The sequence below is a fragment of the Vibrio minamisatsumaniensis genome (assembly GCF_050337445.1).
Classification (GTDB): domain Bacteria; phylum Pseudomonadota; class Gammaproteobacteria; order Enterobacterales; family Vibrionaceae; genus Vibrio; species Vibrio artabrorum.
Map to the genome: position 1 here is coordinate 57672 of NZ_JAKJSY010000011.1, position 56984 is coordinate 114655.

The 56984-nt window shown below is 44.3% G+C and carries 56 protein-coding genes (2 of these 56 cut by a window edge); 22 read left to right on the forward strand and 34 right to left on the reverse strand.

The features are described from left to right. From dnaE to L4B77_RS02515, 6 genes are all read left to right on the forward strand, one after another. Positions 1–2769 carry the 3' portion of a DNA polymerase III subunit alpha gene (gene dnaE, locus L4B77_RS02490; RefSeq protein ID WP_429748286.1) on the forward strand. It extends 711 nt beyond the left edge of the window, so 2769 of the gene's 3480 nt are visible here — the last part of the coding sequence; the start codon falls outside the window, past its left edge; it ends in the stop codon at positions 2767–2769. Between the two features lie 45 nt (positions 2770–2814). After that, complete coding sequence (gene accA, locus L4B77_RS02495) at positions 2815–3774, forward strand: acetyl-CoA carboxylase carboxyl transferase subunit alpha (RefSeq protein ID WP_261837872.1); 960 nt, start codon at positions 2815–2817, stop codon at positions 3772–3774. Positions 3775–3899: 125 nt separating this feature from the next. Then, on the forward strand, positions 3900–5240 hold the full coding sequence (gene tilS, locus L4B77_RS02500; RefSeq protein ID WP_429748287.1) for a tRNA lysidine(34) synthetase TilS: 1341 nt from the start codon (positions 3900–3902) through the stop codon (positions 5238–5240). Between the two features lie 58 nt (positions 5241–5298). Continuing rightward, entirely contained in the window at positions 5299–5610 is a 312-nt protein-coding gene (locus tag L4B77_RS02505) for a c-type cytochrome (protein ID WP_429748288.1), read from the forward strand. A 130-nt stretch (positions 5611–5740) separates the two neighbouring features. Beyond that, positions 5741–6079 (forward strand): nitrogen regulatory protein P-II, encoded by a 339-nt coding sequence (gene glnB / locus L4B77_RS02510; protein ID WP_261837869.1) that lies wholly within the window; start codon positions 5741–5743, stop codon positions 6077–6079. Between the two features lie 59 nt (positions 6080–6138). Continuing rightward, positions 6139–6981 (forward strand): endonuclease/exonuclease/phosphatase family protein, encoded by an 843-nt coding sequence (locus L4B77_RS02515; RefSeq protein WP_429748289.1) that lies wholly within the window; start codon positions 6139–6141, stop codon positions 6979–6981. A gap of 81 nt (positions 6982–7062) precedes the next feature. Here the strand turns inward: L4B77_RS02515 and L4B77_RS02520 are convergent, their stop codons facing one another. The 3 genes from L4B77_RS02520 to gloB form a co-directional block, all read right to left on the reverse strand. Beyond that, the gene (locus L4B77_RS02520; protein WP_372040230.1) at positions 7063–7749 is read right to left on the reverse strand and encodes a YIP1 family protein; all 687 of its coding nucleotides are present in this window, start codon (positions 7747–7749) and stop codon (positions 7063–7065) included. Continuing rightward, positions 7746–9314 carry a LysM peptidoglycan-binding domain-containing protein gene (locus L4B77_RS02525; RefSeq protein WP_429748290.1) on the reverse strand — a complete coding sequence of 523 codons (1569 nt, stop codon included), beginning with the start codon at positions 9312–9314 and terminating at the stop codon, positions 7746–7748. The genes L4B77_RS02520 and L4B77_RS02525 overlap by 4 nt, the downstream gene beginning before the upstream one ends. Before the next feature lie 70 nt (positions 9315–9384). Continuing rightward, entirely contained in the window at positions 9385–10143 is a 759-nt protein-coding gene (gene gloB, locus L4B77_RS02530) for a hydroxyacylglutathione hydrolase (RefSeq protein WP_261837865.1), read from the reverse strand. Between the two features lie 54 nt (positions 10144–10197). Between gloB and L4B77_RS02535 the strand changes: the two genes are divergently transcribed. Then, a complete protein-coding gene (locus tag L4B77_RS02535) occupies positions 10198–10980 on the forward strand; it encodes a class I SAM-dependent methyltransferase (RefSeq protein WP_429748291.1) in 783 nt (260 codons plus the stop codon). A gap of 59 nt (positions 10981–11039) precedes the next feature. Here L4B77_RS02535 and rnhA read toward each other — a convergent pair whose 3' ends face one another. Continuing rightward, positions 11040–11504, reverse strand: a complete 465-nt coding sequence (gene rnhA, locus L4B77_RS02540; protein WP_261837863.1) for a ribonuclease HI — start codon at positions 11502–11504, stop codon at positions 11040–11042. Positions 11505–11560: 56 nt separating this feature from the next. Between rnhA and dnaQ the strand changes: the two genes are divergently transcribed. Beyond that, the gene (gene dnaQ, locus L4B77_RS02545) at positions 11561–12346 is read left to right on the forward strand and encodes a DNA polymerase III subunit epsilon (protein ID WP_429748292.1); all 786 of its coding nucleotides are present in this window, start codon (positions 11561–11563) and stop codon (positions 12344–12346) included. 9 nt (positions 12347–12355) lie between these two features. Further along, positions 12356–13603 carry a TIGR03503 family protein gene (locus L4B77_RS02550; RefSeq protein WP_261837861.1) on the forward strand — a complete coding sequence of 416 codons (1248 nt, stop codon included), beginning with the start codon at positions 12356–12358 and terminating at the stop codon, positions 13601–13603. Positions 13604–13751: 148 nt separating this feature from the next. Here the strand turns inward: L4B77_RS02550 and fadE are convergent, their stop codons facing one another. Then, positions 13752–16217 (reverse strand): acyl-CoA dehydrogenase FadE, encoded by a 2466-nt coding sequence (gene fadE / locus L4B77_RS02555; protein WP_429748293.1) that lies wholly within the window; start codon positions 16215–16217, stop codon positions 13752–13754. Between the two features lie 326 nt (positions 16218–16543). On the opposite strand from fadE, the gene lpcA reads away from it, so the two are divergent. Further along, positions 16544–17122 carry a D-sedoheptulose 7-phosphate isomerase gene (gene lpcA, locus L4B77_RS02560; protein WP_429748294.1) on the forward strand — a complete coding sequence of 193 codons (579 nt, stop codon included), beginning with the start codon at positions 16544–16546 and terminating at the stop codon, positions 17120–17122. Positions 17123–17182: 60 nt separating this feature from the next. Then, entirely contained in the window at positions 17183–18028 is an 846-nt protein-coding gene (locus tag L4B77_RS02565; protein ID WP_429748295.1) for a class II glutamine amidotransferase, read from the forward strand. Between the two features lie 141 nt (positions 18029–18169). Here the strand turns inward: L4B77_RS02565 and purN are convergent, their stop codons facing one another. Further along, complete coding sequence (gene purN / locus L4B77_RS02570) at positions 18170–18856, reverse strand: phosphoribosylglycinamide formyltransferase (protein WP_429748296.1); 687 nt, start codon at positions 18854–18856, stop codon at positions 18170–18172. A gap of 120 nt (positions 18857–18976) precedes the next feature. Further along, on the reverse strand, positions 18977–20017 hold the full coding sequence (gene purM / locus L4B77_RS02575; RefSeq protein ID WP_261837856.1) for a phosphoribosylformylglycinamidine cyclo-ligase: 1041 nt from the start codon (positions 20015–20017) through the stop codon (positions 18977–18979). Between the two features lie 169 nt (positions 20018–20186). Between purM and upp the strand changes: the two genes are divergently transcribed. Next, on the forward strand, positions 20187–20813 hold the full coding sequence (gene upp / locus L4B77_RS02580; RefSeq protein WP_261837855.1) for a uracil phosphoribosyltransferase: 627 nt from the start codon (positions 20187–20189) through the stop codon (positions 20811–20813). A gap of 139 nt (positions 20814–20952) precedes the next feature. Here upp and L4B77_RS02585 read toward each other — a convergent pair whose 3' ends face one another. Further along, positions 20953–22191, reverse strand: a complete 1239-nt coding sequence (locus tag L4B77_RS02585; RefSeq protein WP_429748297.1) for a uracil-xanthine permease family protein — start codon at positions 22189–22191, stop codon at positions 20953–20955. A gap of 272 nt (positions 22192–22463) precedes the next feature. On the opposite strand from L4B77_RS02585, the gene L4B77_RS02590 reads away from it, so the two are divergent. Next, on the forward strand, positions 22464–23726 hold the full coding sequence (locus L4B77_RS02590) for a DUF8605 domain-containing protein (protein WP_429748298.1): 1263 nt from the start codon (positions 22464–22466) through the stop codon (positions 23724–23726). Between the two features lie 98 nt (positions 23727–23824). On the opposite strand, the gene L4B77_RS02595 is transcribed toward L4B77_RS02590, so the two are convergent. The 4 genes from L4B77_RS02595 to bepA all read right to left on the reverse strand — a co-directional run bounded on the left by L4B77_RS02595 (position 23825) and on the right by bepA (position 26783). Next, positions 23825–24262 (reverse strand): DUF2069 domain-containing protein, encoded by a 438-nt coding sequence (locus L4B77_RS02595; RefSeq protein ID WP_261837852.1) that lies wholly within the window; start codon positions 24260–24262, stop codon positions 23825–23827. Continuing rightward, positions 24259–24852 carry an NAD(P)H:quinone oxidoreductase gene (gene wrbA / locus L4B77_RS02600; protein WP_017066556.1) on the reverse strand — a complete coding sequence of 198 codons (594 nt, stop codon included), beginning with the start codon at positions 24850–24852 and terminating at the stop codon, positions 24259–24261. Before wrbA ends, L4B77_RS02595 begins: the two co-directional genes overlap by 4 nt. A gap of 6 nt (positions 24853–24858) precedes the next feature. Next, positions 24859–25209: an arsenate reductase (glutaredoxin) gene (gene arsC / locus L4B77_RS02605; RefSeq protein WP_429748299.1), complete on the reverse strand. Its 351-nt coding sequence runs from the start codon at positions 25207–25209 to the stop codon at positions 24859–24861. A 119-nt stretch (positions 25210–25328) separates the two neighbouring features. Further along, on the reverse strand, positions 25329–26783 hold the full coding sequence (gene bepA, locus L4B77_RS02610) for a beta-barrel assembly-enhancing protease (protein WP_429748300.1): 1455 nt from the start codon (positions 26781–26783) through the stop codon (positions 25329–25331). Between the two features lie 178 nt (positions 26784–26961). Between bepA and L4B77_RS02615 the strand changes: the two genes are divergently transcribed. Next, on the forward strand, positions 26962–27201 hold the full coding sequence (locus L4B77_RS02615; RefSeq protein ID WP_261837848.1) for a sulfurtransferase TusA family protein: 240 nt from the start codon (positions 26962–26964) through the stop codon (positions 27199–27201). After that, positions 27194–28264, forward strand: coding sequence for an AI-2E family transporter (locus tag L4B77_RS02620; RefSeq protein ID WP_261837847.1), 1071 nt, complete (start codon positions 27194–27196; stop codon positions 28262–28264). Before L4B77_RS02615 ends, L4B77_RS02620 begins: the two co-directional genes overlap by 8 nt. Positions 28265–28392: 128 nt before the next feature. Here L4B77_RS02620 and bcp read toward each other — a convergent pair whose 3' ends face one another. Both bcp and L4B77_RS02630 read right to left on the reverse strand, forming a co-directional pair. After that, positions 28393–28863 carry a thioredoxin-dependent thiol peroxidase gene (gene bcp / locus L4B77_RS02625; protein WP_429748301.1) on the reverse strand — a complete coding sequence of 157 codons (471 nt, stop codon included), beginning with the start codon at positions 28861–28863 and terminating at the stop codon, positions 28393–28395. A 12-nt stretch (positions 28864–28875) separates the two neighbouring features. After that, positions 28876–29418, reverse strand: coding sequence for a glycine cleavage system transcriptional repressor (locus L4B77_RS02630; protein WP_429748302.1), 543 nt, complete (start codon positions 29416–29418; stop codon positions 28876–28878). Positions 29419–29790: 372 nt separating this feature from the next. On the opposite strand from L4B77_RS02630, the gene dapA reads away from it, so the two are divergent. Together dapA and bamC are read left to right on the forward strand one after the other, a co-directional pair. Then, positions 29791–30669: a 4-hydroxy-tetrahydrodipicolinate synthase gene (gene dapA, locus L4B77_RS02635; RefSeq protein ID WP_261837844.1), complete on the forward strand. Its 879-nt coding sequence runs from the start codon at positions 29791–29793 to the stop codon at positions 30667–30669. 48 nt (positions 30670–30717) lie between these two features. Continuing rightward, entirely contained in the window at positions 30718–31764 is a 1047-nt protein-coding gene (gene bamC, locus L4B77_RS02640) for an outer membrane protein assembly factor BamC (protein ID WP_261837843.1), read from the forward strand. 137 nt (positions 31765–31901) lie between these two features. On the opposite strand, the gene L4B77_RS02645 is transcribed toward bamC, so the two are convergent. The 4 genes from L4B77_RS02645 to L4B77_RS02660 form a co-directional block, all read right to left on the reverse strand. Further along, entirely contained in the window at positions 31902–32111 is a 210-nt protein-coding gene (locus L4B77_RS02645) for a DUF2897 family protein (protein ID WP_261837842.1), read from the reverse strand. Between the two features lie 8 nt (positions 32112–32119). Next, positions 32120–32794, reverse strand: a complete 675-nt coding sequence (locus tag L4B77_RS02650) for a M15 family metallopeptidase (protein ID WP_429748303.1) — start codon at positions 32792–32794, stop codon at positions 32120–32122. 47 nt (positions 32795–32841) lie between these two features. Continuing rightward, the gene (gene dapE / locus L4B77_RS02655; protein WP_261837840.1) at positions 32842–33978 is read right to left on the reverse strand and encodes a succinyl-diaminopimelate desuccinylase; all 1137 of its coding nucleotides are present in this window, start codon (positions 33976–33978) and stop codon (positions 32842–32844) included. Positions 33979–34075: 97 nt separating this feature from the next. After that, positions 34076–34426: an ArsC family reductase gene (locus tag L4B77_RS02660; RefSeq protein ID WP_429748304.1), complete on the reverse strand. Its 351-nt coding sequence runs from the start codon at positions 34424–34426 to the stop codon at positions 34076–34078. Positions 34427–34456: 30 nt separating this feature from the next. Here L4B77_RS02660 and L4B77_RS02665 point away from each other — a divergent pair, with 30 nt between their 5' ends. Next, positions 34457–36085, forward strand: coding sequence for a recombinase family protein (locus L4B77_RS02665; RefSeq protein WP_429748305.1), 1629 nt, complete (start codon positions 34457–34459; stop codon positions 36083–36085). Positions 36086–36290: 205 nt separating this feature from the next. On the opposite strand, the gene L4B77_RS02670 is transcribed toward L4B77_RS02665, so the two are convergent. The 3 genes from L4B77_RS02670 to L4B77_RS02680 are packed head-to-tail and all read right to left on the reverse strand — an operon-like array spanning position 36291 to position 37750. Next, a complete protein-coding gene (locus L4B77_RS02670; RefSeq protein ID WP_429748306.1) occupies positions 36291–36452 on the reverse strand; it encodes a hypothetical protein in 162 nt (53 codons plus the stop codon). Position 36453: 1 nt separating this feature from the next. Beyond that, the gene (locus L4B77_RS02675) at positions 36454–37125 is read right to left on the reverse strand and encodes a hypothetical protein (RefSeq protein WP_429748307.1); all 672 of its coding nucleotides are present in this window, start codon (positions 37123–37125) and stop codon (positions 36454–36456) included. Continuing rightward, positions 37094–37750, reverse strand: a complete 657-nt coding sequence (locus L4B77_RS02680) for a recombinase family protein (protein ID WP_429748308.1) — start codon at positions 37748–37750, stop codon at positions 37094–37096. The genes L4B77_RS02675 and L4B77_RS02680 overlap by 32 nt, the downstream gene beginning before the upstream one ends. A 321-nt stretch (positions 37751–38071) precedes the next feature. Here L4B77_RS02680 and L4B77_RS02685 point away from each other — a divergent pair, with 321 nt between their 5' ends. Further along, positions 38072–38683, forward strand: coding sequence for a hypothetical protein (locus L4B77_RS02685; protein ID WP_429748309.1), 612 nt, complete (start codon positions 38072–38074; stop codon positions 38681–38683). A 72-nt stretch (positions 38684–38755) separates the two neighbouring features. Here the strand turns inward: L4B77_RS02685 and L4B77_RS02690 are convergent, their stop codons facing one another. From L4B77_RS02690 to L4B77_RS02705, 4 genes are read right to left on the reverse strand one after another with little or no spacing between them, the layout of a single operon-like run. Next, positions 38756–41872: a type I restriction endonuclease subunit R gene (locus L4B77_RS02690; protein ID WP_429748310.1), complete on the reverse strand. Its 3117-nt coding sequence runs from the start codon at positions 41870–41872 to the stop codon at positions 38756–38758. Beyond that, the gene (locus L4B77_RS02695) at positions 41865–43049 is read right to left on the reverse strand and encodes an AAA family ATPase (RefSeq protein ID WP_429748311.1); all 1185 of its coding nucleotides are present in this window, start codon (positions 43047–43049) and stop codon (positions 41865–41867) included. Before L4B77_RS02695 ends, L4B77_RS02690 begins: the two co-directional genes overlap by 8 nt. Before the next feature lie 10 nt (positions 43050–43059). Beyond that, on the reverse strand, positions 43060–44223 hold the full coding sequence (locus tag L4B77_RS02700) for a restriction endonuclease subunit S (RefSeq protein WP_429748312.1): 1164 nt from the start codon (positions 44221–44223) through the stop codon (positions 43060–43062). A gap of 35 nt (positions 44224–44258) precedes the next feature. Next, positions 44259–45827, reverse strand: a complete 1569-nt coding sequence (locus tag L4B77_RS02705) for a type I restriction-modification system subunit M (protein ID WP_429748313.1) — start codon at positions 45825–45827, stop codon at positions 44259–44261. A 246-nt stretch (positions 45828–46073) separates the two neighbouring features. Between L4B77_RS02705 and L4B77_RS02710 the strand changes: the two genes are divergently transcribed. Next, positions 46074–48335, forward strand: a complete 2262-nt coding sequence (locus L4B77_RS02710) for a DUF927 domain-containing protein (protein ID WP_429748314.1) — start codon at positions 46074–46076, stop codon at positions 48333–48335. 44 nt (positions 48336–48379) lie between these two features. Continuing rightward, entirely contained in the window at positions 48380–49006 is a 627-nt protein-coding gene (locus L4B77_RS02715) for a hypothetical protein (protein ID WP_429748315.1), read from the forward strand. A gap of 392 nt (positions 49007–49398) precedes the next feature. Here the strand turns inward: L4B77_RS02715 and L4B77_RS02720 are convergent, their stop codons facing one another. The 7 genes from L4B77_RS02720 to L4B77_RS02750 form a co-directional block, all read right to left on the reverse strand. Beyond that, complete coding sequence (locus tag L4B77_RS02720; RefSeq protein ID WP_429748316.1) at positions 49399–52020, reverse strand: primase/helicase family protein; 2622 nt, start codon at positions 52018–52020, stop codon at positions 49399–49401. Between the two features lie 247 nt (positions 52021–52267). Then, entirely contained in the window at positions 52268–52411 is a 144-nt protein-coding gene (locus L4B77_RS02725) for a hypothetical protein (RefSeq protein WP_429748317.1), read from the reverse strand. 515 nt (positions 52412–52926) lie between these two features. Continuing rightward, positions 52927–53694: a DNA methyltransferase family protein gene (locus L4B77_RS02730; protein ID WP_429748318.1), complete on the reverse strand. Its 768-nt coding sequence runs from the start codon at positions 53692–53694 to the stop codon at positions 52927–52929. A gap of 46 nt (positions 53695–53740) precedes the next feature. Next, on the reverse strand, positions 53741–54166 hold the full coding sequence (locus L4B77_RS02735; RefSeq protein ID WP_429748319.1) for a hypothetical protein: 426 nt from the start codon (positions 54164–54166) through the stop codon (positions 53741–53743). Positions 54167–54262: 96 nt separating this feature from the next. Then, the gene (locus tag L4B77_RS02740) at positions 54263–54601 is read right to left on the reverse strand and encodes a YkvA family protein (RefSeq protein ID WP_429748320.1); all 339 of its coding nucleotides are present in this window, start codon (positions 54599–54601) and stop codon (positions 54263–54265) included. A gap of 78 nt (positions 54602–54679) precedes the next feature. Next, positions 54680–54958 (reverse strand): hypothetical protein, encoded by a 279-nt coding sequence (locus L4B77_RS02745; protein WP_429748321.1) that lies wholly within the window; start codon positions 54956–54958, stop codon positions 54680–54682. Between the two features lie 74 nt (positions 54959–55032). Continuing rightward, positions 55033–55584, reverse strand: a complete 552-nt coding sequence (locus tag L4B77_RS02750) for a recombinase family protein (protein WP_429748322.1) — start codon at positions 55582–55584, stop codon at positions 55033–55035. Positions 55585–56155: 571 nt separating this feature from the next. Here L4B77_RS02750 and L4B77_RS02755 point away from each other — a divergent pair. Continuing rightward, the gene (locus L4B77_RS02755; RefSeq protein ID WP_261837838.1) at positions 56156–56443 is read left to right on the forward strand and encodes a winged helix-turn-helix domain-containing protein; all 288 of its coding nucleotides are present in this window, start codon (positions 56156–56158) and stop codon (positions 56441–56443) included. Positions 56444–56492: 49 nt separating this feature from the next. Here the strand turns inward: L4B77_RS02755 and L4B77_RS02760 are convergent, their stop codons facing one another. Both L4B77_RS02760 and L4B77_RS02765 read right to left on the reverse strand, forming a co-directional pair. Continuing rightward, on the reverse strand, positions 56493–56825 hold the full coding sequence (locus L4B77_RS02760; RefSeq protein WP_372040239.1) for a DUF4156 domain-containing protein: 333 nt from the start codon (positions 56823–56825) through the stop codon (positions 56493–56495). 12 nt (positions 56826–56837) lie between these two features. Beyond that, positions 56838–56984, reverse strand: partial view of a DUF2956 domain-containing protein gene (locus tag L4B77_RS02765; protein WP_429748323.1) — the 3' end only. It continues 198 nt past the right edge of the window; 147 of the gene's 345 nt are visible here — the last part of the coding sequence; its start codon lies beyond the right edge, outside the window; it ends in the stop codon at positions 56838–56840.

Genomic DNA, 56984 nt, shown 5'->3' on the forward strand with positions numbered 1-56984 from the left:
CAGTATCTGCGCAGTGAAGAAGAGATGTGTGAGTTGTTCTCTGATATCCCTGAAGCACTGGAAAACAGTGTTGAGATCGCCAAGCGTTGTAATGTAACCGTTCGTTTGGGTGAATACTTCTTGCCTAACTTCCCAACCGAAGGTCTGGCGATCGAAGACTATTTGATTAAAAAATCAGAAGAAGGGCTTGAGCGCCGTTTGGCGTTTCTATTCCCGGATGAGAAAGTTCACGCTGAACGCCGACCTGAATACGATGAGCGCCTGAAAATCGAGCTAGAAGTTATCAATAACATGGGGTTCCCCGGTTACTTCTTGATCGTCATGGAGTTCATCCAGTGGTCCAAAGATAACGATGTGCCAGTAGGCCCAGGGCGTGGTTCTGGTGCGGGTTCATTAGTGGCATACGCATTGGATATCACCGATCTTGACCCACTTGAATATGATCTACTTTTCGAACGTTTCTTGAACCCAGAACGTGTATCCATGCCCGATTTCGATATCGACTTTTGTATGGATAAACGTGACCAAGTCATTGATCACGTTGCGGAGATGTACGGTCGTGATGCCGTTTCTCAGATCATCACTTTTGGTACCATGGCGGCAAAAGCGGTTATTCGCGACGTAGGGCGTGTGTTAGGTCACCCATTTGGCTTTGTTGATCGTATTTCTAAGCTGGTACCGCCCGATCCGGGTATGACACTAGAAAAAGCGTTCCTTGCCGAGCCTGCATTGCAAGAGCTTTACGATGGCGATGAAGAAGTCCGTGAGCTGATTGATAAATGTCGAATTCTAGAAGGCTGTACTCGCAACGCCGGTAAACATGCGGGTGGCGTTGTTATCTCACCGACCACGATCACCGATTTTGCGCCAATTTATGCTGATGCAGAAGGCAACTTTCCGGTCACGCAATTCGACAAGAATGATGTAGAAACCGCTGGCTTGGTTAAGTTTGACTTCTTGGGGCTGCGTACCCTGACGATCATTGACTGGGCGCTAGGCTTAGTCAACCCGCGTTTGGCAAAAGAGGGCAAACCGCCGGTTCGGATTGAATCGATTCCTCTGGACGATCAAGCGTCGTTTAATTTATTACAAAACTCTGAAACGACCGCAGTATTCCAATTGGAATCACGCGGTATGAAAGACTTGATCAAACGTCTCCAACCCGACTGTTTTGAAGATATTATCGCATTGGTAGCCTTGTTCCGTCCGGGCCCTCTGCAATCAGGCATGGTAGATAACTTTATCGACCGTAAGCACGGAAGAGAGGCGGTATCTTACCCTGATGAAACGTGGCAGCACGAATCGCTTAAAGAGACGCTAGAACCGACGTATGGCATCATCCTGTATCAAGAGCAGGTAATGCAAATCGCTCAGATCCTTGCAGGGTATACGCTTGGCGGAGCGGATATGTTACGTCGTGCGATGGGTAAGAAAAAGCCAGAAGAGATGGCAAAACAGCGCGGCACCTTTAAAGAAGGTGCAGAAGCCAACGGTGTTGATGGCGAACTGTCCATGAAGATCTTTGACTTGGTAGAGAAGTTTGCGGGCTACGGTTTTAACAAATCTCACTCGGCGGCCTACGCACTGGTTTCTTATCAAACGCTGTGGCTAAAAACTCACTACCCTGCGGAGTTTATGGCAGCGGTAATGACCGCAGATATGGATAACACCGAAAAGGTTATTGGCCTTGTTGATGAATGTTTCCGCATGAAGCTTAAATTGCTGCCTCCTGATATTAATTCTGGTTTATACCGCTTTAATGTGGATGAAGATGGCGCGATTGTTTATGGTATCGGAGCCATTAAAGGGGTTGGTGAAGGGCCCATTGAAGCGATCATTGAAGCGCGGAATAAAGGCGGCTACTTTAAAGACTTGTTCGACTTCTGTGCGCGACTTGATCTGAAAAAAGTGAACAAGCGTGTTATCGAAAAGTTGATTCTGTCCGGAGCTTTAGATAGATTAGGCCCTCACCGAGCAGCGATGATGGCCTCATTGAAAGATGCGGTTAAGGCGGCGAGCCAACATCACCATGCTGAATCTTTCGGCCAATCGGATATGTTTGGTGTGTTGACTGATGCTCCGGAAGAGGTTGAACATAAATACACCCAAGTGCCCAAGTGGCCGGAAAAGGTTTGGCTTGAAGGGGAACGTGAAACGCTGGGCTTGTATTTAACGGGTCACCCGATTAATGCTTACATCAATGAATTGGCAAAATACACCAGCTGTCGTTTAAAAGATGCCACACCAACGCGTCGCGATCAGTCATTAACGATTGCAGGCTTGGTCATTGCTGCCAGAGTGATGACGACTAAGCGCGGAACACGAATTGGTTTGATGACCCTCGACGACCGATCGGGTCGTATGGAAGTGATGTTGTTCTCAGATGCACTCGATCGCTATGCCGAATTGCTTGAAAAAGACAAAATAGTGGTCGTTTCTGGACAGGTCAGCTTTGATGATTTCAATGGTGGGCTTAAAATGTCCGCGCGCGAGGTCATGGACTTAGGAAGCGCCCGTGAAAAATATGCTCGTGGGGTATCGATATCCATCGAACAATCCCAAATTAATGGTCAATTTTTTGAACGCTTTAGTCAAATCATAGAACCTTATAGAGCCGGAACGGTCCCAGTCAATGTATACTACCAGCGTGCCGACGCTAGAGCGCGGTTAACATTGGGCACAGAATGGCGCGTAACGCCAAGTGATACATTACTCGATGAATTAAAACAGCTGCTTGGAAATAGCCAAGTAGAACTCGAATTTAACTAAAATTTAGCTACGCAAATGTGGAGCTGAATAAACAAGGATTCATAGATGAGCCTGAACTTTCTAGAATTTGAAAAGCCTATCGCTGAACTTGAAGCAAAAATCGAAGCGCTACGTGACGTTTCTCGTCACGGTGGTGACGCTGCGGTAGATCTAGACAAAGAAATCGAACAACTAGAGAAAAAAAGCTTAGAGCTTAAACAGAAAATCTTTAGTGACCTAGGTGCATGGCAGGTAGCTCAACTTGCTCGTCATCCTCAACGTCCTTACACCAAAGATTACCTGGAGCATGCCTTCACCGAGTTTGAAGAGATGGCGGGCGATCGTGCTTACGCGGATGATAAAGCTATTGTGGGTGGTATGGCTCGTCTAAATGGCCGCCCTGTTATGGTTATTGGTCATCAGAAAGGTCGCGAGACGAAAGAGAAAGTGCTCCGTAACTTTGGGATGCCAAAGCCTGAAGGTTACCGTAAGGCGTTACGCTTAATGGAAACTGCTGAGCGTTTCAACATGCCAATCATTACTTTCATCGATACGGCGGGTGCATACCCAGGTGTGGGTGCTGAAGAACGTGGTCAATCTGAAGCGATTGCTAAAAACTTAAAAGTGATGGCTGGCCTTTCAGTTCCTGTGATCTGTAACGTTGTTGGTGAAGGTGGTTCTGGTGGTGCACTAGCGATCGGTGTTGGTGACTATGTGAATATGCTTCAGTACTCTACGTACTCAGTTATTTCTCCTGAAGGTTGTGCTTCAATCCTTTGGCGTGATTCAGATAAAGCGCCGCAAGCTGCTGAAGCGATGGGTCTAGTCGCTCCTCGTCTTAAAGAGCTTGAGCTTATCGATGAAATCATTCCGGAGCCGCTAGGTGGCGCACACCGCGATCCAGTACAAACCGCTCAGAACATGAAAGATATGCTCGTTAAACAGCTAGAAGAGTTAGAGCAGTTTGACAACGATGCTCTTCTTGAGCGTCGTTATCAGCGTCTAATGAGTTACGGCTACTGCTGATCAGCGTGCTTTAATGCAAGGTAGACTCAAGTAACAATATGATGAAAGGGTTGGACTCAGTGCCAACCCTTTTTTATTATTAAAACATTCCCCTTTCACACACTATCTCTTGGTTTATTGGCCTCATGACGCACTTAATCGATACTTTCACATCTGTACTTCACCAAAGCGTGCTCAAGCCTTGTCGGTTGATTGTCGCTTTCAGTGGTGGTGTCGATTCACGAGTTTTGTTGGAATTGGCTACCGAATACGCGAAATCCAATCACATTGATTGCTGTGCGGTACACGTCCATCATGGTCTTAGCCAAAATGCCAATCTCTGGGCAGAGCAGTGCCAAACATGGTGTGAGGCGTTGTCAGTCCCCTTGTTCATTGAACGAGTCTCGTTAGATACCAACAGTGGAGAGAGCATTGAAAAGCTAGCCCGAGATGCTAGGTACCAAGTTTTCAAACAACATATTAGGCCAGGGGATGTTCTCATTACCGGTCAACACATTGATGACCAACTGGAGACCTTTTTATTGGCATTAAAGCGTGGCAGTGGTCCTAAAGGCCTCTCTTCTATGGCGAAAGTTATGCCGTTTGGAGATGCTTTTTTGGTTCGCCCACTGCTGTCAGTCACTCGCACTCTGATTGAATCCACAGCTTTAGGCATGGGGTTAACTTGGGTGGAAGATGAGAGCAATCAAGATCTGCGTTTTGACCGGAACTTTATTCGTCATCAGGTTGCTCCCGCTCTGATTGAGCGTTGGCCGAGTTTCCGAGCGTCGGTCAGTCGCAGCGCTCAGCTATGTGCAGAGCAAGAGTTACTGTTGGATGAGTTATTAGAGTCTCACTTTCAGCAAGCGCTAGGGGATTGCACGATGCAGAGTTTGAGTATTGAGGCGCTCTCTCAACATTCTGATTTGTTGCGATCTCGATTACTCAGAATGTGGTTCAGCTCTTGTCATCAACCAATGCCGAGCCAAAAGCAGCTCAAACTTCTATGGGATGAGGTGGCATGTGCTCAGGCCGACGCCAATCCTAAGCTGGTGTTGAATGATGTCGAGGTCCGACGTTTTAATCACCAGCTCTATTTAGTGAAACAGGCCACAGACTTGTCGAGCTGGCAAAGTGGTATCTCAATGGATCAGAGTTTAGTTCTGCCTGATGGTTTAGGGGAGCTACACTTAAATTCAGTGGCGAGTGAAGGAGTATCACACCATGGTGATAGGCAATATTTTAGTCTCAACAAAACTAGCGGGTCACTGCGTGTGATCTTTAACCCTGAAGGATTGTCGGCACACCCTGTAGGGCGGGGCCACAGTCGAAAGCTCAAGAAGCTCTTTCAAGAGTACCAAGTGCCAAGTTGGCTAAGACGTAGAACGCCAATATTAATGGATGATGAGCGAGTGATCGCAGTTTTAGGCTTATTCGTAGATAAAAACTACGAAGGTCAAGATTGTGAAGCACTGTGGAGCAAGTAAAAAAAGTTTGTGTCACAATTAAACGTCATACTAATAAAAATCATGAATGGAATATGAAATGRATAAAATTACACTAGGATTAGTTCTTGGGCTTGGACTATTGAGTGGTAACGCTTTGGCGGGGGATGTGGTTGCCGGTCAGGCTAAAGCCGCGATCTGTGCGGCGTGTCATGGTGCTGATGGTATCGCGATGATACCAGGTTATCCAAACCTGAAAGGACAAAACGAACAATACATCGTTTCATCAATCAACGCGTACAAAAATCAGCAACGTAGTGGCGGCTTAGCTGCTGTAATGCAGGTTCAAGCTTCAATGCTGAGTGACGAAGATATCGCGAATCTAGCCGCTTATTACGCAAACCTTAAGTAAAACCTTCTCAAAGCGCTGATTAAACAATATGATAAGTTTCAAGCCAGCGTTTTAAAGCGCTGGCTTTTTTCATTGAATGTTTATAACAGCTAACCGATAATAAGTTATTCACACAGTTTAAGGGATGAACATGAAAAAGATTGAAGCCATTATCAAGCCATTCAAACTTGATGATGTACGTGAAGCACTTGCAGAAGTGGGTATTACGGGTATGACAGTATCTGAAGTTAAAGGCTTTGGACGTCAAAAAGGTCATACTGAGCTATACCGAGGCGCAGAGTACATGGTCGACTTTTTACCTAAAGTGAAATTGGAAATCGTTGTGACCGACGAAGTGGCCGATCAATGTATTGACACCATTATCGAAACGGCACAAACCGGTAAAATTGGTGACGGTAAGATCTTTATTACTAACGTTGAACGTGTGGTCCGTATTCGTACCGGCGAAGAAGACGAAGACGCCGTATAAAAATTATTGCCTTAAAAAGAGCGTTTATCGCTCCTTTTTTATTTCTGGTAGAGTGCTGTATGTTTAAGAAAATCATCATTGTTATCGCAGTTTTGATAACACTTGCTGTTGTTAGTTTTCATATTATCTTTGTGATCCCGAATAAACCCAACCTGATCACTTTTTCTCATAATGCCAGCAATGATATTTATAGTTGCTATCAGAACCCAGCGCCGAAAGCGATTGATGTGTCCGACGGATTAAGCCTTGCCGTGTGGAATATCTACAAGCAAAACCGCAGCCATTGGCAGAGTGAGTTGGATAAACTGTCGACAGGAAAAGATTTAGTCTTACTGCAAGAAGCAAGCATGACACAAGAACTTCGCCAATGGATGACAAGTGGTCAGTGGGAAAGTACTCATGTGAATGCGTTTGAAGCCTTTGAAGAAAGTGCTGGTGTACTTAACTTAGCGACCCATTCACCGATCGAAGCTTGTGCTTATACACATGAAGAACCTTGGCTGCGACTGCCTAAATCCGCACTATGGTCTCGTTACCAGCTGAGCAATGGAGAAGTACTGGCGGTCATCAATATTCATGCGGTGAACTTTACCTTTGGTACACAAGATTATGAAGAACAGCTTGAGAGCTTAACCAACAATCTGCAAAAGTACCGTGGTCCAGTTATCTTTGCTGGGGATTTCAATAGTTGGAGTGAAGCTCGGTTTGCGGTATTGAAAGAGGCGTTGGAAAAGGTTGGTTTGACAGAAGTCGCTTTTGCACCTGATAACCGAACACAGTTTATAACAGGGTTGATGCTCGACCATGTGTTTTATCGAGGATTAGATCTAGAAAAAGCAAAAACGCCCATTACGGACGCTTCTGATCATAACCCAATGCTAGTGACATTTCAGGCTCAATAGTCAGAAGCTATTCGATGCTCGTACGCTAGTGACTGTCGATAAAGAAGGCGAGTGAATTCTCACTCACCTTCTTTATTCTGTCTAGAAGATCAAAATATAGAGTGCCCAGATGAGGTAATAGCCAATCCATGGTAAGCCTGAGATCACAAGCGCTTGCCCGCGTTCAAACTCAGTCCACGTTAATACCGCGGCATAACCGAGCACGATGTACCATGGTAATAGCAGTGGTAACGAGCTGGCAAACTGCGACCAATCATTGGTTAATGGTAACTTAATTAAGCCGTTTAAGCTGTTGAGATCAGCGGCATAGTTCATTACCTGTCCGTGTTTGAGTATTAGGCTTGCATAGCTTGCAATGTCACCTAACACTGCCGGAAACATGACAACCGATGAGGCCGCAAACCATCGCCAGAAATTATGCTTATGTTGGCTTGGTTTGGTTGCTAGGTTAAACCAAAATGCCAATAGAACGATGCTGAGCGTACGACTCAGTACATCGTTGATGATTTCACTTGCGAGCAAAGTATTGCTGTCAAGTAACGCCAATTGGTCAGGATTTGTTTGAGCCAGTTGTTTCGATAATTCCGCACTTAACCATGCAAAATCGACATTTGAAAAATAGGCGCCCCAAAATAAGAATGGACTAAGCATTAATACGACGTAGGGTTGCCATCCCCAAGCACTTCGTTGATACAGTGCTAAAAAGCATGATGTTGGTGATCGAAAAATATCCAACAGCATGACGAGAGGGTTACTTGACGGGTTCATACACTTACCTTAGTTACATCAACATACAGCTTCAGTTTTTGTCCGGGCTGTAGGTATTTATGGTTCTGTAAAGTATTCCATTTTACAACATCTGCACTTTTTACTTTGAACTTTGCTGCAATATCGCTGATGGTGTCACCAGATCTTACGCTATAGAAGATCGTACGTATGATCGCACCATCTGAACCGTTCTTCCAGATGACCAGTTTTTGGCCAACATGCAGTGTGTCGCGAGGTCCTATTCCATTCCACTTTGCCAATGATTGGTGAGAGACTTTGTTTGCACGAGCGATCGTCCATAAGCTGTCACCACTTTTTACGACATGGCTTAGCTTATATTGACCACGACTCTTTGATTGCGTATTTGCTAGGCGGTTTGAAGCGCTTAGCGCGTAAGCTTTGTCATCTTTGGTGGAAGTTGGGATGAGCAGGTATTGACCAATGCGAATATTGTTGTTGCTTAAACCGTTTGCCGAGCGAATCACTTTGCTGGTGGTGTTATATTTGCTTGCTAATACACTGATGCTGTCACCGGACTGAATCTTGTAACGTACTAACTTCATTCCCTTGCCTTTATTGGCAGCGACTTGTTTATTGAATTTATCAATTGTGTTTGAAGGAAGTAATAGACGTTGGTGTTTCTTGGGTGCCGTTGCCCATTGATTATAAGCGGGGTTATAGCTTTGTAACTCTTTCACTGAAATACCGGCGTAGTTCGCGGCAATTGCTAGATCAAGCTGTTCTTCAGGGTCAACGAGAGTCAAGACTGGTTTGTTAGGAATGGCAGGGATTTCAATGCCATATTTGTCTTGGTTGGCTATTACATCAGCCAGTGCCAGCAGTTTAGGTACATAGCTGCTGGTCTCTTTTGGCAAGTCCAGAGAGAAGAAGTCGATGGGCTTACCCAGCTTCTTATTCTTGCGGATTGCGCTGTTCACTCGACCGCCACCACTGTTGTAGGCTGCAATCGCATGGCTCCAATTGCCATCAAAGCGTCGGTTGAGATCGGATAGGAAGTCGAGTGCTGCATCGGTTGACGCCGTCACATCACGACGACCGTCATACCAGAAATCCTGCTCTAGCCCATACGCTTTACCTGTCCCTGAAATAAATTGCCATAGACCAGCCGCGCTGCCGTGAGAGTATGCGAACACATCAAATGAGCTTTCAACAACGGGTAACAGTGCCAATTCTAGAGGGAGACCTCTTTCTTCAATCTTTGTTGTGATCAAATAGAGGAAAGGTTCAGCACGTTTTGATACGGTTTTTAAATGACTCGGGTGCTTTAGATACCAAGTTCGGTAGTAATCGACTTTCTTTTGGTCGGGTACTTCCATTTTAAGTTGCATCCCAATACGTTTCCAAACATCTTCTTGTGTTTGTGGGGTAACGATAGGAACTTCAACTTTTGGTTGTTCTTTGGCTTCTAGTGAAGCGTTAGTTTTAGAAACTTCTTTAGTAGGAGATGTGTTGGTTTGCTCGGGAGCTTGGTCTGGTTTCTCTGACTGAGTTAATTGGCAACCAGAAAGTAGTAATACCAAAGCCCAGCTGTACTTAACTCGCATGTTACAGCCTTTTTAATAAACGGTCGCTGATAATACTTGCCTCTCCCTATGAGTGACAAGCTTGTATTTGTTAAAATTCATTCTTCCACACACGCAAAGCAGTAAAGATAGATAAAGGATCGGTCTGCTCAGTACGATTAGACACTGATTTTACTACACTTGGTTCGGTATAACGCAAGAAAGGGTTAATAAATTTCTCTTGTCTCAAATTCGTGGGTAAGGTCGGCTTATTTTGAGCGCGGAGTCGGTTCACTTGATCTCGATATTGGCGAAGCTGTTGGTTATCAGGCTCAACGGCCAGTGCAAAAGCGATATTGGCAGCGGTATACTCGTGCGCACAGTAGACTTCTGTTTCTTGAGGGAGTGCGGTGATTTTATTAAGTGCATCAAACATTTGTTGTGGTGTGCCTTCCATGATCCGGCCGCAACCCGCAGAAAACAATACATCGCCACAAAATAGTTTCGCGTCCCCCACATAGCCTACATGACCGGCGGTGTGTCCACTAAGCCCTAGGACTAAAAACACTTCACCGAACAGTTCTAATTGGTCGCCATCGTCGACAGGATGAGTCAGAGTCGGTATTGGCTCGTTCTTTGGACCCACCACATCAACACCTGGGTGTTGTCTTACCAACTCGGGAACACCCCCAATATGATCATGGTGGTGGTGTGTAATCAAGATTGCATCTAAAGTTAGCTCATGATGTGCTAAGTATTCTAATACTGGAGCGGCATCACCAGGGTCGACGACAGCACAACGGCGATCGCTATTTTCAATCAGCCAGATGTAATTGTCGTTAAATGCAGGTATGCTTTTGATATGTAACATTATTGGATCTCCAGTCACTTTTTAGTGAGACAGATTAAGTGAGATAGATTATTGATGAAGCCAGCACGTAGCAGAAAGCAGTTTGAGCGTCCTTACACTTGGGCACAGTTGCACAATGGGAACTGGTTGAGAGAATCAATTCAAACTCGACTTGATGAGTGGTGCCCAAAACTATTTGGTTACCATATGCTCAAGCTCGGAGGCCTCAGTTGTGAGATTTCTAGCTGCACATGTAACATTCAACATCAAGTAAACCTAGATATCCAGAACCCATTACATAATGTGATCGCGGATGGTTATAATTTGCCCTTTCTAGAGAAAAGTTTTGATGTTGTGGTGCTTAGCCATCAATTAGACTATAGCAATGACCCGCATAGGTTATTGAGAGAAGTCGACCGAGTCATGATAGACGATGGTTATATGATTATCACGGGTTTTAATCCTGTTAGTGTTACTGGACTTGCCAGTTTACTGCCTTGGCGAAGAAACGCTTTGCCTTGGAGTGGGCGTATGTATACACCAAATCGAGTAAAAGATTGGTTAGGTGTACTGAATTATGAAGTGATTCATTGTGATACTTATGCGCTGGTCCCAATGAGTAAATACCAAGCGATTTGGACATGGTTAGAGAACAGTTTAGGTGGATGTGCATCTTTTGCTGGAAGTCAGTATTTTATTGTTGCTCGTAAGCGAACTTACCCACTCAAACCGATTAAGCCTCATTGGCATCTTAAACGACGTTTTTCACCGGTTGGCGCTAGCTTTAGAACCGACAGTCGTTGCTTGGTCCATTCCAAGAAAACAACATACCCTTTAAAAACCGAAAAAGCCGACTAGGGTCGGCTTCTCATTTTGGTCTCTGGTTAAGGCCGTGTCATCTCATTTTAAAAAGATCGTTAGCTCGGTTGGTAGCCGGTATCTGCTTGAGTGGGGTTTTCAGCTGCAGTTCTTGCAAGCTCATCACACATCTCATTTTCTCTGTGCCCTGCATGTCCTTTTACCCAGCGCCAATCAACATTATGGCGCGCGGTTTCTTTATCCAACCTTTGCCAAAGGTCGGCGTTTTTCACCGGTTTCTTATCGGCTGTTTTCCAGTCGCGTTTTTTCCAGTTGTGGATCCACTGTGTGATGCCTTGACGCACGTATTGGCTATCGGTTGTCAGAATCACAGAGCAAGGTTCTTTAAGAGTTTGCAGTGCGATCACGGCGGCAAGCATTTCCATTCGATTGTTGGTTGTTAGGGTGAAGCCTCCGGATAGCGTCTTCTCGACTTTTTTGTAGCGGAGGACAATCCCGTAGCCGCCAGGACCGGGGTTGCCTAAACAAGAACCATCAGTGAAAATTTCAACTTGTTTCGTCATGATTTGATACTATTACCTCAAGCACATTATCGGCATAGTCTGACACAGTTATCCTTATGAATACCAGCAGAACTCCAGAACAACGCTCTAGCGAGCAAACTCGTGCGAACGAAAAAAACAGTTCGCGCGAAAATAAGCGCATCATCGTACTCGATACCGAAACTACCGGTATGAATACTGAAGGTGGCCCTCACTATATGGGTCATCGTATTGTTGAAATTGGTGCTGTAGAAATCATCAACCGTAGGCTGACTGGGCGTCACTTCCACGTCTACATCAAGCCCGATCGTGCGATTCAAGAAGAAGCCATTGGCGTTCACGGTATTACCGATGAATTCTTGGTGGATAAACCGGAATACCAAGAGATCCACGACGAATTTCTTGATTTTATTAAAGGCGCAGAGTTAGTGGCCCATAACGCCCCCTTCGATACGGGCTTTATGGATTATGAGTTTGAAAAACTCAACCCTGCCATTGGTAAAACAGAGGATTACTGTAACGTTACCGATACCTTGGCGATGGCGAAAAAGATATTTCCGGGGAAAAGAAATAACCTAGATATATTATGTGAACGTTATGGTATCGATAATTCACATCGTACCCTCCACGGTGCATTGCTCGATGCGGAGATCCTAGCTGACGTCTACCTATTGATGACGGGGGGACAAACTTCGCTGCAATTTAACGCTGATCAAAAGGAAGGTGAAGCCGAGAGTATACGAAGAGTAGAAAGTGGTCGGAAACCCCTAAAGGTTTTACGAGCTACGGCCGATGAAGTAGAGGCGCATCAACGTCGTTTAGATCTCGTCGAGAACAGCGGAAGCTGCCTTTGGCGTTTGTAGGGAGAAAGTATGTTTAGGGTATTGGCTACCGGTTACTTATTGCTGCTAAGCTTTGGCTTACATGCGGCGACAGAGTCCGTAATGAGTTTGTTGGACAACCGATTTCGAGTAGACCCCAGTATTGATCAAGTTACTTTTGTGATTTATCGAACCGATAACTCTAAACCTGTCGTATTGGTTCGTCCCGACGGTAAAAAATATTACTCTAGTCGCAATGCCGATAATGTTCGTTGGTATCAAGAATCGTCGATGGACATTATCTCTATCGACAAGCCGATGCCTGGTCCTTGGCAAGCGGTAGGCGAAGTTTCACCTAAAAACCATATTAAGCTCTTGTCTCACCTTGTTTTAGACGCCGATGAGTTTCCTAATAAGTTGTATCAAACGGAGCAGATTAAGTTTACCGCTCGTTTGACTTCGGATGGTAAACCTCTGGTACTGCGTGATTTTCTAGACCGCGTGAAACTCAAGGTGACGTTTACCAAGTTTGTCGAAAATGAAGCTTCTTTAGTGAAAGAAGCGCGCCCAGTGCCTGTTGTGTTAGGCGAGTTTGCCGATGACGGTGCCGGTTTTGACGAACAAGCTGGAGATGGCGTGTTTACGGTGTCGTTACCGATTGATGTGGAACCGGGTAAGTACCGAGTTCGTATTACTTCGGGTAATGGTGTTTTTTTGAGGGCGCAAGAACAACAAGTCTTAGTGTACCCAACCCCAATCACAGCTACTTTTGTTCAGTCTCGTAAAGCGGGAACTCCTCATACTATTGTTGTCTCTGGCGAGCATGGCATGATCGCGCCGAATTCTTTGGCTGTTCATGTTGAACATCAAGCCCCTGATGAGTATGTGACGTACATCCAAGGTCAACCGGAAGACGATGCGCTACAAGTGTCTTTAGTGGCGCCTTACACTGGTGAATTGGGTGATTATAACTGGTCGGCAATGGTCTATGCCACGGATGCATCAAGCCAGCGTCCACTGATTTTTCCGATAACAGAACAATCGTACAGTGTTGTTGAAGATCTTGATTTAGCTGAGTCTCGCCGCCTTCAAGAAGAAGCTCTAGCAGAACAGAAGCGTATTGCCGCTGAATTGAGAATTCTTCAGGAGCGTGAGCATGAAAGACTGCGCAGTATCATCATTATTGTTGTCGGCAATGTTACCGCGATTGTATTGGGTTTATTAATCTGGTTTGTGATTCGTAAAGTAAAAGCCAAGAAACAAGCGCAACCTGAGATGCAGCTTAATGCGCCAAAGTAGGTTTTAAAGGTTATGGATGTGTCACGGTGCTAACGCATCAACAGCATGAATGTCTGCGCGATTCGCTTAGCTGCTAACAAAAAAGGGACTCATGAGAGTCCCTTTGGTTTTTCTGCGACCTGTCTAACTTTGGTTTTGACTATCGATGTTAGGCTACGTTATCAATCGATTGGTCTGGGTACTGCGACTTTGCTGCAAGCTCCTCTGGTGAGAAGTCATCCACGTTAATCGTATACAGTCTATGCTCCTCAGCACTAATCAGAAGGTTTGCCTCTTCTTGCGTTAAGATACCTTTTTCAAGTCCCAATTGAGCGATAAGATCAAGTCGTAAGAAGGCACGTTTTTGATGCGTCTCTTTACAGACTTTTTCGAATAGTGGTTCTGCTTGAAGAATCACTTCGAGTGCTTTTTCAATCTTGCCGACAGGGTTGTATTCGGTGGCTTCTAAGTATTGACCGCGGCCGATACGTGAACGTGTTTCACTCGGTGTTTGAATAATGTGTGCGACTTGGCTATCCAGTTTGTCGTTGGGGGCACGACGGATGCGGCCAAATGGCATAAGCACAACACGAAGCAGGCGACCAATCACGGGATTAGGGAAGTTGGCTAAGAATTCATCAATCGCCACTTCAGTCTGACGTAAGCTATCTTGCATACCCCAATGGACTAACGGTAGATCTTCAGCGTGGCTGCCTTCGCTTTCAAAGCGCTTCAACGTTGCTGAACCTAAATACAGTTGGCTCAGGATATCGCCCAGTCTTGCTGATAGACGTTCTCTGCGTTTCAATGAACCACCCAACACGGCCATCGAGATGTCAGAAAGCAGTGCGAGGTTAGCACTGTATCGGTTGAGCTGTTGGTAGTAACGCTGCGTTTGCTGATCGCTTTTATTTGATGATGTTGGTGCATCTGATCCCCGACCATCAGTGATACCGAACCACAAGCTGCGAACTAGGTTGCTCAAAGTAAAGCTAACGTGTCCTGCTAACGCTGCATCAAACTTATCAAGCGCATCACTGCTTTCAGAGTAAGCGGCTTCCATTTCGTTAAGTACATAAGGGTGACAACGAATCGCACCTTGACCATAGATGATCATTGAACGAGTTAGGATGTTTGCGCCTTCAACCGTAATCGCGATAGGCGAACCTTGGTAGCCACGAGCGAGGAAGTTCGAAGGACCCAAACAAATGCCTTTACCGCCGACGATATCCATAGCGTCGATGATGCTGCGTTGGCCACGGTGGGTACAGTGGTACTTAACGATGGCAGAGATAACCGAAGGCTTTTCGCCAAGGTCGATACCCGCAACGGTTAGGTTACTTGCAGCGTCCATTACATAAGCGTTACCAGCTAAGCGGGCAAGTGGCTCTTCAACCCCTTCCATACGACCAATCGGTTGTTTGAACTGGCGACGAATACGCGCATAAGCACCGGTTGCCAGCGCAGCCGATTTAATGCCTCCGGTTGAGTTTGAAGGCAGTGTGATACCCCGCCCAACGGACAGGCATTCAACCAACATGCGCCAACCTTGACCTGCCATTTTCTGGCCACCAATGATGAAGTCAATAGGGACGAAGAGATCGTTACCTTGGGTTGGGCCGTTTTGGAACGGAACGTTAAGTGGAAAGTGGCGATTGCCAATCTCAACGCCGGTTAAATCTGTTGGAATTAACGCACAAGTAATACCCAGATCTTGTTTGTCACCCAGTAGACCATCGGGGTCGCGCAGTTTAAAAGCTAAGCCTAATACAGTCGCGACAGGCGCAAGAGTGATATAACGTTTATTCCATGTTAAACGCATACCAAGTACTTCTTCTCCTTGCCATTGCCCTTTACATACTATGCCGTAATCAGGGATAGATCCGGCATCAGAGCCGGCTTCTGGGCTAGTTAAAGCGAAACAAGGGATCTCTTTACCTTCCGCTAAACGGGGTAGGTAATGGTTTCTTTGTTCTTCTGTACCGTAGTGCTGTAATAGTTCACCGGGGCCTAACGAGTTAGGTACACCAACGGTTGATGACAATACACTAGAAACGCCCGTTAGCTTCTGTAAAACTAAAGATTGAGCGTAAGCCGAGAATTCTAAACCACCGTATTTTTTCTTGATGATCATGGCGAAGAATTTATGGTCTTTCAGGTATTGCCATACTTCTGGTGGTAAGTCAGCAAGCTCGTGTGTTACTTGGTAATCATTGACCATTTTACACACTTCATTCACCGGACCATCGAGAAAAGCTTGCTCAGCATTAGAGAGCTTTGGGTCAGCGATGTTCTGAAGTTTCTTCCACTCAGGCTTGCCTTTAAACAGCTCTGCTTCCCACCATACGGTGCCGGCTTCTAACGCTTCTTTTTCGGTTTGAGACATCGCCGGCAGAACTTTCTTAAAGACAGAAAGTGCTTTGTGACTGATTAAGGTCTGACGAACGGTAGGGACTGCAAAAATCGCAACCGTGAGTAGGTAACAGAGCCAACCAGTAACCGCCACGCCATCGAGCAGTGTTAAGGCCACCATCGTGCCAGTTAATACAACTAACGCCCGTATCAGACTAACTCTATGGTAAAGGCAAACACCTAAGATGGCTGTCATGCCGAGTAGGGGGAGCAATATGTTCATGATCGATTTCCTTTTCAGAGATCACTTATTGTTATTAAGTTTAGGTAAGAGGTCTAACCAGTCAAGTGTAAACAGAATATTAAATATTTGTAAAACACCAAGGTGGATAAAAAGTGATCTCAATAGAGTTAAAGTTCTAATTGTGAGAGGTTGGTGGCGAATATTTGGACGGTTCGGTAGTGAGAGGTTAATTAAGGTGGCAATCTTTGGGCTTAAGTATCGACACTATTTCATGTTTGTGGGTAAACTCAGGTAATAGAGGGGGAAACCCTCAGCTCTCATTTACGTACTATAAGTGGCGTAAAAAAATATAAGAGATAAGCCTTATGTACCAAGACCTAATCAAAAGTGAATTGAACGAAGCTGCTGACGTTCTTAACAAATTCTTGAGTGATGACCATAACATCGCTCAAATTGAAGCGGCGGCAAAACTGATTGCTGACTCATTTAAGCAAGAAGGCAAAGTGCTTTCTTGTGGTAATGGTGGTTCGCATTGTGATGCGATGCATTTTGCAGAAGAGCTGACGGGTCGATACCGTGAGAATCGCCCTGGTTATGCCGGCATTGCGATTTCTGACCCTAGTCATTTGTCTTGCGTGAGTAATGATTTTGGCTACGATCACGTATTTTCTCGTTATGTTGAAGCGGTAGGTCGTAAGGGTGACGTGTTGTTCGGTTTGTCGACTTCAGGTAACTCTGCCAATATTCTAAAAGCGATTGAAGCCGCTCAAGCTAAAGGCATGAAAACCATTGCGCTAACCGGTAAAGATGGCGGTAAAATGGCCGGTTGTGCTGACATCGAAATCCGAGTTCCGCATTTTGGTTACGCTGACCGTATTCAAGAGATTCACATTAAGATCATTCACATTGTGATTCAGCTTGTCGAAAAAGAGATGGAATTATAGTTTACAGATATTGGAGCTCAGTTTTGGCTCCATTGGTTTTGATAGGGAGTAGATGAAACCATGTGTGAATTGCTCGGTATGAGCGCGAATGTGCCAACTGATATTTGTTTTAGCTTTACTGGCTTGATGCAGCGTGGAGGCAATACTGGCCCGCATCGCGATGGTTGGGGGATTACCTTCTATGAGGGAAAGGGTTTTCGTACGTTTAAAGATCCTAACCCGAGTTGTGAATCTAAGATCGCTGAGTTGGTTCAAAACTACCCAATTAAAAGCCAAGCTGTTGTCAGTCATATCCGTCAAGCTAACCGTGGTGGTGTTAATCTAGAAAATACACACCCTTTTACCCGTGAGTTGTGGGGGCGGTATTGGACCTTTGCGCACAATGGTCAACTAACGGATTACGATGAGCTGATTAGTGGCCGCTTTAGGCCAGTTGGTGAGACAGACAGTGAGCTCTCTTTCTGTTGGTTGTTGAAACAGTTAGAAGAGCGTTTTCCAGAGCCTCCTCAAGATAAGGAAGGCATGTTTCGCTTTGTGGCTGAGTGTTGTGACAAACTGCGAGAGAAAGGGGTTTTCAACATGCTATTGAGCGATGGTGAGTATGTGATGACGTACTGTACGAACCATTTGTACTGGATAACAAGACGTGCACCTTTTGGTAATGCGAGCCTGATTGATGAAGATGTTGAGATTAATTTCCAAGAAGAGACTACGCCAAATGATGTGGTTACCGTGGTGGCGACTCAACCTCTAACAGCGAATGAAGCGTGGTTTAGAATGAAACCGGGTGAATACGCACTGTTTCATTTTGGTGAGTTAATTGGCAGTAACCACCAAGCATTGGAAGATGTTGCTTATGCACCTAAAAAGGTTGCAAGCCAAGCACCAACTGAGCCATTGAGCTAAACGTTCCGAATAGTATCACTGTTGAACCGAACAAAAGAGAGGCCGCTTAGTGAACCAATAAGTCAGTAAGCGGCCTTTTTGTTTGCTGATTTTAGAGGGCTTGCTCTTCAGTGATTGACTTTGTGAGTACAGCTAGACGAATTATTCTTCTGCGTAACCGTGCTTGCCTAATGCTTTACCGTCTAAGATAGCTTGCCCATTAACCATGGATAAACGCTCCTCTACGAACCACTTGCAGACCATAGGGTAAATGCAGTGCTCTTGGGTAAGCACTCGGCTTGCTAGCATATCAGCATCATCACCTTCAAATACCGGAACCTTAGCTTGTAAGATCACAGGGCCACCATCGAGTTCTTCGGTGACAAAATGGACGCTAGTTCCGTGCTCTTTATCTTGTGCATCAATAGCGCGCTGGTGGGTATCTAAACCTGGGTATTTGGGCAGCAGGGAAGGGTGGATATTGATCATTTTACCCGCGTAATGGCGAACAAATTCCGAACTTAGAATGCGCATGTAGCCCGCGAGTACGATTAAATCGGGTTGATAAGCATCAATTTTAGTCATCAACTCATGATCGAACTCTTCACGTGAACCAAAGTCTTTTGGATTGACTGAATGTGCGTCAACAGCGGCGGTTTTTGCTCGCTCTAATCCAAAAGCCTCAGCTTTATTTGAGAAGACAGCTTTGACTGACGCATGAATCATATTGCTATCGCAGGCATTCAAAATAGCCTGTAAGTTACTTCCGTTTCCTGAGACTAAAACGACGATGTTTTTCTTAGGTTGACTGTTATTCATAGAATGGCTGTTCTTCATAGGGTGGGTCATGCAATTGGTTTACAGGGGAATTTACAATGTACCTACATAAACTAAGGTTTTCTGCGGGCTAAATAGCAAAATGAGGACCATTAGGTCCTCATTGATTAACTCAGTAAGCGAACGCGTCACTTATTTGATTTCAACTTGCTCTTCGCCAGCTTCAGCGTTAGCAATTTCACCGATAACCCAAGCGTTTTCGCCTTCAGCTTTCAGCAGTTCAACCGCTGCGTCAGCTTGATCTTTCGGTAGCGCAACTACTAGGCCTACACCACAGTTGAAAGTGCGGTACATTTCAAATGTCTCCACGTTACCTTTCTCTTGTAGCCACTTAAAGATAGCAGGCCATTCCCAGCTCTTGCCATCAATGACTGCTTTAGTGCCTTCAGGAAGTACGCGTGGGATATTTTCCCAGAAACCACCACCGGTGATGTGCGAGATAGCATGAATGTCATGCTCTGCAATCATTTTAAGTGCCGATTTGATGTAAATCTTAGTGGGTTCTAGTAGGTGCTCACCGATAGTGCGACCTTCTAGTTCTTCACTCTTATCAGCACCAGAAACTTCTAGGACTTTACGAATTAAAGAGTAACCGTTTGAGTGTGGACCGCTTGAGCCAACAGCGATAAGGGCGTCGCCTGCTGCTACTTTAGTGCCGTCAATGATGTCCGCTTTTTCGACAACACCGACACAGAAGCCAGCTACATCGTAGTCGTCGCCTTCGTACATGCCTGGCATTTCAGCCGTTTCACCACCGATGAGTGCACAGCCAGCTTGAACACAGCCTTCAGCAATACCAGAAACAACGTCTGCTGCTGTATCGACATCTAGCTTACCTGTTGCGTAGTAGTCTAGGAAGAATAGCGGCTCACCACCTTGAACGATTAAGTCGTTCACACACATTGCCACTAGGTCGATACCAATGGTGTCGTGTTTTTTCAGATCCAAAGCAAGGCGAAGTTTAGTACCAACACCATCAGTACCTGAAACAAGTACCGGCTCTTTGTATTTCGTTGGAAGTTCACATAGGGCGCCAAAGCCACCAATACCGCCCATTACTTCAGGGCGACGAGTGCGTTTAACAGCACCTTTGATACGGTCAACTAGTGCATTACCTGCGTCGATATCAACACCAGCGTCTTTGTAGCTTAGAGAAGAAGTATTACCACTCACGGGATAGTCCTCGAACTTAAGTTGGATGTGAAAACGGCGCTATTCTAACAGGGCTTGATTACCAAGAGCAAACGTTTGCGCGGTTTTTTTTATTAGAATAAAGATTCTGAAATACCCCCACAGTTCGTGTATAATCTACAGGTTTGTTTAAATATTGCCGGAGTTGGAAATGAAAGTTGTTGAAGTGAAACACCCGCTAGTAAAACATAAAATTGGCCTGATGCGTGAAGGTGACATTAGCACTAAGCGTTTTCGTGAGCTAGCGACAGAAGTGGGTAGCCTTCTAACATACGAAGCGACATCAGACTTTGAAACTGAGCGTGTAACGATTAACGGTTGGAACGGTCCTGTAGAAGTTGACCAAATTAAAGGTAAAAAAGTAACGGTAGTACCAATCCTACGTGCTGGTCTAGGCATGATGGATGGCGTTCTTGAGCACATCCCAAGTGCACGTATCAGCGTTGTTGGTATCTACCGAGACGAAGAAACGCTGGAGCCGGTACCGTACTTCAATAAGCTTGCATCTAACATCGATGAGCGTATTGCTCTAGTGGTAGACCCAATGCTTGCAACAGGTGGTTCTATGATCGCGACGATCGACCTGTTGAAAGAGAAAGGTTGTAAGCACTTTAAGATTCTTGTGCTTGTTGCTGCTCCTGAAGGTATCGCTGCTCTAGAAAAAGCGCACCCAGATGTTGAGTTGTACACTGCTGCAATCGATGAGAAGCTAAACGACAAGGGCTACATTGTTCCTGGTCTTGGCGATGCTGGTGATAAGATCTTTGGTACTAAGTAATTCGGTTCGGTTTAAGTTAATTTAAAGAGTGATTTAAACTTAACTGGACCTGCTATCAATAAAAGGGAGAGCATTCGATGCTCTCCCTTTTTTGATCTTGTTTGATTATGATTCTTTTGAATCTAGCCTTACCGACTCATTAATCGATTTGAGCTTTGTCTACTACTGTGTTGTCGCCTAATTCTTTTGGAAGGACTAGGTTAAGTAGAATTGCCACGATACCACATAAGCTTACGCCTTGAAGGCTAAAGTCGCCGATGCCAAATGCCATGCCGCCAATACCGAAGACTAACGTAATGCCCACAATCACCAGGTTGCGTGATTTGTGTAGGTTAACGTTGTTCTGAATTAGGGTGTTCAGGCCTACCGTTGCGATAGAACCAAACAGAAGAATCATGATGCCGCCCATCACTGAAACTGGAATTGTTTGAAGCAGGGCTCCGAGTTTACCGACTAACGCAAGAACGATTGCCGTCACTGCTGCCCACGTCATGATCACCGGATTGAATGCTTTAGTCAGCATTACCGCGCCGGTTACTTCACTGTAGGTTGTGTTTGGTGGAGCGCCCAGCATCGAAGCCGCAATGGTTGCTACACCATCGCCAGTAATTGTGCGGTGTAGGCCCGGTTTTTTAAGGTAGTCTTTACCGGTTACGTTAGAGATAGCAAGCATGTCGCCAACGTGCTCAACGGCGGGAGCGATTGCAACAAACACCATGAAGAAAATCGCGTTGATGTTGAATTCTGGTGCGGTGAAGTTGGGCAGAGCTAACCAAGACGCTTGAGCCACTGGCGTGAAGTCGACCACGCCATAGAATAAGCTTGTCAGGTAACCGGCGACGATCCCACCGAAGATAGGCAGCAGTTTAAGGAAGCCTTTTGAGAACACACTGATGATAATGGTCACTATCAGTGAAATAGAAGAGATCCACAGTGCAGCGTCAGCATCGATAAGTTGAACGGCACCGTCCCCTGTTTTTCCCAATGCCATGTTAACTGCAACAGGGGCAAGGCCTAAACCGATCACCATGATCACAGGCCCAACCACCACGGGTGGAAGTAATTTATGGATGAAAGCAACACCGCGAACTTTGATCAATGCCCCCATCAAAACATACACAACACCGGATGCCATTAAACCGCCCATGGTTGCACCTACACCCCAAGTTTGAATACCAAACATAATAGGGGCGATAAATGCAAAAGAAGAGGCTAAGAAGATTGGCACAGAGCGGCGTGTAATAAGTTGGAATAAAAGAGTACCGATACCTGCGCCAAAGAGTGCTACGTTGGGATCGAGCCCGGTTAGCAGTGGCACTAATACAAGCGCACCAAAAGCAACAAACAGCATTTGTGCACCTTGCAAAGCATTTTTCATGTTATGTCCTTAACAATGATCGTGATATGAAAAGTAAAATTCGCGAGATTCTATCATTTGGCAATCGATTGCCACACCAAGTAGATCAAATTTATTTGTCTTAATGATGTTTACCGCCATCATGATTAGAAAAGTCCACGTTAAATAAGCGGACGATTTATGATCGTTAGTGGGTAATTTATGGTTATTAAACTCTGTGAGTTCTAACAACCTTGCCCCTCAATCCATAGTTGCTTATCATCAAGGCACACGATTTGAATATTAGGATCAGTATGCGCTTTATAGCATTGTTGTTAATGGCACTATCAGCCTCTCCGAGTTATGCATTGACTAAAGTCGATATTTTTGGTGCTGAGGTAGTGATTAACGCTGAAGACAAACAGCCAGAACAAGTGGCAAGAATGACGGGTATGGAGCAGGTATTAATACGTGCGACTGGCCAAACCGATGTCGCTTCGAATGAGACGATTAAAAAGGCGATGCGTAATAGTGCGCAGTATCTGTCTCAAATGAGTTTTGGTGAAAGCCATGCTCAAGAAACGCTGCGTATGCGTTTTAATGGTGCTCAAATCCGATCTTTATTGACTCAAGCTCAGTTACCGTATTGGCCTGATACTCGCTCGAACATTCTTGTTTGGCTCGTAGAAGAAGGCCATTACGACAAGAATATTGTTTGGGAACACTCTAAATCACAACTGGCCTCAGGTTTACAAGCGTACGCAAAGGAGCGAGGTTTACCACTGACGCTTCCTATTGGCGATTTTGACGATATTACGGGTATTGCGACTTCTGATTTATGGGGCAGCTTTATCACACCGATCAGTAAAGCGAGTCTGCGTTACCCTGTTGATGCCGTGTTGGTGATAAAGGCTCAACCTTCAGGTTTACGTTGGGCTCTATATGATCAAAAGCCGAGTCAATTGACGAGCACTCCAACATCGCCAGTGAGTGGTTCTTTGTCGGGTAACAGCGCAACGACGTCTAAGAAGTTAGTCGACCAAATCAGTAACTACTACTCAGCTAAAAGTGCTGTGACGGTAGCGAGTGAGTCATCAGAATCGATTTTGACCCAGTTTATTAGCCTGAATAATGCTCAGGATTTCTTCCAATTGGAGAACGCACTTAAGCGTCTAAACTCGGTGGCAAGCCTCGATATTCTGAAGATTCAAAACAACGAAGTGACTTTCCGAATCCACTTATTGTCGACTCAACAAGAGTTTGAGCAGGAAGTTGCAAGAATTCGTCAGCTCGCCAAGGTTGAAGAGCCTTACATTGAACCTGAAGTGAGTCCTGAATTTGAATCGCAAGACAACACTATGTCTGTCGGTGATGCTCCCGAGTCGGCTGTTGCCGTGAAAGCGGAAGAGGGTGTAAGTGATTCAAGCGTGCAAGTGATTAAGAGCAATGAGGTATCAACGGATACTGATCTCACAAACACGCCTGACACAACGTTAGCGGAATCTAGCTCGGAAGATTTAACCACCACAGCGCCAATGGATGCTAAGCCAAGTCTCGTATACGAATGGGTTCGCTAGTACTGCTCTGTTTGATATGACATCATGAAAAAGCCCTGCTAGAGCAATCTTGCAGGGCTTTTTGTTACCATCTCAGAACAATAACATCCAATCAATTATTATTGCTCGAACTTAGCTTTTTCTTTCTTTTCTACTTCAGAAAGGCGCTTCAGTTTAATCCCTAACTCTTTGGCTCTAAAGCGAGTAAATAAAATGTTGCCCACGAAGCCTAGAGTCGTCAGAAGCAGTTCTACTGCCGCTAATAGGCGCTCTCCACCGTCGACATATAAGAGAGTGAATGCGTGTAGGAAGTAGAGCATCAAGACGAAATTCGCCCAAGCGTGGGTATAAGGTTTACCTGCTAAAATGCCCGGTAATGGCAGTAACAGCGGGATAGCCCAAGCAATCGCCAGCGTGACATTACTGAGATGAGGGTGCGGTGAAAGCGTCATCTGCCAAGCCACCACCCAGAATAGAAGCGACAAGTTGCCCGCTAAAGCAAGGTAGCGAAAGAGTTTGGTTTTGGGAGACATCGCCGTTTCTGGCATATACATCATTGAGAAATTCCCTTCTGATTTATTGCGATGCGCGCTAGGCGTTTACCTAGATTTTGCGCCAACTCAATCTCTTCTTTGCTAAGCGAAGCGCTTTCTCCAGTACTGCTTGCACCATAAGGCGTACCACCGGTTTGCGTGGTGTGCAGTGCGGGTTCTGAGTAGGGGATGCCCACGACTAACATGCCGTGATGAAGCAGGGGCAACATCATGCTTTGCTGTGTCGTCTCTTGACCACCATGCAGTGATGAAGAAGAGGTAAAGACACACGCTGGTTTATCGATGAGATCGCCATTGATCCACATTGATGTCGTGCTATCCCAAAAGTGCTTCATTGGCCCGGCCATGTTGCCAAACCAAACCGGACTGCCTAGCGCCAAACCATCACAAGATCGAAGCTCTTGTAACGAGGCAATAGGATCGGTGGGTTGATAGCGCGAATCAGGCTGCTCCTCTACTGTGTACACGTCGTTCACCGTTCTTAGCATGGCTTCACAGTTCGGGATAGACTCTACCCCTCGTGCAATCTGCCTCGCTAGAGCTTGTGTGTTGCCGTGGCGGCTGTAGTAAAGGACAAGAATGTTAATGCTCATCTTGGGCTACAGAATCTCTAGAACTTGCTCTGGTGGACGACCAATCTTTGCTTTGTTGTTCGCGACAACAACAGGGCGCTCAAACAGTTTTGGATTGGTTGCCATCGCGGCGAAAAGATCTTCATCAGTAACCGAAGCATCACCAAGGTTTGCTTGTTTGTAATCCGCTTCTTTGGTACGCATCATCTCGCGAACACTTTCAAACCCCAGTTGAGTGAAAAGTACCTTCAGTTGCTCGACAGTTAAAGGCGTATCAAGGTATTTGATAACCTCTGGCTGGACGCCCTTTGTTTCAAGCAGTTCGAGAGTTTGACGGCTTTTTGAGCAGCGTGGGTTATGATAAATCACGACAGACATGGTTCTTCCTCATTATTATTTTTTATTTAATTGTTTCGCTAAAGTCATCTAAGTGACTTCTGGGTTTGTTGAATGTTGAGCTTTCTTTTTGTTCTGATAACGAGTCGCAACCAATACACTCACTGGAGTGATAAGAAGCGTTCGCGTTGAATCATTAACTGATCAATTCGAGCGTCGTAGCGCGCTTGTTTTAGGCTGCCGAGCTCAGCGATTTGGCTGGCTTGCGTGTAATATTGAATCGCTTTGTTCCACTGGGCTTGCAGTGCCAAAATTTCTGCGCGAGCAGCCAAGTCTTCGTCGCTATGACCAAGGCTCGTATTTACTTTTGAAAGCAGGTGCCAGCCATTGGTATCGTTCGGGTTATCGTGCGTGTAACGTTGCAATACGCGAACGGCTTCTTGCAGATCTTCATTTTCAATCAATGCATTGGCGTAGTTAATCGTCAAAACTGGGTTGTTTGGTTGACGAGCCAGTGCCGATTTCAGTTCTTTAATCGCTGTTTCTGGTTTTTTCTGTGCAATGTGCAGATCGGAAATCGCATCTAAATAAAACACGTTGGTTGGATCGCTATTGATGAGCTTAGTAAGAATAGGCTCGGCTTTATCTAATTTTTTAGAATCGAGATAAACCAATGCTTGGCCGTACTCTAATGATGGCACCAGGGCTTTTGGTGCTTTTTTCAGTTTGCGCTTGAACCAATCAAGAGCCGCGTCGTTATTGATACCGGCGTAGCGAGCGACAACACGCGCTCTCGCTAAGTGATAATCCAATGACGGAGCCAGCTTCAGTGGTGGGTAGCTACGAGCTCGAGCGCGAGAATCGGTAATTCGGTCTTCTGGTAATGGGTGAGTCAATAGCATCGGTGGTGGCGTGCTGGCATAGCGATATTCATCGGCTAAACGACCAAAGAAGCGCGGCATTGCATTCACATCAAACCCTGCTCGTGCGAGTGTGCTGATACCAAAGCGGTCGGCTTCTTTTTCATTACTGCGGGTGTAGTTGATCTGGCTCTGCATGGTACCTGCAGTTGTTGCTGTTAATGCAGCAATACCCGCTTCAGGTGCGGCTATCGCCAATAATATTGAAGCCGCAAGTGCAGCGATGGTTGCTGGAGAGCGCCTCGCTTGATCTTCCATACTTCGAGCTAGGTGACGCTGGGTTACGTGTGCGATTTCGTGGGCTAATACTGAAGCCAGTTCACTTTCCGATTGTGCATGCAGAAACAATCCTGAGTGCAAAGCAACATAACCACCAAAGAACGCGAAAGCGTTAATGTTGCGATCACGGATCATAAAGAATTGAAAGGGGGTTTTTACATCATTTGCGTTCGCAACAAGGCGATGACCGAGTGTGTCGATGTATTGGTTTAAAACCGGGTCGTTGACGATCGGCTGACTGTTTCTGATGATGCGCATATAGGCATCACCATAGATAAGTTCTTGGTCAATAGAGAGTGTGCCTGCAGCCGCTGTCCCGATATCCGGTAGTTCCAAACCATTGGTGGTGGCCAAGATTGGGGGGCTTAATGTAGTAGCAATACATATGCAAGCAATTGATCGAGCGCGTTTAAACATATTAGTCAGTAATACTCCATGTCATCTGACAGTAAGACAAGTGCAATGCCAATTGGTTCTTTCTCTGATTTAACCTTTGTTAAGTGCGTGCACTATCATTAAGGAAGAGTAATGAATGATGGCGCGTTTTCAAAAACAGATTACAATACGACTCTTATAATAAGCATCGAGCTACAGAATGACACCAAATATTCTCGATTTACGCCAAGAGCGCTGCCCAATGGCGTTATTATTAGCCAAGCGTCACAGTGTAAAGTTAGAAATCGGACAATCATTGTCAATTTATGTCTCTGATAACAGTTCTATGAAAGATATTGTACATTTTTTGTCTAAGCAAGCTTACGTCGTCATCACGGAAGCTTGTTCCAGTTACCACCACCTTATCGTTACTAAAAAGGAATTGCAGTCAGATGTTTGAAATGGTCAATCGTTGGTATAAACGACGTTTTTCTGATCCACATGCAGTCAGTTTGGTTGCCATCATTCTCTTCGGCTTTATTACTATTTACTTCTTTGGCCATCTCATTGCGCCATTATTAGTGGCTATTGTACTGGCTTACTTGCTTGAATGGCCTGTCACTCAACTTCAAAGACTCGGTGTTCCAAGAACGCCATCGGTGATGTTGGTGATCATGATGTTCTTTAGCTTGATGTTGCTTGCGCTGTTTGGTTTAGTGCCAACCATTTGGGATCAAGTCGGCAACCTTATCAATGATATTCCAAGCATGTATGGTGGTTTACAGAAGTTTATTGCGACAATCCCTGAACGTTTCCCAGAGCTAGCAAACTTACAGATTGTTGAGTCGATAGTGTCTAATGCAAAAAACAAAGCTCTCGGTTTTGGTGAAAGTGTCGTGAAGGGCTCTTTTGCCTCTCTTGTGAGTTTGGCGACACTGGCCGTTTACCTGATTCTTGTACCGCTTTTGATCTTCTTCTTATTAAAAGACAAAGAAGAGATGATCAGTATGGCGAGCGGTGTGCTACCGAAGAACCGCCGTTTAGCGACCAAGGTTTGGCTTGAGATGAACCAACAAATCACGAACTACATTCGTGGTAAAGTGTTAGAAATTATCATCGTCGGTGGTGTCAGCTACGTAACGTTCGCCATTTTGGATTTACGTTACTCAGTACTGCTGGCTGTCGCGGTTGGTTTCTCGGTTCTGATCCCGTATATCGGTGCGGCTGCGGTGACGGTACCTGTCGCCATTGTCGGTCTGTTCCAATGGGGGCTTGAACCTCATTTCTATTGGCTTTTGGTATCATACGGTATCATTCAAGCCCTAGATGGCAACGTGTTAGTCCCAGTTCTGTTCTCTGAAGCGGTGAATTTGCACCCAGTAGCCATTATTGTTGCGGTATTGGTGTTTGGTGGGTTGTGGGGATTCTGGGGGGTGTTCTTTGCTATCCCGTTGGCAACGCTAGTGAAGGCGGTTTGGAATGCTTTGCCGAGTCACGCGTTAGAGGATGACCCCGAGCATTAACAGCAATTGAATCAGCATTAAAAAGGCCGAATATCCATGATATTCGGCCTTTTTGCTCTTAGCTTAATGAGTGTTGCTATTGCCTTAGAGAGTGGTGAACCTAAGTCATTAACTCACACAATTAGCCCTTAAGCTTCTTGATTGAAGTAATCGAGTACTACTTCGTGGTGCGTCTTAGTCTTGAACTTATTGAAGACGTGTTCAATTTGACCTTCTTCATCAATCAGGAAGCTGATACGGTGTAGGCCATCGTATACCTTACCCATGAATTTTTTCTCCCCCCAAACGCCAAACTGTTCAGCAACGCAGTGGTCTTCATCAGATAGTAGTGTGAAGTTCAGAGCCTTCTTCTCAATGAAGTTTGGTAGGCGTTTTACTGGGTCAACACTGACACCGAGTACGACTACGTTCAGGTCATCAAGCTGCGCTTTGATATCACGCAGGCCTTCTGCTTGCACGATACAACCTGGGGTCATCGCTTTTGGGTAAAAGTAGCAAAGTACTTTTTTACCTTTGAAGTCACCAAGAGATACGATATTGCCATCTTGATCTGGAAGAGAAAAAGCAGGAGCTGGAACACCAGCCATTAGCGTATTCATGACATTTCCTTTTTAAAGACTGTTTTTGATAAAGTTGAGCGAGCCATGGACTGACAGGCTCTGACACAGCAAATTAAACTCTTCTTGTAGCTGCATCAAATTACATTCGGATTGTACAGAAGCGGTAATAGCAATATGAAATTGGTCGTTATCAAGTTGAACCTTAGACTTATTGATCGTTTGTGCGCTAAGCGAATCGAGGCCGATGTCTCGGTCTGCGAAGAACTGGGTGAACTTTTCGGTAAGCCCAAGCTTGTCATCTGACTCAACGAAAACCTCTAACGTGTAGGAGTTCTGATGAACATCATGAGGTGAGGTTCGCTTCATAATGGTAATCAAGTCGTGTTCTTGGCCAAGTAAGGGTAAGGTGGTTTCAACGCGGGTAATGTTGTTTGCCTTGCCAGAGAGTAGCATGATCAGTGTAAATTCTTCGCCAAATAGAGCGATACGGCTATCCATAATGTTGCAGCCGGATTGAGTGACTAAATGAACCACTTGGTTGCATACGCCTGGGCGATCGGTGCCCACAGCTGTGATGACTAGATGTTGAGTCATAAAACCGCGTCTCTTTATATTCCATTGATCTGTGCATGGTAGCACAGTTAGCCAGAGGAATAAGCGTCTGAGCAGGGCTTTTTATAAGACACTAGCCTCTAACGTACAACAAATGATAGGAATAGCGAGAGGGTTAAAAGTGAGACCGTGGGATGAGGCAACAGCTTACTTAGTATTGACATCCTGAGAGGTTGCATCCGTTAAACTGAGCGTAGGTTACCCAAATTTAGTGTAGAACACCGTTCTGAGTTGTTTTACCTCAAACATACGACAATATTTAATACTGATGTTGCCGGTAAGCCGCTTTAATGTCTTGTGTTTATTGATTGGCTTACAGTAACATGCAAAAAGAATAAATTAAGGGAGATAGACATGTTTTCAGGAAGTATTGTTGCGCTAGTTACGCCATTTAACTCAGATGGTGAAGTGGACTTCGACAGCCTTAAAAAGTTAGTTGATCACCATGTTGCTGCAGGTAGCGATGGTCTGGTTGCGGTTGGCACAACGGGTGAGTCTTCAACACTCACGATTGAAGAGCATGTCAAAGTGGTCAATAAGGTCGTTGAATTTGCCGATGGTCGTATCCCTGTTATTGCAGGTACCGGCGCGAATGCAACTCACGAGTCAGTGCTGTTCAGCCGTTTATTAAATGGTTCTGGTATTGCCGGTTGCCTGAGTGTGACGCCTTACTACAACAAGCCGACTCAGGAAGGACTGTATCAGCACTACAAAGCGATTGCTGAAGTGAGTGATGTACCACAAATTTTGTATAATGTGCCGGGCCGTACCTCTGTTGACTTGTTACCTGAAACGGTTGCTCGCCTTGCTCAAATTGAAAATATCGTTGCACTCAAAGATGCGACGGGTGATCTCGACAGAATTGCAATTCACCGTGAACTTTGTGGCAAAGATTTTATCTTACTCAGTGGTGATGACTTAACTGGCTTAGAGTTTGTTAAGCGTGGTGGCGATGGTGTGATTTCTGTCACCAATAATGTTGCAGCCGCTGATATGGCAACCATGTTCAAACTCGCAAAAGAAGGTAAGTTCGAAGAAGCTGAAGCGATCAATGAACGTTTGAAGCCGCTACACAAGAACTTATTCGTGGAGTCTAATCCTATTCCCGTAAAATGGGCGGTTCATAAAATGGGACTGATTGCGGAAGGTGGCTTACGTCTACCGCTGACTGAACTGTCAGAATCCGCTCAGCCTGTTGTTGCTCAAGCAATGACAGAAGCGTGCATTTACTAAAACGTATGAAGTAATGCCGAAGCGAACCTTCGGCATTTAGGAGCATAAATGAAGTATTCTCACCAGCTAGTGATTGGGTCACTGGCTGTTTTCGTTCTTACTGCATGTTCTGGCAGCCCGACTCAACGTCGCCAAGCCAAAGATGATTTCGAATACTTAGAAACACCTGAGTTTTCACAATGGCAATTGCCCGAAGAGGCCCAACCTCAGTTTTACCCTAACTTTGACGTTCCAAGTGGTGAGTTTAGCGGTGGCATCGGTCGTGAAGTGGATATTCGCCCTCCTCAACAGGTTCTTGAACTGATCCCTGGGGCTCGTGCTGAGCGTCAAAATGGTGAAGTGACCTTGTGGCTTCTTCGTGCTGAAGAAGCTGATCGCGTGTGGCAAACGGCTGTAGACATGTTAGCTCAGCGTGGTATTGGCATTCGTACGCAATCAGAAAACGAGATTGAGACCGATTGGGTGACTTGGGTTCCTGAAGATGAAGAAGTAGAGATTGGCAGCCGCTACTCTATCTCTCGTTTCCAAGCAAACAACCGTTATGGTTTTAAAATTAACCTGATTGATTGGCGCGAAGGTTCAGACGAAAAACCCGTTTCGGCAACCAATAAAGAACGTTATAACGCGTTCCTAACCAACCTAGTGATGGCGAAGTACGATGAAAACCTTCGTGCTGAAGCGACATTAAAAGCACAAGAGTTGGTGAAACGCATTCCAATATCAATGGGTGCAGACCGCAGTGGCTTCCCGGTGATCATTGCTCGCACACCATACAATATGTTGTGGCAGCGTTTACCGACTTTGCTACCAAAGATGGGCTTTGAGATCGAAGAGCGCAATCAATCCCAAGGTACGGTGAAAGCTAAGTACGCGGCACCAGACGATGAGTTTTGGGAAGATATTGGTTTACAACCTATTGATTTAGCCTCAGGTACTTACACCTTCTTGTTTGGTGATCTTGGCAATCGCACGTCAATTAACGTCACGAATGCAGCGGGTAAGCCAGTGGAAGAAGCGTTGCTTAAGTCCATGGTTCCTATCTTGGCGCACATTGCAGACCAAACGAAAGATGTCAAAGAAGCGGAAGCTGAGTAATAACGTTGAATCAGTTTCAGAGCCGAGTGATATCAGTGCGGTGTTTATCTGAAAACGAATAAAAAAAGAGGACACATCGTGTCCTCTTTTTTATTCATGGCTTATTCAGTGATTAAGTTTGGGGCAAACGGACAAAACTAAACGTTTTTATTGTCCGTAGAGTCATCTTCTTGAGCCTTCTCTTGGTTGAGTTTAGCTAAGCGATTGAGCTTGTCTAAGTCTTTCTTGGCTTTGCTGCGACCAGTCAGATCCATATTTGCGGTCTGTTTGAGAGCGGCAATGTTGCCCACGACAACACTAACAACGATGATGATGATAACCCAAGGGTTAAAAAGCCACTCTAACATAAGTGCTCCTACTGACTGATATTGGCGACGAAACGCGTATAGATTTCATCTAGTCGCTCCATGATTACCTTATATCCTAATATTGGCTTAGATTGGAGTTGCTTGCCAAGTAAAGTCGGAGATAACTGTGATAAGCATGACTGAGAGACCTTACGGTGGCTAATATGCCAGGGTTCCACTGCCACACCACCAAGGTCTTGGCTGTAAGGAAAGAAAAAACCAAACTGATCGGCATGGGTGGCAAGCCATTGGTAAAACGCTTGCTGGTGACCGGTTAGGTATTCCCATGGTTCCAATTGCAGTTGTGTGCCTTCAGGTAATTGGTTACGAGCAAAAACATCAAAGTCGCACCCCCAATGATGACGACTCGCTCCAGGAAGGGCTGACCATCTCAAGATGGCCGACAACTTCTGATGCTCACTGAGAGTGGAAGCATCAAGAGGCTGGCTTTCTGAATCTAATATTGGAACTTTACCAGAAAACTTACGGTTCCAAATCAGAGTTTGCCTTTCATAGTCGCGAAAACCACTGGCAATCTCCATTTTAAAACCAGCGAGTTGAGCAGCTTCAATCAAATGCTTTAAATCCTCTCTGACCTCACTGTGAACCATAAATGTCTTAGTGCCAATGAGGGTCGGCTTCAAGTGAGAATCTGATTGTCCGGTAAGCTGCTCTGGTGTCATAGCGAGTCTCTCAGTTATTGGTCGTTATGTGTCGCTTAGGTAGCAAACTATTTAGCGAATAAGTTTTTAAGTGTTTTTTCGTACATGTCAGTTAGCTTCTCTAGGTCAGCGACTTTCACGCACTCGTTAACTTTATGAATGGTCGCATTCACGGGGCCGAGTTCGACGACTTGCCCTTTCATGCGTGCAATAAAGCGTCCGTCAGATGTACCGCCGGTAGTCAGTAGCGCTGGTTTAACATCATTAACATCACCTACAGCATCAACAATCGCATCAAGTAGCGATCCTGCGTCGGTTAAGAATGGGTCGCCATTGAATGTCCATTTTAGGTCATACTCGAAATCGTATTTGTCGAGTATTGTTGTGATGCGTTCAACGATGATGTCGTTATTTAACTCTGTGCTAAAACGCAGGTTAAATTGCACATTAAATTCACCAGGAATCACGTTTGACGCACCAGTGCCAGCACTCACATTGGGGATCTGGAAGCTGGTAGGCGGGAAGTAATCATTGCCTTTATCCCACTCCGTGGTTGCCAGTTCGTGGATCGCAAGCAGAGAGCTGTGCACCGGGTTATTCGCTAGGTGAGGGTAAGCAACATGACCTTGCGTGCCTTTAATTGTGAGATCGCCGGTGATAGAACCACGACGACCGTTCTTCACAATATCCCCCACAAACTCAGTGCTTGATGGTTCACCTACTATGCACATATCGATGTTCTCACCACGGGCCATCAGCGCTTCAACCACACGTACAGTGCCGTTGATGAAGGGGCCTTCTTCATCCGATGTGATAAGGAAACCGATTGAGCCTGTATGGTCTGGGTGTTTGGCAATGAATTGTTCTACCGCAATAATCATTGAAGCCAGAGAGCCTTTCATATCCGCAGCCCCACGGCCATATAGGAAACCGTCGACGATGGTCGGCTCAAATGGCTTGGTGTGCCACTGCTCTAATGGGCCAGCAGGCACAACATCAGTGTGACCGGCAAAAGCAAACAGAGGCGCTTCAGTCCCACGGCGAGCCCAAAAGTTCGTTGTATCTTCAAATACCATCACTTCGATCTCAAAGCCGAGTGCTTTTAAGCGTTCAATCATTAATTCTTGGCAGCCAGCATCTTCAGGTGTTACTGATTGACGGCTAATGAGGTCTTTTGCGAGAGCCAAAGTTGGGCTATCTGTCATCCTTGAATTCCTTGTTTAAATAAAACATCTAGTCATTAATTTCTAGGGCGTTGAATCGGCGTTCAACGTCCGAGTGTTTTTAGGTAAATACCGTGCTCTAAGCAAAAATAGCGGCGTACTGGTCAGCTTTAAAACCAATGTGAAGTGTGCCATCTACTTTTAATATCGGGCGCTTAATCATTGCTGGTTGTTCAACGAGCAGAGCCACCGCTTTTTCTTCCGTTAACGTCTCTTTTTGTTCTTGAGAAAGCTGACGATACGTTGTTCCACGTTTGTTGAGCACAAGCTCCCAACCAAGCTCTGAACAGAAGGTCGTGACCAACGCTTCAGTAATGCCTTGTTTGCGATAATCGTGAAATTCGAATTCAATACCTTCAGCTTCGAGCCATTTCTTTGCTTTTTTTATGGTGTCGCAATTTGCAGGGGTTCCGTACATAATAATAGTCATTCGGGTACATCCATTTAGTGGAGTAAAAATATGAAGACAGCTTACAGTTACATTCGTTTTAGCTCAAGCCGACAAGCAGATGGCGATTCCATTAGAAGGCAGACAGAGCTTGCTAGAGCTTATGCAGATAAGTATGAACTTGATTTGCAAGATGTATCTATTAGCGATTTTGGTGTGAGTGCCTTTAGAGGCGCAAATGCAACAGAAGGTGAACTAGGTGAGTTTTTGCGCCTTGTTGATAATGGTGACATTGCTTCTGATTGTTACTTGCTGGTTGAATCATTAGACCGTTTATCTCGAGATAAAGTTAGAAAAGCATTGCGACTTTTCTTATCGATTATTGATAGAGGGATTACGGTTGTAACGCTATCGGATAATAGGGTCTACTCCCCTGATAGTGATAACGATATGGAATTGCTCATGTCGATTTTGATTATGAGCCGAGCGAACAACGAGTCGGAAATGAAATCTCAACGAACCTCTGCGGCTTGGAGCAAAGCTCGCCTTGATGCTTTGAATGGAACAAAAGCCAAGAACTCAAGATTACCTGATTGGTTGAGCTGGAATGAGGATAAAACGGACTTTGTCATTAACCAATCTGCAAAGGTGACAATTCAGCGTGTGTTTGAGTTGTCTGCTGGTGGTTCTGGTATAGAAATTATTGCAAGGACGTTGAATGCGGAAGGTTGTCGGACATTAAAAAACAATAAGGAGTGGCGTTCTAGCGGTGTATCAAAACTACTAAGAAACAGAGCAGTTATTGGTGAGTTCCAATTTTATCAAAAGAATTCGCAAGGTAAGAGAGTGCCAATTGGTGAACCGATAGCAAGTTACTATCCTACAATTGTGTCCAAGCCGCTTTTTCTAGCTGTCCAACAAGGTATGGACTTGCGTAATAAGCGTGGCTCAGGTAATCGAGTGGGGCAATTTACCAACTTATTTACTGGTTTAATCCGTTGCGGTGAATGTGGTGCTGCCGTGGTAACGAGCAGCCAGACTTCAAAAACGCCTCAAGGCTACCTAAAATGCACGATGAGATGTGAATCTAAAGCTCGGATGAACTACAAGTACACCGAACCACAAGTGTTGAGTGCCTTGAGTTCTCTACAATCGGTTATCGAGAAGTACCGCTCACCAATCAATGATGAAACGGCTTCGTTAGAGCTTGATATTCGAGCGTTGAGTGACAAAATTTCCAGTTTAGAGTCATTGTTAGACAACGCTTTCACACCTCGAATTGCTGAAAGGTTACAGGAAGCTGAGTTACAGCTTGCTGATGCCAAGGTTCTATTGAGTGCAGAGCAGCGACGAGTTTCAACTCAACAAAGCCGAGAGCAGATAGTTTTAGGGCTTGAGCCCCTAGAGTCGATTGATGACCGTAGAGCCTTCAACTCAAAACTACGTACAGTGATTGATAGAATTGAAATGATTGAGCATCCACATAAAAAGGGTTCAGCGTTGGTTTATTTTATCAGTGACAGGCCAGTTATGGAGCAGCATTTCACCAAACTTAAAGGTGCTCATGGCACTGGTTCAGAGGTCTATGAGTTACATGTTGATGATGTGCCAACTTATTTAGGTAGAACAACCAGTAAAAAGCCACTTGAGTTTATCGTTGTTGAAACTGAAGATATTCTTTCATTCATGCCAGTACAGTAGAACTAAGTGAGATTTGAAGTCGTAGGTTTCATCCTATACTCTAGAAAATGCTCTCAGTTACACCATATACTGAGCATACCTTTATTACTGGATGTAGGCAGCGAAACGTTCGCTTAGATACACAAAATGCGATAACCGGTCATACGCAATCAGATATCGGGAGTCGATATGGTGCCTATCCGCTGCCAATGATGAACGAGGTAATTCAGGCGATCCCTCGGTGTTTTTGAATCACATACAATGCTTGAGCAACTAGCCAAGATAGGCTAGCCATGACGCTAGCAATGCTGGCGACCATGCCTGCAATGCGTGATACATTGGGCGCTAGTTGTTCTAGCGCCACTTCTAGCCAAGCGAGTAATCTCATATTATGCAGCCTGATACTGGTGTTCTTCCTCTAACTCTGGTTTGAATAGACTCATCACCCACTTCCAGCCTTGCTTAACGCGCGCCACCAAAAAATTCTTAAGAGCGATAGCTTTCTCTAACACCGCTTGAATGGCTAACTGTGCAAACATCCACGCTAGTTCAAGGTTCTCTTTGACAAAGTGTTTACCAGCATTCACAAGGCCAGTTGCTTTCCCCCAAAGTGCTTTCAATGAAGTAATGATGCCTTGGCTTTTTACGGTTGCAAGAAGGGCAATCAAAGCCGTGTTATTTGTGGCAAAGAATGCGACTACAGCGATAGCTAAAGCTGAGCCGGTTAATGCTGCTTTTTTCGCGTTGGTGGTAAAGAACTGAGACACTTTGCCCCAAACGTTCTTAGCAGCGGCGACAAGTCGCATGGTGAATGATGGTTTGATTTCTTTATTCATGGTTTTATTCTCTTGATTGGTGGTTTGTTGGATGATTTTTTGAATCTCTTTGATGAACTTGATTGCGCACTTAGGCGTACTACCTGCTCGCTCAATAGCTTCGTTGAGCAGATAGACAAATTGCTCAGGTTCAGCTTCTAGGAGTGCTTGTAGCTCTTTGCCTGTGTGCTCTGGGTGGTAGCGGTGAATAAAGTCAATGACTCGCTTGATGTGGATGGGTTTCATGTTTTAACTCTTTGGCGACGGCGGCAATGGTCGTTCGACTTGCGCCTGTAATGGCTTGAATGGCGGTATAGGTGTGTGATGTTTCTAATAGCTTCTTAATGGAGCTCCAGAGAACTTCATTGCGTTTTCGACCTTGGTATTTCGCTGGCTCCTCTTCTTTCGCTTTTGCAATTCCCTCTAGTGTCCTTTTTCTCCTTAGGTCGTAGTCTTTTCGAGCAGTTGCAGCAAGAATATCAAGCAGCATTCCGTTAACAGCTTTGAGAACAGCTTGAATGAAGTCATCGCTATTATCTTGTTGTTTGAGAGCAACATGGCTGGTGGGGAGGTCTAAAGCCACAACGCTGACACCTTTGGACTCGATAAGATTTTTGAGTTGTTGCCAATCGCTGCTTTTCAGGCGGCTGATTCTGTCTACTGACTCGATTAAGATAATGTCGCCTTGCTGTGCGTCTTCAAGCAGTCGATTTAATTCTGGACGGCTTAGTGATGTTCCTGTGAACTTTTCAAAGTAGTAGGCAGCGATGAGTTGATCGTGCTGCTGGGCGAACTCTTCTATTTGGTTTTTAGCGCGCATGACGTCTTGACCGACGGTGCTGACACGCAAGTAAGCACGGATAAATCCCATAGGCGATATCCTTCGGTAAAGTTAGGGTTTAATTACTGTACTGGTAAGTTTTGGGTGGGGTTTGAGGGCTAAACTTTACCGATGCTAGCGGTTCGGTAGAGGTATACCCAAAGTTGACTAAAGTGATAGGCGAAAAGCTAATCTTCCCATCATATTTCTTATACCAATATCGGGAAGGAAAATTGACCCATAACATCAACCTAGTTAAAAAACAAGCTCAATCTTGCTAGGTAGAGTTGAACTATTTGTATGTGCTGTAAGTTCTTAATATGCGCCCCAGTCATTCAATACCGAATGATGTTAATTGATAAGGTGCGACTTATGATGAATACAGACACAGTAACTAACTCGATGATTTTTGCTTCACTACATGGGCAATTTGACTCTATGAGTTTGACGGATATTGAAAGATATGAGGATTGTGCGAGCTTTGTAGTGAATGGACATCAAGGTTTTATGATGCTGAGTGCAAGAGGTGAAATTTCACTTGTTCGTGGTGAGGAGGGTATTTTTGTTTTCAACTCCAGTGACCAATTCTGGTCTAGAACTCCGGATTACCCGACACATGATGTAAGTATCTCGCCGAAGCAATGTCTTGAAGAGTTTCATTCAAGGCTAGCTTTTATGAATTCACGGGTTGACGATTGGTGCTCAAACGATTGTATCAAGCATGTTGAGTTGCTTCAGATTTGCGCTATGGATGATGGGGGTTACCTGCCATTACCTGATAAAGAACAAATTGAGGGTTTAATCGAGAATTTAGTAGGGAGTGAGTTGTGGTTTAAACATGGGCGGTTTGTTGTTGACGGCAAAGCAGAGTTTGATTTCTCGGGGAGCTTTATCCGAGGAGAGTTTGGAGGGTATCAATTCGCTATAACTCAGAAGTTTGATGGAAACCACCTTAAGTTCGATGTCCACTTTCTGAATTTGTGATGTTTCTTTATTAGTGTGATGTTCAAATATGTGCCAGCACCATAGCTGGCACATGATGAAGCGACTCGAAGACTATATACTTCCACCAACTCCTTTAAACTTCTCAACAAAGGCGACGATTTTTTGAAAAACGCTTTGCTTCTTAGTTTTGTATTGCGGGTTTAAAGGGCTCATCTTAGGTAAAGTCGCGTTGAGCTCGGTACCGTTCTCACTTGCATACTCACGCTTTAGCGATGCTGCAATATAGCGCTTGGCGGCATCTTCATTCAGCTTTTCACTGTTGATTAGATCTTCAGCTTCACGTTTCAGTTCTGCCTGCGCAAACTTAAAGAAAGCGTCGATAATGCTGGCTTTGTCACCAATATCATCCAAGTTGGTTTGGTTGATAAAATCGACAATCAAGCTTTCTTTTGCACGGTTGCCAAGGCTGGCTCGAATTAAGCGACGGACTTCTTCGATCAACTCAGCTTTGCCTTTACGCTTCTTGTTGTGTTCGAAAATCAGCCCGAGGATGTAATCAAGGTTAATCTCTTGTGACTTAAGCAAATCAACCTCAAATACTACGTCATCCCAATCAATGGTCGACTTGTCTTTATCTTTGCTGTCTTTTTGTCGACGTAGCCAATCACGTGTATCGTTGTAGGTCGAGCGATAGTCTTGAATTATGCGTTCTGATGGAACGTCGAACGATTGCATTGAGGCAATATCATCGTCATTGACATAGTATTTCTCCTTGAATGCTTCAACCGCTTCAGCATCTTCCATATCGACACTTTGTAGCGCTTTAAGTGAGGCAAACTCATCGTAGTTTTGCAAGACATTCTCGATACGAAGATATTCACCAAAAAGTTTCGCAAAGGCTTTTTTATCTTTCTCGGTTTCAATCACAGATGGATCAGGGAAGCGTTCCTTTAGCTCCATAACAACCTGATTGTAGCCACGACGAGCCTCTCCGGTTACGATATCTTTGAAGCCATCCATATACTCTTGGTAACTCTTTTCAAGCACAATATTTCTGATGTTCTCATTGCCTTCAGAATCACCAAAGAGTTTTATTGTGTCGATAGTTGGTTGTTCTAAATCACGGAAGGTAACAATGTTGCCAAAGGTTTTAGTCGCATCAAAGATACGATTAGTACGTGAATAAGCTTGCATCAAACCGTGGTAACGGAGGTTCTTATCTACAAACAGGGTGTTAAGAGTTGGAGCATCGAAGCCAGTCAAGAACATACCCACGACAATCAAGAGATCGATTTCTTGGTTTTTAACTCGTTGAGCTAGGTCACGGTAGTAGTTTTGGAAGCCTTTGCTATCCACGCCAAAATTAGTTCTAAAGCTAGCGTTATAGTCGCCAATCGCAGCACTTAAAAATTCCTTCGCACTGCTGTTCATCGCTGTTACATCAAAGCCTTCATCTTCAATATCACCAATCGCGTCTTGCTCTTCGTTAGCAGAAAAAGAGAATATAGTGGCGACTTTCAGAGGATTGCTTAAACCATTATTGCTTTGTAGTTTGTTGAAGCTCTCGTAATAAGCTTTAGCGGCATCAACACTACTAACAGCAAACATGGCATTGAAGCCTTTACCGCCAGCTTGTAGGCGATGCGTTTTCTGACGGTAGTTATTGAGGATATACTGCGAAATTTCACGGATACGAGCTGGATGCAAAAAGGCTTTCCTCTTGTCCAGAGCGGTAAGCTTCTTCTCATCAGTTTCAGTTTCAATGTCCTTAAACTGTGGGCGAACATCGTTATAGTCAACTTTGAATTTAAGTACTTTCTCGTCACGGATGGCATCGGTGATAACGTAGGAGTGTAACTGACGACCAAACACGCTAGCGGTTGTCTCGGCTCCTAAAGCGTTCTCAGGAAAGATTGGTGTGCCTGTAAAGCCAAACTGATAATACTTTTTAAACTTCTTCTTAATGTTTTTTTGTGCTTCACCAAACTGGCTACGGTGACATTCATCAAAAATAAAGACTACCTGTTTGCTGTAGATAGATAGACTACCTTCCGCTTTTATGAGGTTATTTAGTTTCTGGATTGTTGTAACGATGATTTTGTTGTCGTCTTTGTCCAAGTTACGCTTTAACCCAGCGGTGCTGTCAGAGCCATTTACACTATCTGGTGAGAAGCGTTGATACTCTTTCATTGTTTGGTAGTCGAGATCTTTGCGGTCAACAACGAAAAACACCTTGTCGATATAATCTAACTCAGTGGTTAAACGTGCTGCTTTGAAGCTAGTTAGCGTTTTACCGCTACCCGTTGTATGCCAAATATAGCCGCCGCTTTCTGTCTTGCTCCAATCTTTGTTTTGGTAAGCACCATTAATCTTCCACAAAATACGCTCTGTAGCCGCTATCTGATATGGACGCATCACTAACAGCGTATCGCTGACATCAAACACACTGTAGTGCAACAACACGTCCAACAGCGTGTTCTTTTGGAAGAAGGTAGCCGTGAAGTCTTTGAGATCTTTGATTAACGTGTTGTCAGATTTCGCCCAGTTCATGGTGAAATCAAAGCTATTTTTATTACGTTTAGTTGTGTTGGCAAAATAGCGAGTATCAGTGCCGTTGGAAATAACAAAAAGCTGTAAATATTTAAACAGTGAGTTGTCGGCGTTAAAGCTCTCTTTACTATATCGATGCACTTGGTTAAACGCTTCTCGAATAGCAACACCACGCTTTTTAAGCTCAATTTGGACTAATGGCAAACCATTAACCAAAATTGTGACGTCGTAGCGGTTGGCAGTGCTGCCTGTTTGTTCAAACTGTTTTATCACTTGTACTTTATTACGAGCGATATTTTGTTTATCCACGAGGTAGATGTTTTCAATATGCCCATCATCAAACACAAAATCGAAGATATAGTCGTCATGGAATTTACGAGTTTTGTCGATAATATTATCGCTTGGGTTATCTAGGTATTGCTCGACAAATCGTCGCCATTCGCTATCTAGAAAGTTGACATTATTGAGAGCTTCTAGCTGCTGTCGTACATTTGCTAGCATTTTTTCAGGATTATTGAGCTCAGCGACGTACTCGTAACCTTGACTTTGTAGGTCGGCAACCAGCTCTCGCTCAAGATCGGCTTCACTCTGGTAGCTTTCTTTGATTTGCCACTCTTTGGAGTATTTGTCTAGGATGATAAAACTCTTTGATTCAGCGATGGTTCTGTAATCAGCCATTTTGAGCTTCCTGTTGCCAGTAACTGTAGTTTTCTACCAAATGAGTCAGGAGAAATTTAACAATTTGCTTTTCTTCTGGTCTTAGATTCGTAGCACGCATGTTTGCAAGTGAATCATGACTCGAAAATTGGATGATTCTGTTTAAATACGAAGCTCTGTTCTGCTCGGTATCGCCAGGTAAGAGTTTCGACCACTTAGGGTAGCCTAAAAAGCTTGCCGTTTTTTCATAGAGGTTACGTATCAAGACAAAATGCTGCCTTTCAACAGTGCCATTTTCGATTGCTAACTCTAACTGTCTTTTTAGGTCAAGGTGATAGAAGAAGCTTGTATTTGAGTCACCGTTTTTCTCTACTAAAGAAACGGTTTTGTCCTCAGATGCTTCCAATAAAAAACAGGATTTAGAGTTCACCTCATTGTGAAGGAAGTTATAAAAAGTAGTATCATGAGTTGAAATTATAAACTTTACCGACGAAGTACTTTTTTTAATTAGAGCTGCCAAATCGACAGCAAGCTGCATCAGGTGGTTTTCATCAAGAGAGCTTACAGGATCATCAATATAAATGTATTTAATCTGATTAAACTGGTCAGTTTCTCGGTCTTCAACATTTCTGACATTAAGTACATCAATTACTTGTTCAAGAAGACTGTAAAACACACTCCAAACAAAGTTGCTTTCTTCACCTTTAGATATCTTAATATTACTCTCGGGTTCTGCGTTTCCTCGCTCAAATGAAAACTTCACTTCCGAGAATGCAGGCACAGTTACTTCCTCACCAGCTGGGTTAGAATACGTGTATTCCTCATTAAAATGAGGCGTAAGCTTTGAGTTGGTGTAACGTTGAAAATGTGAAATAACGTTGCGGTCTTGACCTTGTTCTTTAAATACCCAGTTGGTGAAAGCGTTTGGATGAATTTTTAGGATTCGTGTCTCATCATTTGCCAAATCATTATCCCAATAAAAAAGATCCTCTGTGAATGCGTTGTAATAGAGGATGTTTTTTTGAGCTAGCTCTGACGTATCCTCATCGGCTGACTGGGCATCAGGTTGAGGCGCTAACAACTCTTTGAATGCTCGTGATAAACGAGTTTTACCACTTCCATTAAAAGCGTAAATGAGCTGTGTTTTTTTATTATTGTCGCGAAGTATCTTCGCAGCTTCTTTGAGAGAGTCACTCATTTTAAGATTCCTAAACTGTCATTTTTTCTTGGTTTGGAAAGCTAAATAACAAATCACGGTAGTATTCATATTGCTTTTGACGCAGTTCGATTTCACGCGGTAGACCGTCCTTTATGGAACTTGTTAAAGCATGAAATTTATCCAAAATAGCTACAATTCGCTCTTTTTCTTCTGGTGAAGGGTTAGGTATGCGTATGCTGTTTAGATTCTTTTTATTGAGCTTAGGTTGAGCAGCTCCAGAAATGTATGGAGTTAGGTCGATGCTATTTAAGTAGAACTCAACAAACCTGCGCTCTGCATAGGTTTTAAATTTAAGTACGTGCGCATGGTTGTTTACCCATGTTTTACCTGAGATGCTAAATGCAATTGGTGTATTTCTAGCCAGAAGGTTTGCCCCATCTTCTGAAATTAATAGGAGGTCTTCGTCAAAAATGTAATCTTTAACGTAATCAACGATGCCAGAGGCTCCGTAATATGGGATATCTCCGGGCTCTCTTAAACCACTAGTAATGGGTTTACGTTTTGAATCAAGATTTTTAGCTAGGTTACCTAAGCATTCCCAATCGACTTCGCCTTCTTCAAAGCTCAATAATTGATCACGATAGTAGTTGTATTGCTTTTTACGTGCACTAAGTTCGGTTATCAGCTCGGTTATCAGCTCTGCAAATGTATCCAAAATTCGTACAACTTCGGCTTGGATCTCTAGCGACTTTTCTGGCTCTTCTGGGCATGGGATTGGAACAAGTATTTTTGCTAAGTTGTCTTTTGAAACTCTACGAACTTTTGCCCCTGTAATGTACGGCTTTTTCTGTGATTGGAACTCTTCTGTTTGGAAAAAATAAGCTAAATACTTAACGTTTTGCTTATGCCTAAACAACATCATATCGCCAGAGATCGCTGCTTGCTCACCAAGCCAGGCGAGTGGTTTCACAACATCCTCATCATTTTCAGAAGTTGTTGCTAATAACAGATCATTCTTTTTCGCGATTTTTAGCTTGTTTGCCAGTTCGTCAGTCACAAAAGTAAAGGTCTTTTCAGCTGATAAGCCATATTTGGTATAAATTTGACCATAGTGGATAGCAGGGAAACCTGTTTCAACGAAGTCTTTTTTCTGCATCCCATTGCCACGTATTATTTCTCCTATTTGTCCTAGAGGAAGCCATTCAACTTCCACACCATCAAGAAGGTTTACCATATAGCTCAACATGCTCATGCCTTACTCTCCGCATCTTCAATCTTAGCTATAATGGTTTCGATATCAGTCCGTAATCTATCAATACGGGCAACTGTCGTAGCAATTTCATTGTTGAGCTGAGTGATTTCAATTTTTTCGCTAGTGTCTTTAGCTTCAACATAAGCATTTACTGAAAGGTTATAGTCATTATCTTTGCTAGATATGACTTCATAAGGAATTGACTGAGCTACGTTCTCGATATCCGCCTTGTTATCAAACATCGCCATAATCTGTTCAATATGTTGATCAGTCAGTAGATTATTGTTAGTGCCTTTCTTGAAAAAGTCTTCACCACTTGCATCTATAAACTGGATGTTCGTATCCGTCTTGCTTTTAGATAGGACCATGATGTTTACCGCAATGCTTGTACCAAAGAACAGATTGGGAGCAAGTGAAATTACAGTTTCTACGTAGTTGTTATCGACTAGGTACTGACGGATTTTCTTTTCTGCACCACCACGGTAGAAAATACCTGGGAAGCAAACAATCGCCGCACGACCTTTGCTTGATAGGTAGTTGAGCGCATGTAGTACAAAAGCAAAGTCAGCTTTGGATTTCGGAGCCAGTACACCAGCAGGTGCAAAGCGATCATCATTAATCAGTGTTGGATCATCGCTACCAATCCATTTAACTGAGTAAGGAGGATTAGAAACGATGGCATCAAAGGGCTTGTCATCAATAAAGTGCGGTTCGGTCAGCGTGTTGCCTAAATGCATATTGAACTTGTCGTAGTTGATGTTGTGCAAAAACATGTTCATACGCGCAAGGTTAAAAGTTGTGTGGTTGATTTCTTGACCGAAAAAACCTTCTTCGATGATATGGTTATCAAAGTGCTTTTTTGCTTGCAGTAGCAAAGAGCCTGAGCCCGCCGCTGGATCATAAATCTTATTAACATTGGTTTGTTTATGCATTGCTAACTGAGCGATAAGTTTAGATACATTTTGTGGGGTAAAGAACTCACCGCCCGATTTTCCTGCATTAGCAGCGTAGTTCGAGATCAAAAACTCGTAAGCATCACCAAATAGGTCGTTTTCATTTTCTTCAAATTGATGAATGTTGAGTCCTGCAACACCTTTGAGTACTGCTGCAAGACGACTGTTTTTGTCTTTTACGGTGTTACCTAAACGGTTGCTGGTGGTGTCAAAGTCAGCAAACAACCCTTTGATATCTTCTTCTGATGGATAACCGTGAGCGGAACTTTCAATTGCTTTGAAGATGTTCGCTAAGTCAGTATTTAAGTTATCATTCTTACTAGCTTTAGCTGCGACGTTCACGAACAGTTGGCTTGGGTAGATAAAGTACCCTTTAGTTTTTACAGCGTCATCGATGATCTCATCTGTGATGATATCGTCACCCAAGTTAGCGTAATTTACGCTATCGTCACCACCTTCAATATAGTTGGCAAAGTTTTCACTGATAAAGCGGTAAAAAAGAGTACCTAACACATACTGTTTAAAATCCCAGCCGTCTACCGAACCACGTACATCGTTAGCTATTTGCCAGATTTGGCGCTGTAGAGCCGCTCGTTGTTGGGCGCTTGTCATAGTGATTTTCCTGCTTAAATTTGTTCTGTATGGCAACTTGCCAATAATGGCTGGCATTATAACTAGCAATGCAAAACTAAGCTAACTCCTCGTTGTTATAGTGTAGAGCTTCTTTTAAGTCGCTATCATGGTTTGGTTTTAATGTCTAGTTCAATCTTTGTCGGTAACGTTGAGCTATTTTGTGTTTTGTCATCCTCATAGTATGCGTGTCATCCAATCTCGGATGTACTTTATGAGGATACTTTTATGACTATGAACACAGCACTCACCATTATCTCAAGCCAACAAACTTCACCACTCGCTGATTTTCAAGCTTTCATTGGGGCTTTAGAGCCTGCTGACAACACTGACTTCGAGTTGGGGCAAGAACTAAGTGGCGTGTTAATGGGTGCGAATGATGATTTGTACCTTCCTTTACACAATAAAAATAATGAACTTACGGGCGTTAAAGTTCTACGGGGTGAAAGTGCGCCGAGTGTTATAGGAACAGGAGTTTCAGAAGTTGGTTATTATCTTTTAGACGGTCAGCAAGCTAATGTGCTCTTGCTGACAGAGTGTGCTGAGCTTGCCACTTTACTTCATCGAGAAACAGATTATTCAGTTGTTCTTCTGGGAACATTTGACGATCTCGGTAACGTATCTAAGCAGGTTGCACCTTTTCAAAGTAATAATGTTTCACTTTATTGCTGGAGAGGTGAGTCAGATGCTCAGGAGCTTTTAGTTAGTCATGGGGTTCAAGGAGTAGATTGTACCGTCGATCAGGATATGACATCTCGAATCGGTGAAGCTGTGAAAAAAGCGAAGCTTCGTATACCGAAAGATTTTGCTTTAAAAGAGGACGGAGTGTATCAGCAATACCAAGGGAAAGACGGGGTATTGCATGAAACATGGCTTTGCTCTCCTTTGGTAGTTTCGGCATTAACGCGCGACGTAAATAACACGGGATGGGGGCGATACGTAGAGCTGCTTGATAGTGATGGTGTAACGCATCAATTCGCTATGCCTATGGAGCAGCTTACTAATACAAGCTTCATTAAATCACTAGTTCATAGAGGGCTAGTTTATGAATACGGTGCTGAAAAGCAGATTAATCGCTACTTATCACAAGCAAAGCCTATTCAACGCGCTCGTTCTGTTTCAAAAACGGGTTGGTATGACGATGTTTTCGTCTTTCCAGCGAAAGTCATTGGTGAAACGCATGAAAAAGTGGTTTACCAAAGTTCGACAAACCTTACTTATAGTTACGATCAACGTGGCACTCTGAGGGAGTGGCAAGACAACGTATCAGCTCTTTGTGTCGGTAACTCGCGTTTAACTTTTGGCGTATCAACCGCGTTCGCAACCATGTTGTTGAAGCTTGTTGATGGGGAATGCGGCGGCTTTCATTTCCGCAGTGGGAGTAGCCGAGGTAAGACAACCATCTTAACAATGGCGAAAAGTGTCTTTGGTAACCCTGAGTCGTTACCGCGTTGGCGTGCAACTGTAGATGGTTTGGAGGGATTAGCGGCGAGCCACAACCACACACTACTTTGTCTAGATGAATTCGGCCAATTAGCAGAGGTTAGCCCAAAGAGTGCCGGAGAAGCCATCTACATGCTTGGTAACGGTGAGGGTAAGCAACGCAGTAAGAGCAATGGGGCAATGATGGGCCGTTCGTCTTGGCAGTTGTTGTATTTATCAGCGGGTGAGGTATCACTGAAATCAGTGATGGAAGGAGCTGGTTTAAAAGTGAGGGGAGGTCAAGAAGTTCGTTTTATTGATTTGCCTGCGGATGCAGGAGCTAACCTAGGGGCATTTAATACAGTCCAAGACTATGCGGACGGTAACCAGTTTGCTCTAGCGATTAAAGAGGGTTCTTTAAAGTACTACGGAACCGCAGCAACCGCATTTTTAGAGTCAGTTGCAAATGACTACAGTAGCTGTAAGCAGAATATGCTAAGTAAAATGGCTGAGTTTATCGAAAGCTTGGAGTTAGCAGAATCTGACCCTCAGGTTCACCGAGTCGCTCAACGTTTTGCTCAAGTCGCGGCAGCGGGTGAGATTGCCACCGATTTTGGGGTAACGGGTTGGGAAGCTGGAGAGTCATTTAAAGCAGCTGCGGTATGTTTTGAAGCTTGGATTGAGTCTCGTGGTGGTCACGGCTCTCAGGAAGGGAAACAGATTCTAGAGCAAGTGAGCAATAAACTTCTATCGTGGGGGCTTCTGCGCTTGAATACGCCAGAGCAAGCAGCCGCTCGAAATGGGGAGGTATGGGGAATGCAAGATGACAACTTCTACTACATTTACCCGAAAGCCTTTAAAGACACGTTATGTGAGGGGTTGGATAGTAAATCGGCGGAAAATGTGCTTATCGAAACAGGGGTACTAGTACCAAGCAAATCACGAGCGACTAATCAGAAGAAAATTGATGGAAAGAATGTTCGAGTTTATAAGTTGGATAAGAAAATTTTGGAGTACGCAACCATTGAACCCCTAGCTAATGAGAATGTTGAACCTGAACAAGAGTAACTGTAATCTGGGCTGCCTTTAGGTGGCCCTTTTTTGGAGAAGTTGTGAATCAAGAACAATTAGATGATGAAGTGGTACGGCAGTTTACTATCTTAACTCAGCTAATAGAGCACCAAGGTGATGCTTTATCTGATGATTTTTGGCATGTCAGTCGTCAGAAGCTCTTAGATAGTCAACACAAGGATCATATTAGTAGACTGTATAAATCTCTTCTACAGCTTGGGTTGGATGCGAAAAAATGCCACCTGAAGCTTCCCGATACGCTTGCCTATTTTTTGATTGAACAGCTTGAGGTGTTGATTGTGGGGGAAGAAGAAGCAACATTGCTCAAGCAAGTTATGAAGCACGATACTGAACAGGATTCCATTTCAGAGAGTAGGAAATACACTGATATCATCATGCAGATAATTTGGGGTCACATGAAAGCTCAAATGGGAGAAACGCTGGAAGTCGAAGGAAGCTTGGATGCTTTTCTAAGTGGTAATGGGATGGCAAAGTATCGTATAGAGCCTGTCGATTATGGTTATTTACTTGGTTTGAAGAAGAAAAAGCTCACAGTTTCGGATGCAAAGATATTTTATGAGCTGTATTTGAATCAATCGTCGTCCAATGTAGGCAAGCTTTTTACGAAGTATAACCTGTCTGGTGCGATTAAAGGCTATAAAGCTTGATAGTAAGAGAAGTAACCAAGAAGCAATACGCATTATTTGGGGCGTGGTTACCTTGATAATTCAATAATTTCAGTTTGTTAGCCAATGTAGCCAGAGTAACCAGTGGACTTTGGCGTATGATTATGTTGGATATCAATCAATGTTTTGGTTATCGAAGGAGTGGTCGGTTACTTGGGGTATTTGAGTTACTCATGAATAGAACGCTTTATTATCAATGAATTAGCTATTAAAAGACAAGTAACCAACTATCTCAATAGCAGGTTACTTTGGTGACTTAAGAAGGAGTAACCTAATCAATAGGAAGATAACCATTAAAGTTACTCTAGTTTGTTAAAAGGTAACGTTTAGTATCTCGGTTTCCTTTTTATATAAACGTTACCTTTTTGCTTTCCTTAGACGCTGTATTCGGTTAGCTCTATCTGCACGCTTTCTGATTGCTCTGCTAACCATGATTCGTACAGTGGGGTCACAGCTCTTTTCGTCATTGATGCGAGTCCCTTTAACCCGTTCTCTATGGTCTCGGCAAAGTCGTTTAGGCGCTCCATGCTGCTTCGCCACTTGGCAAGCTTGGTACGTTCCCCACCAGTTAGAGGTTCATCACCGGATTGGCGACGACCGGCAGGGCGATTGGCAAATTCAGCAGCCACCTGTTCATCGGTCAGGTAACTCACTTTTTCTTCTAGTGCTTCACGTTCTCCCCATTCAGCGTCCACACGATCCAAAAAGTAATCAATGCTGGCCTTGTCTGGAAAGATGAGCGTACCAATTCGTTCTCCTTCTGGGCTACGTAGGAAGCAGCGAAAGGCATTCTGCATATGAACATTGTGTTCACGCCAGCGCGTTATTTCCGCTGTACTGATACCTAAGCACTCCATTAGTGCAGCCTCAATAGGAGAGGGCTTTAGGCTGTAGAGCATGACAACGGTATTAAAGCTCATTAGGTCATTACGACCATGGGTCATTGGATTACAATCATCTATCATGTAGCCAGCACCTCTAAGGTACTCCACAGCATCACCACTTTCACGGCTGGAGTTATTGAGCAGCCACAAAGAGTTGGATAGGTCGCATTCATCACTTATTGCCCTGGCAATGTTGTTGGACAGATCGGGTCTAGATTCAATCTTGTGTTTACTAAAGCTCTGTTCAGTAATGCCGATAATTCGCTCGATGCGATGCGAGATGCCTTCAGAATGTCGAGAAGGTAGCCTTTCTATGTTCATCTGCACGCCTTGTGTACGTTCTAATAGGAGCGCGAGAGTACTGTGTTCACAGTCATCGGATAGAAGGCGAATTGATTCAAAGGAGTCAAGCTTCGCGATATCAAACACTTCACACTTATGTACTTTCGGCTCTGCTGAGATTCGGAGTTGTCCACTGTCCATGTCCCCGTCCCAATAGGATATGGTTCGCTCACTTCCTTTTTCCACATATAGGAACTTAGTGTGATTCTCGTTTTGGAGTACTTGGTCGATGAGCGTCCAGTATAATTTTGTTTCCATATTGTGCTTATTGCTTTGGTCTCGACGAAACTGAACTCCTTCTCGACTTAGTTCCCTGAGCTTGATGATGTAATGGGTGGAATAGGTGCGGACGTCAACATGAAAGTAGTTTACGTAGGTACGGAGGTTATCTACGGTCATCTTTTGGTGGTGGATTCGATAAGCGTCTGGTACTTCATCGACTACGAGTTTGGCCTCTAGTCCTTCAAGGTCAAACTTGAGCATACTTAAGCCTTTGTGAGTGATAAAAACCACCCAGTTTTTATCTTCATTTTCATCTGCACGATATTCTTCAATTGCTCGATTGAGCTGTGCGCCAATCCCTTCCTCAGATTCGCTGTCATTGACCCTACGAATGGTTGGCAGCGTTAGAGATTCGGATTCACAGATTTCTCTAATCATAGTTATACGACTATCACGTTGTCCCATGGCTTGTTTGTTGTGCACGGCGTAGATGGTGAGTCCATAACTATTAACAACTCGGAGGCATTCATGGTAAGACTTACCTGTGCCTGGAGGCGCAGAAACGAGCGTCATGCTTCTTTGAGTGTTACCTAAAAGAGGCTCTCTATCTTGTTCAATTCGCTCCACTTCCCGTGTTAAGAAGCGTCTGGTGGCCTCTATGCCTACATCCTGTCTCATGTCGTCGATGTCTTTATGGTCAGGGCAGAAGAGTGTGTCGAGTCCTGATTGCTTAGCGCTGAGTCGACCAGCATCGTCATTGTCACCAATGAGGATGAGTTCTGGATTAGTCTCAGCGATGTGTTTGATGTTTCCTGCGTTTAACCCGATAGCCACTGGTCGCCCTAGTGCCATGTTGGCACTAATCGCATCGGCTAGCCCTTCAACTATAAACTCTGGTTCACCGCCGCCAACGATGGCGAATGCCCCTTTTAGCGCCCCTTCCTCCCTGATGATATTGAACTTATCTTGTGGTTTGCCATTAAGCTCAATCTTGAAAGGAGTAATGACTTGGTATGCGTTTTCGCTTAGTCGATAGATGAGAAGTTCCATGGGTTGGTTTCGTATGAATAGGTCAGTCGTGACAACGCGATACTCGATACGCACATCTTCTGGATTAAGCCCTTTGGCGAGCAGGTAAGGGTGAGGTTTCTTCTCTCCTTCAAAGTAGGCTTTTTCAATGCGCAGGAAGCGCTCTAAGGCTTTCTCTTGTCTAGCTTGTTGTCTGACTAGTCTTTCAGCTCGAATTGATTCTCGTCGCTCTGAGGCGGTTTCGTGGTCATAACCCTCAATCGCATCAAATCCCGACTCATAGTCAGAGAAGCGAAAGTGGCTCTGAATGTCATTCCCTTGAATATCGAAAGCGGTGCTGTGAAGGTTAAAACCGTCAGCGTGGCGATAGACACGAACCACGGGGCGATCGTCAGTGTCATGAAGTTGCTCGTGTTCACCTTCATTGAGTGACTGAACGATATCGAGAATTTCATCGGCTTGCTCAAGAATCCAAGCATCATCGACGGTTTCTTGCAGTGCTTCCAGTAGAGTGGTCATTAATCAGTTCCTTTGATTTAGTAGTAGCCATTCGGTCTAGAATGGCCAAGAGGTGTTTGGAATAAGAAAGGCCCAATCCGTGGGCCTCTTTTGCGATTTGTTCGGTGATATAAGCAGGGAGCTTAAGTGTCATCTCGTGCATTGACGTATTCCTGAAGTAACAGAGTAGCTATTCGTGCCATGGAGCAATGCGAGTACTCAGAAAGGACTAAGAGATGCTTTCGAGTGCGTTTGTTAGGTCTAAGGGTCATCTGGCGTACTTATTCTTGTTGATTGACTGAATGGTGCGTAGAGAGAGTGGCTTCTGGTTCATGAAGTCAACAATGTCTTGGAATGAGTAGCCGCTATGGTAAAGCTCTCGAATCATGCGGTCGCGTCGTAGTTTTGTCATGTAAGGTCTCCGTGTAAGTTAAGGATGCTGTTTTCCAGCGGGCTTACCTTTATTTTACGGAGTACGCAAGAATGACGCAGGGAGGAGAGGTTAAGTCGTTGTATTTATGGAGTTTAGTTGTGCAATTTGAGCGCAGTTTTAACATGCCGTTTATTGTGGAACTATGTCAGCGTTATTGAGCGTATGGTGAGATAGATAAAAAGCGCAGCGGTATGGTGAAGCCTTGTTGGGAGGGGGCTTTTAGATAAAAAATAGATAACAGTAAGTATAGGAAGATAACCATTAAAGTTACTCTAGTTTCTTAAAAAGGTAACGTTTAGTCTCACAGTTTCCTTCTTATATAAACGTTACCTTTTTGTTTGCCATCTAGGCCGAGTAACCCAAGGTTGGTGAGAGGTGCATCCTGATTGGACTTAGTGGTAGTCAACGTAACCAAGGTAACCGGAATGATTGGGAATGATGTTCATCTAACGCTGGATAAAAAATGGGGCTGTATGTCCCCATTTTTGATGTCATTATGTTTGGGCCTGAGGCAATAGGAATCGGCGCTGCTCCCTTTTTACCAAGCTGATTGGAACTCTTAACCTCTGGCTAATGATACCTTCAGGTATATTGCACTTAACGGCTTGTTCGATAAGAGTTCGTTGCTGTTCATCTAGCCGACACTTTGGGTTGTTGGGTCCACTAAAGTGATATTGAGCCACGCCTTGTCCTCGGGTCAAACTGTTTACCTCACTGAGTTTCAGACTATGAACATACAAAGGTTGTGCTTCCCCTAGGATATCCAGCAGGTTCAGGATTTGAAGTAAAGCGACTTTGACCTTATTCCCCGATAGGTCTTCTCCATGGATGTTTAGACGTGATACTGCGCTTGCGCCGCCATCAAGGAACGTTTGATGGATATAGGCTAGCGTGAGAGACCCCGTACCCATGCAAATGTCCGAGAAGTCTTCCAGTCTCGAACTTCCTCCTAACATCCTAGCCATGAGTAGACTGACTGATGGTGGTGTGCGGAAGAACGAAAGGTGACCTGAGCCGCCGCATTCTTCAATTACATGTCCCATGAAATCTTCCCCTGGTGCGGTTTCCCACGCCTCTCTCATCACATTCGATAAATCGGAACTGATTGTTTTAACGATTTCTTTCAGTGGTCTATGAGGCTTATAGAGTCCAGTTTGGTGGTAGCTCCAATCATCAATAAACTCATGGAAGAAGCGTCCGTGACCATAGTAGCGATCACCTTCGTGAATTAAGTTTACAGCGCGTTTAAGTAAATTCGTCATATGACTCTCCAGATATGAAAAAGGCTTCCCGAAGGAAGCCTTGAAGTTAAAGTAAGTCTGCTAATGGGCTGTATTGGTGGTAACAGAATTCAATACAGTCACCCTTATTGAGCCAAGTGACTCTCTGACCTTCTAGGAAGTCATGGTCGTAGTCCATAGTGTCGTCTAAAAACTCATCGAGGATATCGGGGCTCACCCAGACAAAGTTTTCAGCGAACCTCGCTAACTGCCTCAGGTCGTAACGACCATGCTGGTCAATGCGAAGGTTTTCAGCGTAACCTTCTAGTTCGATATAGCGATGCCTTGCTATCGTTGGTTTAGCCTGAATCCACTCTTGTTTAGGTGGCGCTCTGACGGGATTTTTATGAGGGGAGAAATTCGCCCCAGCAGGGACGACTTCGTCAATGATTTGGAAAAGGGACCAGATTTCTTGAAGCCAAGAAATCATCTTTTTGAGTAGGTTTCGAAACATGAATAACCTCGTAATAGTATTGAGTACTCATGTTTCTTATAACGATAATCGTTGGGTTTATTGGCTTGCAGTCATCGTTTGCTAAGAGGTTAAAAATTAGCTAAACCAGTCTTTTAGTTTATCTTTAGCCTTTGCTTTAACATTATCATCAATACATGCTGCGACAGCAATCAGGGCTGCACCAATCACGCCCATATCGTCGCTGTAACCTAAGATAGGTGTTAAGTCAGGGATAGCATCAATTGGTGAAATAAGGTAAGCCAGAGCCCCATAAATGATTGTTTTATGTTTTGCTGAGCATTGCTCTGACTCAAGTGCGTAGTAGAGTTGTAGCACTTTCTCCATTAACTCCTCACCAATGCTCTTTGCGTATTTCTTACATTTGTCCCAAAAGTTGGATTCGGAATAATCTTCGATTTGAATATGGTCGGACATTGTATTTCCTTTTAAATCATGGATAGGCTAAAAAGAAGCTTGAAAGCTTCTTTGAGTTTGCAATTAGGGAGTAGGGAACTATCTGGTCTGTCTATATTGGATAGCGCCATTCTTAAAGTTGTATTCGATGTACAACTCAACCTCGATAAAACCGTAATGAACATGAGGCTTGGTAAATAAAGTTTGACACTGAACAGAACCTCCGTACCCACTTGAAGCATTTTTGACCCATTTGTAATCAAGTCCCTTCTCGTTAGCTATGTATTTTGATACTTCTTCACAATGTTCTAAGCCTGTTTTGTCTGCTTGAGCGTTGAACGATAGTAGTATTAATACCGCTATGAATAGGTGTTTCATAGTTATTCTCCTAGAGTTGAATTATTGAGTTAAAGTTCGGAGGTGGATTGAGTTGACTTATATTTATGAGCAATTTATTCCTGATGATTGTCCTTGATGATGCGATAAACACTAGAGCGACTGATATTAAGTCGCTTAGCGATAGCTTGTTTACTGTGCCCTTGTTCTAAAAGTGTTAGGACTTGCTCTCGTTTTTCTTTTGCTGTCGCTCGTCTACCGTTGTAACGGCCTTTGGTTTTCGCAATGGCAATCCCTTCTGCTTGACGCTCTAGAAGTAGACTACGTTCAAATGCAGCCACAGCCCCAATCATGGTTAGCATTAATCGTCCCGTTGAAGATGTTGTATCAATGCCAAGGTTGAGTACTTGTAGTCCAACGTTTTGCTCATCAAGACTTTCGACGATTTCAAGCAAATGTCGGGTATTGCGCGCTAAGCGGCAGAGTTTGGTTACTTTTACGGTGTCCCCAGAGCGGATGGTAAGAAGTAATTCCTCCAGAGCAGGACGATTCTTATCTGCTCCTGAACGTTTCTCTTGGAAAATACGATCGCAATCAGAGAGAGCAGCAAGTTGTGCGTCTAAGTTTTGCCCTGTTGTGCTGACACGGGCATAGCCATAAACAGCCATAAGACCTCCGACTAATTATTCATGTGTCAAAAGGTGTAATTTCTGACACAGTGGGTAAAATCCGTGAACTGGATGTGAGAGTGGTGGTATTTGTAGTGAAGTAAGGTGTGTCAATAGGGTACAAGCTATTGATACTTGATAACTATTGAATTGGAATGCGTGTTGATTCGTTTTCAGGTGCTCCTGTGTTAGTGGATATCACCTGACTTATAACAATGAAGGGTTTGATTGTTGAGGTATTGACGAACTGGGTAGATTTAGTCGTTTTCAGAGTGGTGTTTGTACTTGAAAATGGTAAATATAATTTTATGTACGGAAGGGTCTAAAATGTCTCGCAATTTGGGATACCAAACATAGTGATAGTCATTACTCTTCCTTTGGGTATTTTATTTCATTGTTATGACTTGAATCCTATCAGGAAGCGGCAACTCAGACAAAATAGAGTGAGTAATATTTCATAGAGTAAAAAAAAACCGCAACAAAGTGTCACTATTAGAGAGTTATTGATCAACCTCAACATGTTGTCAGCGAAAAAGGAAATAATTGAACAGCACATATATAGGAGGTGTCAATGGAGTTGAGTCCTGTTTTTGCAAGGCGGCTATATTTAGCATTGTTAGTGGAAAGCCTTGAACGGCCAAATGTGCCAAAACTCATCGAAAAAACGGGGTGGCCTCGTCGTACGATTCAAGATGTACTCAAGGCGTTACCGGGGATCGGTATCGAACTTATGTTTGTTCAAGATGGGCGACGTCATAATGATGGTTATTACCAGTTATCCGATTGGGGGCCATTTGATAGTCAGTGGGTACTAGAACGTAAAGGCGATATAGCGACAAGCCTTGGATTTAGTGCATAAGCCAGCGAAAGCTGGCTTTCTTTTTATCGGTCGTAAGATGTTGGGCTATTCAAGGACAACGATAAGCGGTGCCAATCATAGTCACAGAGGTGGCGAAATCTTGAGGAGAGGTGAACAAAACTTTGTTTGCATTAAGCTCAATAGCTTGCGCTTTTAGTTCATTCATAGCACCTTGAACCAGCACGTCGTTAGGGAAGAATAGGTAGCTGTACCAGTGTCCTTCGCTGCCCGTGACTTCTCCTCGATATTCACATTGAGTCAGATCAGTGACGCCATGATAATCCATTTGTACTTGGCCAGCTTGACTATGAGAGGGATAGGTCGGAGCCGTACACCCGAGTAGCAGGCTCGTCATAACTAAAGTGATGAATTCCTTTTTCATACTTTGATCCTGCTATTTGATCAAATAAATCGCAAAGCTCGCCCAACTCGCGATCAAAAGTAACCACGGCAGTTTATTCACGTGACTTGATGATGACTCAACCTGTGGGGCGACATCGTCTTTTAGGGCTGGAGTGATGGGCTGAGTCCGTTTCTCTTT

Bases quoted from the DNA above. Each gene is read 5' to 3' on its own strand.
- fadE (WP_429748293.1), bottom strand. From the start codon at position 16,217: ATGAACATATTGCTCCCCCTACTCGGCATGACAGCCATCTTAGGTGTT.
- arsC (WP_429748299.1), bottom strand. From the start codon at position 25,209: ATGTCTGTCGTGATTTATCATAACCCACGCTGCTCAAAAAGCCGTCAA.
- L4B77_RS02550 (WP_261837861.1), top strand. From the start codon at position 12,356: ATGTTTAGGGTATTGGCTACCGGTTACTTATTGCTGCTAAGCTTTGGC.
- L4B77_RS02630 (WP_429748302.1), bottom strand. From the start codon at position 29,418: ATGACTCAACATCTAGTCATCACAGCTGTGGGCACCGATCGCCCAGGC.
- L4B77_RS02680 (WP_429748308.1), bottom strand. From the start codon at position 37,750: ATGGGATTTATCCGTGCTTACTTGCGTGTCAGCACCGTCGGTCAAGAC.
- L4B77_RS02645 (WP_261837842.1), bottom strand. From the start codon at position 32,111: ATGTTAGAGTGGCTTTTTAACCCTTGGGTTATCATCATCATCGTTGTT.
- bepA (WP_429748300.1), bottom strand. From the start codon at position 26,783: ATGTTTAAACGCGCTCGATCAATTGCTTGCATATGTATTGCTACTACA.
- L4B77_RS02620 (WP_261837847.1), top strand. From the start codon at position 27,194: ATGTTTGAAATGGTCAATCGTTGGTATAAACGACGTTTTTCTGATCCA.
- L4B77_RS02615 (WP_261837848.1), top strand. From the start codon at position 26,962: ATGACACCAAATATTCTCGATTTACGCCAAGAGCGCTGCCCAATGGCG.
- L4B77_RS02675 (WP_429748307.1), bottom strand. From the start codon at position 37,125: ATGAAACCCATCCACATCAAGCGAGTCATTGACTTTATTCACCGCTAC.
- dapA (WP_261837844.1), top strand. From the start codon at position 29,791: ATGTTTTCAGGAAGTATTGTTGCGCTAGTTACGCCATTTAACTCAGAT.
- L4B77_RS02520 (WP_372040230.1), bottom strand. From the start codon at position 7,749: ATGAACCCGTCAAGTAACCCTCTCGTCATGCTGTTGGATATTTTTCGA.
- rnhA (WP_261837863.1), bottom strand. From the start codon at position 11,504: ATGACGAAACAAGTTGAAATTTTCACTGATGGTTCTTGTTTAGGCAAC.
- L4B77_RS02750 (WP_429748322.1), bottom strand. From the start codon at position 55,584: ATGGCTGTTTATGGCTATGCCCGTGTCAGCACAACAGGGCAAAACTTA.
- L4B77_RS02710 (WP_429748314.1), top strand. From the start codon at position 46,074: ATGACTATGAACACAGCACTCACCATTATCTCAAGCCAACAAACTTCA.
- L4B77_RS02740 (WP_429748320.1), bottom strand. From the start codon at position 54,601: ATGTCCGACCATATTCAAATCGAAGATTATTCCGAATCCAACTTTTGG.
- L4B77_RS02665 (WP_429748305.1), top strand. From the start codon at position 34,457: ATGAAGACAGCTTACAGTTACATTCGTTTTAGCTCAAGCCGACAAGCA.
- L4B77_RS02720 (WP_429748316.1), bottom strand. From the start codon at position 52,020: ATGACCACTCTACTGGAAGCACTGCAAGAAACCGTCGATGATGCTTGG.
- purN (WP_429748296.1), bottom strand. From the start codon at position 18,856: ATGACCCACCCTATGAAGAACAGCCATTCTATGAATAACAGTCAACCT.
- L4B77_RS02685 (WP_429748309.1), top strand. From the start codon at position 38,072: ATGATGAATACAGACACAGTAACTAACTCGATGATTTTTGCTTCACTA.
- L4B77_RS02690 (WP_429748310.1), bottom strand. From the start codon at position 41,872: ATGGCTGATTACAGAACCATCGCTGAATCAAAGAGTTTTATCATCCTA.
- glnB (WP_261837869.1), top strand. From the start codon at position 5,741: ATGAAAAAGATTGAAGCCATTATCAAGCCATTCAAACTTGATGATGTA.
- L4B77_RS02755 (WP_261837838.1), top strand. From the start codon at position 56,156: ATGGAGTTGAGTCCTGTTTTTGCAAGGCGGCTATATTTAGCATTGTTA.
- L4B77_RS02760 (WP_372040239.1), bottom strand. From the start codon at position 56,825: ATGAAAAAGGAATTCATCACTTTAGTTATGACGAGCCTGCTACTCGGG.
- L4B77_RS02585 (WP_429748297.1), bottom strand. From the start codon at position 22,191: ATGAAAAATGCTTTGCAAGGTGCACAAATGCTGTTTGTTGCTTTTGGT.
- dapE (WP_261837840.1), bottom strand. From the start codon at position 33,978: ATGACAGATAGCCCAACTTTGGCTCTCGCAAAAGACCTCATTAGCCGT.
- L4B77_RS02695 (WP_429748311.1), bottom strand. From the start codon at position 43,049: ATGAGTGACTCTCTCAAAGAAGCTGCGAAGATACTTCGCGACAATAAT.
- L4B77_RS02515 (WP_429748289.1), top strand. From the start codon at position 6,139: ATGTTTAAGAAAATCATCATTGTTATCGCAGTTTTGATAACACTTGCT.
- gloB (WP_261837865.1), bottom strand. From the start codon at position 10,143: ATGTTACATATCAAAAGCATACCTGCATTTAACGACAATTACATCTGG.
- L4B77_RS02705 (WP_429748313.1), bottom strand. From the start codon at position 45,827: ATGACAAGCGCCCAACAACGAGCGGCTCTACAGCGCCAAATCTGGCAA.
- L4B77_RS02745 (WP_429748321.1), bottom strand. From the start codon at position 54,958: ATGAAACACCTATTCATAGCGGTATTAATACTACTATCGTTCAACGCT.
- L4B77_RS02730 (WP_429748318.1), bottom strand. From the start codon at position 53,694: ATGACGAATTTACTTAAACGCGCTGTAAACTTAATTCACGAAGGTGAT.
- accA (WP_261837872.1), top strand. From the start codon at position 2,815: ATGAGCCTGAACTTTCTAGAATTTGAAAAGCCTATCGCTGAACTTGAA.
- L4B77_RS02735 (WP_429748319.1), bottom strand. From the start codon at position 54,166: ATGTTTCGAAACCTACTCAAAAAGATGATTTCTTGGCTTCAAGAAATC.
- L4B77_RS02595 (WP_261837852.1), bottom strand. From the start codon at position 24,262: ATGATGTATATGCCAGAAACGGCGATGTCTCCCAAAACCAAACTCTTT.
- L4B77_RS02670 (WP_429748306.1), bottom strand. From the start codon at position 36,452: ATGAGATTACTCGCTTGGCTAGAAGTGGCGCTAGAACAACTAGCGCCC.
- L4B77_RS02535 (WP_429748291.1), top strand. From the start codon at position 10,198: ATGAAGCCAGCACGTAGCAGAAAGCAGTTTGAGCGTCCTTACACTTGG.
- dnaQ (WP_429748292.1), top strand. From the start codon at position 11,561: ATGAATACCAGCAGAACTCCAGAACAACGCTCTAGCGAGCAAACTCGT.
- L4B77_RS02525 (WP_429748290.1), bottom strand. From the start codon at position 9,314: ATGCGAGTTAAGTACAGCTGGGCTTTGGTATTACTACTTTCTGGTTGC.
- upp (WP_261837855.1), top strand. From the start codon at position 20,187: ATGAAAGTTGTTGAAGTGAAACACCCGCTAGTAAAACATAAAATTGGC.
- bcp (WP_429748301.1), bottom strand. From the start codon at position 28,863: ATGAATACGCTAATGGCTGGTGTTCCAGCTCCTGCTTTTTCTCTTCCA.
- tilS (WP_429748287.1), top strand. From the start codon at position 3,900: ATGACGCACTTAATCGATACTTTCACATCTGTACTTCACCAAAGCGTG.
- L4B77_RS02565 (WP_429748295.1), top strand. From the start codon at position 17,183: ATGTGTGAATTGCTCGGTATGAGCGCGAATGTGCCAACTGATATTTGT.
- bamC (WP_261837843.1), top strand. From the start codon at position 30,718: ATGAAGTATTCTCACCAGCTAGTGATTGGGTCACTGGCTGTTTTCGTT.
- L4B77_RS02590 (WP_429748298.1), top strand. From the start codon at position 22,464: ATGCGCTTTATAGCATTGTTGTTAATGGCACTATCAGCCTCTCCGAGT.
- lpcA (WP_429748294.1), top strand. From the start codon at position 16,544: ATGTACCAAGACCTAATCAAAAGTGAATTGAACGAAGCTGCTGACGTT.
- wrbA (WP_017066556.1), bottom strand. From the start codon at position 24,852: ATGAGCATTAACATTCTTGTCCTTTACTACAGCCGCCACGGCAACACA.
- L4B77_RS02660 (WP_429748304.1), bottom strand. From the start codon at position 34,426: ATGACTATTATTATGTACGGAACCCCTGCAAATTGCGACACCATAAAA.
- L4B77_RS02725 (WP_429748317.1), bottom strand. From the start codon at position 52,411: ATGACAAAACTACGACGCGACCGCATGATTCGAGAGCTTTACCATAGC.
- L4B77_RS02650 (WP_429748303.1), bottom strand. From the start codon at position 32,794: ATGACACCAGAGCAGCTTACCGGACAATCAGATTCTCACTTGAAGCCG.